The following is a 55,818-nucleotide window of genomic DNA, read 5'->3' on the forward strand; positions in this document are numbered from 1 at the left end:
AGCCCATAGAGATCGGCCATGTGGTGTTCTTTACTGACAGGATTGAAGAGGCCGAGGCGTTTTATGCAAGCCTGGGTTTCAAGACCTCTGACCGCTACCCCGGCCGTGGCGTTTTCATGCGCTGCTCGGCCGTTGGCGGCCATCACGATATCTTTTTGCTGCAGTTGCCGAACAAGCCTGCCGGCCTCAACCATGTGGCCTTCACGGTACGCGACATCCATGAAGTGTTTGGCGGCGGCATGAACATGAGCCGCAAGGGCTGGAAGACGCAACTCGGCCCCGGCAAGCACCCAATCTCGTCTGCCATCTTCTGGTACTTCGAAAATCCCTGCGGCGGCCTGATCGAATACAACGCCGACGAAGACCACCTGACTGAAAACTGGGTGCCGCGCGAGTTTGCACCCAGCCCGACCGCCTTTGCCGAATGGGCGATTGACGGCGGCATTGACGGCAACACGCGGCGCCAGCCCAAGGTTGAGGTCGGTACCGGTTTTCTCACCGAAAAGCGATAAATCATGCAAAGGCGCGCCGCTCTCTTGACCGTGGCAGCACTGGCCGCAGTGGCTGGTCACGTGCGCGCCCAGGGTCCGGGCGGCGAGGGCTTTCGCATCGTCGCGCCGTTCCCGCCGGGAGGCCCGATTGATTCGCTGGCACGCATTCTTGCTGCGGGTTTGACGGAGCGCTACAAACAAAGTGCAGTGGTTGAAAACCTCGCAGGCGCGGCCGGCAATATCGGCATCGAAAAGGTCAGGCGCGCCAGGCCCGATGGCCAGACGCTGCTGGTGGTACCTGCCGGCAACCTGACCATCAACCCGACCCTGATGCCCAACTTCCCGTTCAACATCGAACGCGATTTTGTGCCCATCACGATGCTGGCGAAGGCACCCAATGTGCTGGTGGCCAACCCGTCGCTGGGCGTGAAGAATGCCAAAGAGCTGGTGGCCATGGCCAAAGCCAGACCCGGCAAGCTGGCCTACGCCTCGCCGGGCATCGGCAGCGGGCTGCATCTGGCGGGGGAACTGTTCAAGCAGCAGGCCGATGTCGACCTTTTGCATGTGCCTTACAAGGGCACAGGCCCGGCGCTCAACGACGTACTGGGCGGTCAGGTGCCGTTGATGTTCAGCAACCTGCCGGCCACGCTGGCGCATATCAGGAGCGGCAAGCTGCTGGCGCTTGGTACGACCGAGTCGGCACGCAGCTCCAGCGCACCCGACATTCCGACGCTCGCAGAGCAGGGCATTAACGGTGTGGTGGTGACTTCATGGTACGGCCTGCTCGCGCCAGCGGGCACGCCCGCCGCCGTGGCGGAGCGCCTGGCGAAAGACGCGGCAGATATTCTTGGCCAGCCGGCCGTGCGCGAACAGCTCAAGGCTCAGGGCCTCACTGAGACCCTGATGAAGCCCGCCGAATTCGCAACCTACATGCGCGTCGAAACTGCGCAATGGGCAAAGATCATTAAAGCCCGCAACATCGTTGCGGAATGACTCCGCTTCCATGTCAATCCAGGACGTCGTTACTTCGCCTTGCCGTGCTGCAGCACTGTCTGCGGCTCGCGCCTAGTCCCGGACCGACCTGAAAACGGAGTCGATCGTTAGTACTTTTCCAGGAGAACCCACCATGACGATGAACAGCATTCCCATCAACGCCCTGCAGGAGCGTTATCTGCAGCCGCACCAGGCGCGTCAGCGTCCGCCCACCACGTTCGAAGACCTGCTCGGTGATTCCATCGAGCGCGGTTTTGCCGCGGGCCACTGGGAGCTGGATGCGCTGGTCGAGCACCTGAACAAGGGCGGGCCGCTGGGACCCAATGGCCAACCCTGGACTGCCGAATCGTTCCAGACCCTCATGAAGACACTGGGAGAGTGACATGACCACAGCTACCGCAACCCCAACCACCCCCACGCCAACAGCTGCCGATGTCGACAAGCTGCTTGAGCGCGGCCTTTATGACCTCTGGTACCCCATCTGCCCGTCGCACTTTGTAAAAGAGCGCCCGGTCTCCATGCGCCGCCTGGGCTACAAGATTGCTGTCTGGCGCGATGCCAATGGCAAGGCCCATGCGCTGGAAGACCACTGCCCGCACCGCGGTGCGCCGCTGTCCATGGGTGTGAACCTGGGCGACCGCCTGGCCTGCCCGTACCACGGCATTGAAGTGCGCTGCGACGGTACCGTGACCAAGGTACCCGCCAGCCCCGGCTGCACGCTTGAAGGCTCGCGCGCGACGCGGTCCTTCCACGTCATCGAGGCTGCAGAGTCGATCTGGATCTACAACAGCCGCGACCATGTCGAGACACCGCCGCCACTGAATCTGCCTGAAGAAATCAGCAGCCCCGAGTGGAGCTCTTTCCTTTGCTACGTCGAGTGGCGCGGCGACTACCGTTATGTGGCCGACAACGTGATGGACCCCATGCACGGCAGTTTTGTGCACAAGCAGTCGCATTCCATGAGCGAAGGCGACATCAGCGCCAAGTTCAAGCTGCGCAAGACCGACAGCGGTTTCATGTTTGAAAAAGACGGCCAGCGCGATGTGAACTTCGACTGGACCGAGTGGGGCGACACCGGCACGCAGTGGATGCGCCTGGCGATTCCCTATCCAAAAACCGGCGGCCCCGGCGGCAGCTTTACCGTTATCGGGAGCTACACACCGGTGAGCCCGCAGCTGTCGGTCGTCTTCTTCTGGCGCTGCCGCAAGGTCAGCGGCTGGCAGCGCGATGTGTGGCGTTTTCTGTACCGCAACCGGCTTGAGCAGCGCCACTGGGTGGTGCTGGAGCAGGACCGCGTCATGCTGGAGACCATGGAGCCCGATGCCAACCAGCGCGAGCACCTGTACGAGCACGACATCGGCCTGTCACGCCTGCGCAAGACCATGCAGAACATGGCGCTGAAGCAACTCACGGCAGCGAAGTAAAAGATGGACCTCGACATTGCCGGCCGCAAGGCGCTGGTCTGTGGCGCCAGCGCCGGCCTTGGTTTTGCCTGCGCCGAAGCGCTGGCGAAAGAGGGCGTTGAAGTGGTGATGGCTGCGCGCACCGAAGCTACTTTGAGAGAGGCTGCAGCAAAGCTGGCGGCGATCTTGAAAGCACCGGTGTCGTGGGTGGCCGCTGATGTCACGACCGCAGAAGGGCGGGCGCGCATTTTTGCTGCGCACCCGGACTTTGACATCGTGGTGACCAATGCAGGCGGCCCGCCGCCTGGCGACTTTCGCAACTGGGATCGCGATGCCTGGCTGGCTGCGCTGGACGCCAACATGCTGAGCCCCATAGAGATCATCAAGCGCACGGTCGACGGCATGATGGCGCGCGGTTTTGGCCGCATCATCAACATCACGTCAAGCTCCGTCAAATCACCCATTGATGCGCTGGGCCTGAGCACGGGTGCCCGCAGCGGCCTGACAGGTTTTGTGGCCGGGCTTGCGCGCAGCACGGTGGCCCGCAATGTCACCATCAACAACATCCTGCCCGGCACCTTTGATACCAGCCGTCTGGCGGGCAATTTCGCTGCGCAGGCAAAGCGTGAAAACGCGAGTGTTGAAGAAGTGAAGGCAAAGCGCCTGGCCAAACACCCGGCGCACCGCTTTGGCCGGCCAGAAGAGTTTGGCCAGGCCTGTGCTTTTTTATGCGGTGCTAACTCGGGCTACATCAATGGACAAAATTTGCTGATGGATGGCGGTTCTTTCTCCGGCGCCTGGTGATTTCGCCCTGTCTCTTTTCTTGTCATTGCGGACTCGATCCGCAATCCATGAATCCGAATCCCGAGACCCAGAAACCCTGAAGTCATGGATCCCGGGTCAAGCCCGGGATGACAGCCCGCATGGCTCTTATTTCCCGCCCGTCTGCTTTTTAAACTCCTCGCAGTAGTCCTTCTCGGGCAGCGCAGGCGTCAACCAGAGCGCATCAAACACCTCTGCTTTTTCAGCGTCGGTCACCGGGCCTGCGTGCAGCCGCAAGGTTTTGCTTTTGATATCGGCTTTCAGGTGTTGCGCCACCCCCAGGTTTTTATCGGCGTGGCCGCTGCCTGACAGCAACACCACCACCTTGCCCGGCAACAACGCCTGTCCCAGGGTGTTGGCCATGCTGATGTCCTTGGCAATCTGAATGCGTGTCATCGGCGTGATCTGGCTTTCCGGCAGCAGGTTGCAGTGGCCCAGCCGTATCGCCTGCTGTTGTGCTTTCAGCGCCGGGCCGGGCAACTGGCCGTCGAGCTTGCTGTCAGCCATGCTGGGCTGCATCCGGTCGCGCGGCAGGTTGGCGCCCAGCACCGGCACACCGGCACGCACCGCCGTCATCACCGCAGGGCCGTAGGCTTCCCAGGGCCAGGCCCTGTCGTTCCATCTCAATGCGTTTTTGGCTTCCTGCTCATTGGAGCTGGGGTGCAGGGTCGCGGTGCTGCGGCCGGCATCTGCCATCTCCAGCGCCACAGCGGCCAGTACACCACGCTGGGCGAGCAGGGCAATCACCTGCTGCTCGATTTGCTGGTGCTCTGGGGCGTCGTGCTGTTCGCCAATCAGCAGGACATCGGTGGGCAGCAACGGGTCAATGCGGGCAGCGGTGGCTGTGGCGATGGTTGCGTCCAGTGGGCGTATGAGGGGCGCTTCGGGTTTGCTGGCGCAGGCCCCTACAAGTACGAGGATGGCAAGCGGTGACCAGTGACTGATCGAAAAATAAGGATGCATGGCGGAATACTAAGCCTTGCGGAGGCTGCCCTGTCTGCGCTGGCGCAACATGTGGCGTCGGCCTGAATCGTCAAAAAGTTAATATGGAACTTAACATTTTGGTCTCTGGAGCAGGTTCGAGCGTCCAAACCAGGCTGCAGAACGCAAAAAAGGCCAAAACATGGCCTTTTTTACCCCTCAAATCGGCTGCAGCCCTTTAAATACGTACGTGAGCAGCTACTGAATTAATAGCGTTGACCTGCTCCAGGCGCTCAGTGCAGCGAAATTGGCGTGTTCGCCAGGCCGCTATAGCCTTCCAGCGTGTCTTCGATCTCCTGCTGGGTAGGGGTGTTTTGTTGCCAGGCGCTCAGGCGCTGCTGGAACATCTCTGCCCATGATCCATCAAGGTAAACCTCTTTGCCAGAGCGCTTGTCCACGATCTCGAAGCCGTGGCGTTCAAGTTCGGGCACTTGGGGTGCGGGGGCCGACTCCTCAGGCGCGTTGGCGTGAATCTGCACCACCACAAAGGATTCGGAGTCATAAAGCATTTGCATGGTGGGCTTCCTTTTGTTGAGGTCTTGCTAGTGAGATAGCAACGATGGTGCCAAGTTCAAGGGCGGCCATGTAAATCAAGGTATCTGGAGTCAGGTGATGCACAGTATGCAGCCAAAATGCACACCTTTGGCCTATAGCGGCCTGATGATCTCCGACAGGTTCTGGTCTATGAAGTCGCCATTTTGCTGCGTGATTCGATTGCGCACCGGCAGGTACCCCAGTGAAGGCGCATACCAGATCTCGACTTTCTGGTCGTATTCGCGGCGTGGTTTGCGGGTCAGCTTGACCGTGGCGAACTCCCCTGCCGGCAACTGCAGCTTTTCTTCAGTTTCGACCACAAAAGTCCAGGTGTCCGCATCGCGCGGGCCTACGGTGTAGATCGTGACCTCGCTGCCCTGGGGGAAATCACCGGGTCTGGCGGCCAGCATGCCGGCCAGCTGCATGAACACGCTGACCCTGTCCTGCGCGCCCTCAACCCAGGGCGCGTCCGGCGTGTTGGCGCTGAAGGTGATCTTTCTTTTTCCGGCGTCGAAATGCGCGGCCTGCTCGCTCCTGAAGCGGTCGGCAAACCGCGTGGGTGCCAGACCGGCCTCCGTCACGCTGCCCACGCTCGTCATGGTGCGTGAGCCGAGGAACATGGCGCTGACCTTCATGTAGGTGTCGTATTCACCGACATTTGCCTTCCAGCCCAGTTCGGCGCTGGCGTAGTAATTCATCCCTTTGGAGCCACCGGTCATCTTGTACTGCAGCACAACCGAGGACGGCAGCTTGATGGCCGTGACCAGTGTGGTGGCCGGGCCTGCGGGAGGCGTCGCGGTACTGGCCGCGACTGTTGGTGATGCGGCGGGCATCGCGACTGGCGGGGCGGTGGGGGTCGCCAGGGCGGTTTGCGAACTTTCGGGTTCGCTGACCTGCACGTCAGGGGGGGGCGCGGGCGCCTCGGCAACCACAGCCGGACGCTCAACTGGCGGTGGTCGTGGGCGCGGTGGTGGTTTGGGTTTGACGACAGCAACTGGTGCCGGCAGCGGCGCAACGGGCACTGGCGGGCGTTCTGGCTCAATCATGCGGGTCTCAAATGCAGCCGTGGCGACGCCCGGGTCCAGCTTCATGCCGAAACTGCCGGGTGCAGCCTTCAGCGCCAGCAGGTGCACGGCCAGAACCAGGAGCGCCAGCAGCGCGAGTTGCCGCCAGGAAGGCATGCCCTTGCTGCGCATCATGCGGCGACGAACCCAAGGTCTGCAGAAAGCTGCGTTGCCGCCGCTTTCAAAGGCTTCGCCACCTGGCCGTCCCATGCCGAATCAAAATTCGCCAGCGAGCCCAGCGCTACCATGCCCAGCACCATGTGGCCGTCGGCATCAAACACCGGCGCGCAAAAACCGGCGACGCCAGGCATCAGCGTGTTGATGACGCGGCTGATGCCGCGCTCGCGGATCTCTTCAAGTGTTTTTGTCACTTCGGCCATGCTTGAGGGCACGTCGGTGCGTCCGGATTTCTGGGTGCGAGCGAGTTCATCTTTCAGCAACAGGGTGAGCCGCTCGCCGGCTGTTTTGCGGCCCAGGCCCACAAAGGCCAGAAAACACAAACCTGTGGCCGAAGACAACAGCGGCATGACATCGCCGAGTCGAAGATTCACGGTGATGGCCTGTGGCGATTCTTCCCAGTGCACCATGGTCGGCCCCTGGTTACCCCAGACGGCCAGCGCCAGCGTCTGGCCTATGTCTTCCATCAGGGGGCCTATACGCTGGCGTGCCAGCTTCACGCTGTCAATGCGCGCCAGGGAGGCGAGCCCTAACTTCAGTGCCGCCGGACCAAGGTCGTAACGGGTTGTTCCGACATCCTGAACCACCAGAGACAGGCGCTGGAAGCTCACCAGATAGCGGTGCGCTTTGGCTGCATTCATGCCGGCGGCTGCAGCCAGGTCGCGCAGCATCAAGGGTCCGCCCGATGCGGCCAGAACCTGCAGCAGGCTGAAGCCAACCTCGACCGACTGTATGCCGGCGCGCTGCGGCCCATCGCTCTCAAGGTCTGTATCTTCTGGTTGCGCCCGCTTGTTCATGCTCTTGAATTAGAATTGAGAATTACATTTAGGTAAATTAATTTCACTTATCGTAACTCTGACGAGGGGTTGCGGCATGCATATTGATAGACTGACTCCCAAAATCACGCTGACATCCAGCCAGACAGGACTTTGATGAAACTCGCTACCTATAAAGACGGATCACGTGACGGCCAGCTGATTGTGGTCTCGCGTGACCTCTCGACCGCCCATTATGCGACGGGCATCGCCGGCAAATTGCAGCAGGTTCTGGACGACTGGAACTTTATGTCTCCACAACTGGAAGACCTTTACCAGGCCCTCAACAACGGCAAGGCACGGCACGCATTCCCGTTTGACCCGGCGCAGTGCATGGCGCCGCTGCCGCGTGCGTACCAGTGGGCCGACGGCTCGGCCTTCATCAACCACGTGGAACTGGTGCGCAAGGCGCGCAACTCCGAGGTGCCCGCATCTTTCTACACCGACCCCCTGATGTACCAGGGCGGCAGCGACGACTTTATGGGCCCCTGCGATGACGTCGTGGTGGCCAGTGAGGACTACGGCATCGACTTTGAAGCCGAGGTTGCAGTGATCACCGCCGACGTGCCCATGCGCGCCACGCCCGAACAGGCGCTCGAAGGCATACGCCTGGTCATGCTGGCCAACGATGTCTCCCTGCGCAACCTGATTCCCGACGAGCTTGCAAAAGGCTTCGGTTTTTTCCAGAGCAAGCCCGCAACGGCTTTCAGCCCTGTCGCCGTCACGCTCGACGAATTGGGTGACACCTGGAAAGACGGCCGCCTGCACCTCACCCTGCAAAGCACCTGGAACGGTCGCAAGGTCGGCATGTGCGAAGCCGGCCCCGAGATGACCTTCAGCTTCGGCCAGCTGATTGCCCACATCTGCAAGACACGGAATGTGCGTGCCGGCAGCGTGATTGGCTCGGGCACCGTGAGCAACAAGGACTGGAGCCATGGCTACAGCTGCATCGCCGAAAAGCGCGCGATTGAAACCATTGAGGACGGCAAGCCAAAAACAGAATTCATGAAGTTCGGCGACACCATACGCATCGAAGCCAGGGGCAGGGACGGGCAGTCGGTGTTTGGGGCGATTGACCAGAAGGTGGTGAACCGTTACGGTTGAGCCTGCAGTGCGCTCTTTACGCCAGCGCGGCTGTTAACCAATAATGCCCTATTGCAGGCGAACGGTCGCCCGCCCCGGAGACGCGATGAAAAACGACAGGCCATCGATTCGGTATTTTGCGGCGATGCTGGTTCTGACCACCCTGCTGGCGCCTGCTGCGTGGGCGCAAAACACCCTGGAAAGGGTGAAGAGCCGCAGCATGCTGGTGGTCGGTTACCTGGACAACGCATCTCCGTTCTCGTTTGCGAACGGCGGGAAAGCACTGGGCTACAGCATTGACCTGTGTGCGCCCATCATTGAACGCATCGCCGTCGCTTCAGGTGCGAAAGACCTGCGTGTGGTGTATCAGTCGGTAGAGCTCGGGCGTGCTGTCAACCTGCTGAGAAACGGTGCGATTGACCTGATGTGCGCCAACCTGAGCGATACCCCTGAAAGGCGCAAGCTGGTCGCCTTTTCACCGCCTGTCTATTTCGCGGCGGTTCGCGTGCTGGTGCGCAGCAGCGACAAGCTGGGCTCGGTGCAGCAACTGGCGGGTAAAAACCTGGTGCAACTCGGGGGCAGCACTGCCAGACGTGCGCTGGATGCCTACGCCGCAGCCAACGGCCTGAAATGGCAGGTTGCCAACATGCTGGAACATGACGCCGCCATGAGCCAGTTGCAGCTCGGCCAGGCCGATGGTTATGCCCGCGACGACATAGTGCTCAGCAACGCCCTGCGGGCTCTGAAAGACCCGGCGCAATTTACGCTGTTGCCCGAGCGCCTGTCGTCCGAACCCATTGCCATCGCCTACCGGAAGGCGGACCCGGCAATGCAAAAGCTGGTCGATCTGTCGATTGTGGAGGCCATGCGCGGGGGCCAGTTCGCCGAGGTTTACGAGAAATGGTTCACCCGGCCGATACCACCGGAAAACAGGGCCCTTGATCTGCCCATGTCGCGCGAACTGCGGAGTTTGCTGGCCGCAGCCAGATAACTTTCGGCCGGCATCCCGACGCTGCCATGGGCTTGAACCTTTGGTGATGGTTCAAGCGGCGTAAAGGGTGTCGAGGTTTTTGAAACCCTTGATCTCCAGCGGGTTGCCGAAAGGGTCGCAGAAGAACATGGTCCACTGCTCGCCGGGTTGGCCTTCAAAACGCACCTGCGGCTCAAGGACGAATTCTGTTCTCGCAGCCTTCAGGCGTTCGGCCATGGCCTGCCAGTCGGGCAGGGCCAGCACCAACCCGAAGTGCGGCATGGGCACCAGCTTGTCGCCCACGTGGCCGGTACGCTCGGTCCTGAAGGGTTCCCCCAGGTGCAGCGAGATCTGGTGGCTGAAAAAATCAAAGTCCACCCAGGTTTCGGTGGAGCGGCCTTCGGTACACCCCAACACGCCGCCGTAAAAGCGGCGGGCGATATCGAGGTCACGCACATTGAAGGCAAAGTGGAACAGGCTTTTCATGTTTGCCAGCTTATCAGGGCATCGCTTGCACGTGCAAGCCGGGCCTGGTGGCAGGCAGTGCAAAATCAACCCAATTAAAAAAAGAGACACTGATGGAAGGTTGACAGGGAGTCACGTGAGTTGTTGAAGAACCTGGCAGACCATGCGCATCACCGATATACGAGAGCTTTCCGTGCAGTTGCAGGGCAATGTGGCCAATGCCCTGGTGAATTTTTCAGAGCACACCATTTCGCTGGTGGCTGTTTTTACCGATGCCGTCCGCCACGGCAAACCCGTCATCGGGCTGGCCTTTGATTCGATAGGCCGCTATGCGCAGGGCGGCATCCTGCGTGAGCGCATCATCCCGCGTGTGATGGCTGCCGCCAGGTCTGACCCCGCAGGGTTGCTTGATGCCACTGGCCTCGCATTTGATGTGCCGAAGCTGCTGCAGGTGATGCTGAAAAACGAAAAGCCCGGCGGCCATGGCGACCGGGCGGCCGCCATAGGCGCGCTTGAGCTTGCCTTCTGGGACATCAACGCCAAACTGGCGGATGAGCCGGCATGGCAAACCGTGGCGCGCCATTTCTGCACTGACGCCAAAACTGATGGCGTGCATGTCTATGCAGCCGGCGGTTACTACTACCCCGACGACAGCACGCAGCGCCTGCGCGATGAATTCCGCGCCTACCAGGACATGGGTTTTGATGCCTTCAAGATGAAGATAGGCGGCGCATCGCTTGCAGAAGACATGGCGCGCATTGAAGCTGCGCTGGATGTCGCCGGGCAGGGCAGGCGGCTGGCCGTTGATGCCAATGGCCGCTTCGACCTAAAAACGGCGCTGGCCTATGCAAAAGCCATGGAGCCGCTGGACTTGCGCTGGTATGAAGAGATCGGTGACCCGCTTGATTACGACCTGAATCGCCGTGTGGTTGAAGCCTACAGCGGCACCGTGGCCACAGGCGAGAACCTGTTTTCGGTGCCCGATGTTAACAACCTGCTGCTGTTCGGCGGCATGCGGCCGGGGCGCGATGTGTTCCAGATGGACCCAGGCCTGAGCTACGGGCTGATTGAATACGGACGCATGCTCTCGCTGATGGAGTCACGTGGTTTCAGCCGCACAGACGCGCACCCGCACGGCGGCCACCTGATCAACCTGCACATCGCGGTCGGGCTGGGGCTGGGCGGTTGCGAGGCCTACCCGGGTGTGTTCCAGCCGTTTGGCGGCTACCCGGCGGGCTGTGCGGTGGGTGGCGGGCTGGTCCGGCCCACCGCTGCGCCCGGCTTTGGGCTTGAAGAAAAACCGGAGCTGGCGCCCTTCATACGCCAGCTCACGGCCTGATTAAAAAGATACGAACGGAGACAGTCATGAAAGTGGCAATTGTTGGGTGCGGCGCAATGGGTTCTGTCTACGCCGGCCTGATGGCCGATGCAGGCAATGAGGTGCTGGTGGTCGACGGCTGGCAGGCACATGTCGATGCGATCAATGACAAGGGCCTGCGCATCGAAGGCGCCAGTGGCGACCGCACGGTGAAGCTGCGCGCCTTCAGCCCTGCCCAGGCGCCGGCGCGGGCGGTGGACCTCATCATCGTGGCGGCCAAGGCCGTACAGGTGGCCGATGCCGCCCGGACTGCCGCTGCCCTGATGGGTGCAGACACCCTGGTGCTCACCATACAGAACGGCCTGGGCAGCGCAGACATCGTTGCCGAGGCAGTGGGCAAGGACAGGCTGGCAGTGGGCATTGCTGCCGCGTTTGGCGCGTCCATGCGCGGCCCCGGCCACGCGCATCACAACAACATGAATGCCGTGAAGGTGGGGGCTTATGCGGGTCTGCCTGCGGCGCGTGTCGAGGAGGTTGCTGCGCTCTGGCGTGCGGCAGGCTTCAATGCCGAGGCCACGGACAACGTGGCCGCCATGCAATGGGAAAAGCTGATCTGCAACGTTGCTTTCAGCGCGCCCTGTGCGCTCACCGGCCTCACGGTGGGTGAGGCGATGGACGACCCGGACATAGGCCCACTGGGCATGGCTGCGTCGCTTGAGGCCTGGCACGTCGCGCGCGCCCGCAACATTGCCATCCATGTGAGTGACCCCGAGGCCTTTGTGAGGGCCTTCGGTGAGCGGGTGCGCCATGCCCGCCCCTCCGTATTGCTTGACCACGATGCGCGCAGGCGCAGCGAAATTGATGTCATCAACGGCGCCGTGCCACGTGAGGCCGCCAAATGCGCCATGGCGGCACCGGTGAACGCCTCGCTGACGGCGCTGGTGCGCCAGAAAGAGCGTGATTTCTGATGCGCCGGCAAAAATGGGTTGACGGGTTGCACAGGCGCTGCACAATGAAGGCGCAGTACAAAAAGACAACTTCAACAGCGCACACCACGCCAGGAGACAAGCATGAGCGACTCGGACAATCCATCTTTCGCGGGCTTCGGCAAGTTTGTGCCCGGCTTTGATTTTTTGCAGAACCTGGCCACGCAGGCCGCAGGCAGCGCGGCCCAGAAAATCCCGCAGTTGCCCAACCTGGGCAACTGGGTTGCGCCCACACTCAATGTTGAAGAGCTGGACAAACGCATTGAAGAGCTCAAGGCCGTTCAGTTCTGGCTTGACCAGAATGCCATGGCGCTCAAGGCCACCATACAGGCGCTGGAAGTGCAGAAGATGACGCTGGCCACCCTGAAGGGCATGAACTTCAACATGGGCGATGTGGCCAATGCCTTCAAGCTCAAGGTGGCTGACAGCGTGGCCAGCGGCGTGCAGAGTGTGACCGAGAAGGCCAAAACCTTTGCGGGCCTGGAAATTCCGCCCACCAGTTTTTCATCAGAAAAAGAAGCAGATAAAAAACCGGCACCGTCCAGGGCCAAAGCCACGAAGGCGAAATCAGCTGCTCCCGCCCCCGGCGGTGTGGTCGACCCCATGCAGTGGTGGGGTGCACTGACACAGCAGTTCCAGACCATTGCAGCAGATGCGATGAAAGACGCGGCCAAAAAGACGGCCTTGAACACCGGCAAAAATCTGGCCACGGGTCTTGCCAGGGATGCCATGAAGACCGCCACGGGCATGGCGAGAGGCGTGGCTGAAAGCGCGGGCAAGACGGTGGCTGGCGGTGCGCGCGCGGCCATGAATTCTGCGCTGCGCAGCAGTCAGGCCTGGCCCTCGCCGCTGGCTGCTGCGCCAGCCTCGTCCCGTACGCCCGCATCGCGGGCCAAACCCAAAACAAAAGCTGCGCCGCGCAAGGTCGCAAGAAAGACCTCGCGCTAGTTACCCAGATACAAGTTCATAGGCAAAATCCGGGGCTGTAGTCCTCTTTAACGCAAGTGCGGCAAGTCCGGCAAGATCATGAAACTTTTCCCCTACGGCCACGCCACTCACCCGCAATGGCAGATGGCGGCCGGCCTTGTGCTGGCGCAATTGCGCGCCTACATGGCACTGCCCGGTTATGCCACCGCGCCCACACTGGCCCTGCTCTACATCACCGACCACTATGCGGCGCATGCGCAGGATATCCTGGATCACCTGAGCGCCGAATTGCCCGAGGTGCCAGACTGGAGCGGCACTGTCGGTGTGGGCATTGCGTCCAACAATGTTGAATATTTTGACGAGCCAGCTTTGGCGGTGATGTTGTGTGAGCTGCCGCATGACCAGTACCGCGTGTTCTCAGGTGTCTCGCCGCTGCCGCCGTCCAGCCATCGCTTCAAGGCGCATACCGCGCTTGTGCATGCCGACGCGGGCACGCCTGATGTGGCAGAACTGATTGCCGAGATGGCGGCGCGCACCGAGAGCGGTTATGTGTTTGGGGGGCTGGCATCAAGCCGGTCGGCGACGGTGCAGTTCGCACTCAGCGGTCATGGCAACGTCAAGGGCCAAGGTGCGGCCAGCGGTGTGTTCAGCGGCGGCCTGAGTGGTGTGGCTTTTGCGCGCGACATGTCGGGCGGCATGGCGCTGATGTCACGCGTCACACAGGGCTGCCAGCCTGTATCGGGCAACCATGAAATCACCGCGTGTGAAGGCAATGTCGTGACCGGGCTCGACGGCCAGCCCGCGCTGGATCTCATGCTGGCCGAGCTGGGTGTGTCGCTGGACGAACCGCGCGAAGCGCTGGCCAAAGTGCGCAGCACGCTGGTTGGCCTCAGTCATCCCGATGACCGGCTCAACGACGTGCACATTCATCATGCCGGACAGTTTGGTGCCGAAGTGGTGGTGCGCCACATCATCGGGCTTGACCCCACGCGCAAAGGCATTGCGATTGCCGAAGCGCCATCGGTCGGCATGACCCTGGCGTTCTGCGAGCGCAACCGCGAGGCCGCCCGTGCCGACCTGATACGCGTGTGCGCTGAAATTCGCGAAGAGCTTGAGCCTGAAGAAGTCACGCTTGAAGTCGCCAGTGCCCTCAGCGCGCCTGAAGCTGAATCAGCACCGCATGCAGCCAGACGCATAGCGGGCGCGATTTACGTCAGCTGCTCGGGCCGCGGTGGCCCGCACTTTGGTGCTCCCAGTGCGGAGCTGCAGATTGTCCGCCGCGCGCTGGGCGATGTGCCGCTGGTGGGGTTTTTTGCAGGGGGTGAAATTGCGCGTCACCATCTGTATGGCTATACCGGCGTGCTGACGGTGTTTACCGCGAAGGAAGAGGCCTGAGATGTTGCGGCGCAATGCGGCGCGGGCCGCTGCGTGCCGGACATACGCGGATCCCTTCTGTTCAAAAGACAGCGGCGATGCCGTGTGCACGGGCGGTTGCGTGACAGCGCAGGCATCCATGTTCACGACGCCGACCCGCTAGACTGCTCATCTTCCACCTGTCCTGCGCCTTGCTGCGTGCCTTTTCGCCGCAGTGAAGCGATGGCGGGCACATCCCCTTTCTGAACGGAACAAACAGCCATGAGTGTTGACGATGCAAACGGGACAAGGCAGGCCAGGGACCTGGCGATTGGACTGGACCCGCATACGCACCCCAACCAGTTCGCGCTGCTGGCCCAGCGCAGGTTTGCGCCCTTCTTCTGGACGCAGTTCTCCGGTGCAGCCAACGACAACCTGTTCAAGTTTGCCTTCACCGTGATGGTGACCTACCAGCTCAGTGTGAACTGGTTGCCGCCCGCCATGGCGGGGCTGGTGATTGGGGCGCTGTTTATCCTGCCCTTTCTGCTCTTTTCGGCCACCAGCGGGCAGCTGACCGACAAGTTTGAAAAAACGCGTGTCATCCGTTTTGTCAAGAATCTTGAAATCGCCATCATGCTGCTGGCAGCTTCGGGCTTTGTCAGCGGCAACATCAATTACCAGGTGCCGGTATTGCTGGCCTGCACCTTCCTGATGGGCCTGCATTCCACGCTGTTTGGCCCCGTCAAGTTTGCCTACCTGCCGCAGGCGCTGAACGAACGCGAACTCACTGGTGGCAACGGCATGGTCGAGATGGGCACCTTTGTGGCCATCCTCCTTGGCAATATCGTGGGCGGGCTGATTGTGGCGATACCTGGCGTCGGCCCGCACTATGTGGCACTGGGCTGTGTGCTGCTGGCTCTGGCAGGCCGCGCAGCTGCGCAGTTCATTCCGCTGGCGCCTGCCACCGATCCCCATCTGAAAATCAACTGGAACCCGGTCACTGAAACCTGGCGCAACCTGAAGCTGGCAGCGGACAACGTGGTCGTGTTTCGCTCCATGCTGGGAATCAGCTGGATGTGGTTTTTCGGTGCAGTGTTTTTGAGCCAGTTCCCCAGTTTTGCCAAAGACGTAATGCATGGTGACGAGCATGTGGCGTCGCTCCTTCTTGTGGTGTTTTCCATCGGCATTGCCACGGGCTCACTGCTGTGTGAGGTACTCAGCAAGCGTCATGTCGAGATCGGCCTGGTGCCCATGGGCGCAATTGGCATGAGCGTTTTTGCCATTGACCTTTATTTCGCCTCACGTGGCATGCCTGCTGCCGGGTTGATGGGCGTGGGGGTCTTCCTGTCGCAGCATTACCACTGGCGCGTGATGGCAGACCTCGCCCTGCTCAGCCTGTTTGCGGGCCTGTACAGCGTGCCCATGTATGCGCTGATCCAGTTGCGCAGCCAGCCCACGCACCGCGCGCGCATCATCGCCGCCAACAACATCCTCAACGCGCTGTTCATGATCGTGAGTTCCATACTCGCGGGCGCGTTGCTGGGCGCGGGTTTCACGGTGCCGCAGATATTCCTGTTCGTCGGCCTGGCCAATGCGGTGGTGGCTTTCTACATCTTCATGCTGGTGCCCGAATACCTGCTGCGTTTTGTGGCTTTCCTGATGTCGCGACTGGTCTATAGATTTCGCATCACCGGTGACCACAACATACCGACCTCAGGCGCTGCGGTGCTGACCTGCAACCATGTGAGTTTTGCGGACCCGGTTCTGCTGATGGCCGCCAGCCCGCGCCCCATCTACTTCGTGATGGATCACCGCATCTTCAAAACCCCGGTGCTGGGCTGGTTTTTCAGACTGGCCAGGGCCATACCTATTGCTCCCAAGTCCGAAGACCCGGCGCTTTACGAAGCTGCTTTCGAGGCTGCAGCAAAGGTGCTGCGTGATGGTGACCTTCTGGCCATCTTCCCTGAAGGCGGCATCACCAAAAATGGTGAGTTGCAGGAGTTCAAGGGTGGCATCATGAAAATTATCGAGAACGCCGAACGCGACGGACTCGCTATGCCGGTGATTCCCATGGCCCTGACCAACCTGTGGGGCTCCTTCTTCAGCCGTGCTGAAAAGGGCGTGGCCATGGTCAAACCGTTTCGCCGTGGTGTGTGGAGCCGTGTGGGCCTGAATGTGGGCAAGCCTGTTGCCGCGAAAGATGTGCAGCCGCAGGCCCTTCGTGAGGCCGTGGCCGTGCTGTTCGAAGCCTGAACTTTGCCGGCGGCAATGGTGGGCACGCTCCCATAGGCAATACTCCCCATATCCGGAAATCAGGAGATATTCATGAGCAAGGCACTTCGCTTGTCCGAAAAGTGGTTTCACCGCGGCCTCTGGCTGGTTGCCCTGGTGTTTGCCGGCTTTCTTATCGGTCTGGGCGGCACCGTCGTCGGCGACCTTCCAAAAGTCGAAAAGCAGCTGTCGGTTGAAGACTATATGGATTCGACCATCACAGTCCCGGCGCGCAACAACATCCGCGCAGCTGAAAAGGCAGGACAGGATGCTGACACTGCGCTGGAGCAGGCGCTGCTCAAGCGCAAGGCCGCGCAGGCAGACTCGGCTGCTGCCCGCGAGACCTTCAACAACTGGCTGTCCACGCGGCGTGCCACCCAGCAGGCCGACCAGGACCCAGAACTCATCGCACGCACCAGGGCGCTCGATGCATTGAAAGAGAAGGAGCGCGCCTCCGGCGTCGCGGTCGAGGCGCAGCAGCAGGCGGCACTCGATGCCAGACAGGCGGTGACGCGTGAGCGCCGCAAGCTGGCCGATATGGAAGCCGTCGCGCAGCAAAAGCTCAATGCCGAATACAGGCGCATTGAACTGCGCGTTTTTCTGTACCGCCTGGCGCTCACCCTTCCGCTGCTGGTGGTGGCCGGCGGGCTGTTTGCAAAAAAGCGCAAGACCACGTACTGGCCATTTGTGTGGGGCTTCATCATCTTTGCGCTGTTTGCCTTTTTCGTTGAGCTGGTGCCCTACCTGCCGAGTTACGGCGGTTATGTGCGCTACATCGTCGGCATCATCGTGACGGTGGTGGTGGGGCGGCAGGCCATCGTCTCGCTGAACCGCTACCTTGAAAAACAGAAACTTGCCGAGCAGTTGCCTGATGCGCAGCGCCGCGAAGAACTCAGTTACGACACCGCGCTGACGCGTCTGTCCAAAGGTGTGTGCCCGGGCTGCGAGCGTGCGGTGGACTTCAAGAACACGGGAATCGATTTCTGCCCGCACTGCGGCATAGGCCTCTTCGACCACTGCACCGTGTGCAAGGCACGCAAAAGTGCATTTGCCAAGTTTTGCCATGCGTGCGGCAGCAGTGCAGACCGCAGCAAACTGCTGACGCCTTTGCTGAAGGCAACAGATGCTGCCAATACAAAGACCGGTGCACCTGAATTGCCCGGAGACTCGCAGCCGACCTGAGCCAACTCAAGACAAGTAACGCTCAGGGCTGCATTTTCTCGACCAGGTACTCGCGTGAATACCAGAAGGTGTCAGGCGTCTTGAGCGCCGCCCAGGTGCCTTCTTTCGGGTCCTGCCGTGAACGGATATCCCAGCGCACATCGATGACACGGCAGTTGGCGCAGGCCGGCTGGCCCAGCCTGCGCTGCACCAGCACATAGCGGCTCGTTTCGAAAAGTCTGGCTATGTCGGCGTCGCTGTAATCCACTGGCTGCGGGGCGTCATAGGCCGCGACTTTTGCACCTGTCAGCAGGAACTGGTAACGCTCGAACTGGCCGTTGAAGTTGTTGGGCACACGCACGGTCTGCCCCTGCATCAGCGCCACCGTGCTGCTCTTGAAATGGCCGATGGGGCCGTTGAACGGGGCCGTCACCCAGGCCATTGCGATGAGAAAGGCAAAGCTGCAGGGCAGGGTCAGCGCCTGCGTCCAGGACTTCTTGACGATGCCTGCAAGGCTGGCCAGCACCATCAGTGCGAGCAGCAACCAGAACAGTGGCGAATACACACCTGCATCCTGCGTGGCCTTCACTGCGCCGTAACCAATTGACGCCATGGCCAGCGCGCCCAATATGGCGAAGACCAGTGTCAGGCTGAACCATATGCGGCTGATCCGCTCCCAGTAGAGCGCGATGAGCACAGCCACTGCCGGCATGGCGGGAATCAGGTAACGCGCAGAGCGCTGGCTGGGCAACATGAAGACAAGGGCCAGGGCCAGCAGCCAGAGCCACATGACTTTTTCTGCATCGCTGATTTTTTTGCCTGTCTGGCGCCTGGCGCGGTAGCTGCGCCAGGCCGTCCAGGCGGCGCCAACAGACAGCGGAAACAGCAGGCCCGCATTGACGAAGTAACCGGTCAGGATGACGGGTACGCCGCCCGAGCCGCTGAATGCCAGCGAGAGGTAGGACGGGCCGGACTTGAACTTGCCAGCGTTTTCGCCAACGACAAACTCGCGCCAGACTTCGCCCGGCAGAGGGTCCAGCACAAACCAGAGACTGAACACGGCGAGCGCCAGCGCGCAGACGATAGTGGTCTTGATCACATCACCGAACAGACCGGGCCTGACGATCTGCCGCGGCGTGCGGCGTGCGTGGATGATCTGGTAGCACAGGGCCAGCGCGAGGCCGATGGGCGCAACCATCGCAAACGATTTGTAGAGGCAGCCAATGCCTATCGCCAGGCCCGCAAGTACGGGAAATTTCCAGCGCGAAGCCAGCAACTTTGCCGGCGACCAGGCCATCGCAAAAAACACACTGCCCAGCCAGAAGGTTTCAGGTGCACTGGTGAGGTAGGGCCGGCCGTAACGGTAAGTGCTGAAGAAACACAGGAAGACCAGGGCGGCAATCGCGCCCATCGACATGGCGTGTGTGTGTTTTGTGGTGCCTCCGCCGGGCAATGGCTCGGTGTCTTTGACGATCCTCCATGTGAGCAGGCCCACCACCAGCGCCGTTGCCCAGAGGTAAATCACGCTGGGCAAACGCAGCCGGAGCAGCGTCCAGTGCTCGCCCCAGCCGCCTGCCGCCATGGCCTGCCAGAACAGCATGGGCGGCTTGGTGTTGCGCATGAAGTCGTAAGAGCTCACCAGTGGCAGCCAGTGCCCGCTTTCTGCCGTCAGGCGTGCGATGTGGGCGTAGACCAGCTCATCGCCATTGCGCGGGATGTGGTCACCGCCCAGCTGGAACAGGTAGGCCAGTGCCGCTACCAACGCCAGGCCCAGCCATATCAGGTGCCCCGGTACGCGACTCGTCGATGGCTGAGGGCTGCTCATGGTTTGCCGAGCGGTGAATCCGAGGGGTCTGGCGGCTCGTTTTTGCGGCGCCGGAATGTGAGCTTGTCATTGGCCAGGAAGTTGAAGGCACTGGCCAGGGCGATGGCCATGATGTTGGCAATCGCATAGTGCAGGTAAACGGCCAGCCATTTCGTCACCAGAAACTGGATGATGATGGACAGCGCAGCAGCCATCACGTATTTGGCAAACAGCACCAGCGCGGATTGCTGCACCGCGTTCTGCCGGTCGCGCCAGGTCATGCGGCGGTTCCAGTAAAAGTTGCTGATGGTTGCGATGCTGATGGCCAGCGCAATGGAGTAATTCAGCCGGTCATGCGAGTCGGCAATATGCTGGAACAAAAACTCCTGCGAGAAGGCCAGCACCGCAATGTTGATGACCGTGCCGCTGGCCCCTACCAGCCCGAAACGGATAAAACGCCAGCGCGCCATGGGCTGCAGCTTTGGCGGCAGCAGGGCGATCAGCTTTTCGGCAAAGTCCCTCAAGGCGCTCATGCGGCGATTGCCTTTTCAGCACCGTCATGCTTTAAGTATTCACGCGCCTTTTCCAGCACCGCACCCGGCGCTATCACCTTCAGGCACTGGTTGTCACCATCGCAATACGACGAGCGGTGGTTATAGGCCGTGAGACAGGGCGAGCAGGGGTAGCTGCTGTAAAACGAATGGCAGCGTGGCGTCAGCGGTGCGTACAGGCCGGGTGTCTCGGGGCCGAACAGCATCAGCGTCCAGATGGGCGTGAGCGCCGCAAACTGGCCGGGGCCGCCATCGTTGGTGACCAGGAGCTTCGCCACATGAAAGAGGGCCAGCAACTCGGCAATCGAGCGCGTGTAGCCGGTCAAATCAATGGCGGTGCTGCCCGGTGCGGCGGCCTGTATGTTGGCAACCAGTTGCTGCGCCAGCGCGCGGTCGTCTTTGAGGCCAATGACGGCGACTGCACAGCCGTCTGCCACCAGGCCTTCGCATAGCGCGGTGTACGAGGCCAGCGGCCAGGCGCGTATCGGCAAAATGCCGCCGCCCGGGTACACCAGCACCAGCGGCTTGCCGGCAAGGGCGGGAAAGTCATTGGCCAGCCGGCGTTCAATGTCGGGCTTGAGCGCTGGATCGAGCTGTACGTGTGGCGGCGGTTTGCCCGACAAGGTGATGGCCTGCTTGGACTTGGGCACCGCCGTCGAGTCAATCGCACGGGCCAGCGTCAAAAACTGTGCGCTGATGTGCTGGTAAGGGTTGTAGGGCACAGGGCGGTTGATGTGCGAGCCGCGGTACAGGCCTTCCTGGGTGTGGCGGTGAAAGCCGACCCGTACTGATGCACCGCTGGCAAACGACAGCAGGCTGCTGATGCGCGAAAACAGTTCGCAGTCAATGGCCACGTCCACGTTCGCGTGGCGCAGGTCCTTGATGGCCTTCCACAGGCTGCTGAATAAACCCTTGAGGGACTTGTCATCTACCGTGTGCACGTTTTCCGGCTTGATGAGCTGCATCAGGTCCAGGATTTCGCGGTTCTTGTCGAACAGCAGCGCATGCAGTTCCGCATCGGGGTAGCGTGTCTTCAGGCGCGTGAACATGTCATGCGCCAGCACCAGGCTGCCCATCTCGGACAGCAGGATGATGACGATGGCGCGCGGCGCCTTGTCAGCCAGGCCCGATGGGCGGAAAGGGCGAATCACGGCATCAACCAGCGACACCGCCGCGCACAGTGGTATGCCCACCCAGCGGTCTATCCAGCGCTGAAGGTCTATATTCATACGCCCCGCGCCCGGTCAGCCTTGAATTGCTGCACAAACGTACCGAAGGTTCCGGCGTCGAGCGCATCGCGAACTTCCTGCATCAGGTTCAGGTAATAGTGCAGGTTGTGGATGCTGGACAGCATGGGGCCCAGCATTTCGCCGCAGCGGTCCAGGTGGTGCATGTAGGCGCGGCTGAAATTTTTGCAGGTGTAGCAGGTGCAGGTCGCATCGACAGGCGCGTCTTCGGATTTGTAGCGCGCATTGCGAATCTTCAAATCACCGAAGCGCGTGAACATATGGCCGTTGCGCGCATTGCGGGTAGGCATCACGCAGTCGAACATGTCAACACCGGCGGCCACGCCTTCGACCAGGTCTTCCGGTGTGCCTACGCCCATCAGGTAACGCGGTTTGTGTGCCGGCAGGCGGTGCGGCGTGTGCGCCATGATGCGCTGCATTTCTTCTTTCGGCTCCCCCACGCTGACACCGCCCACGGCATAGCCGGGCAGGTCGAGTTCGACCAGGGCGTCCAGCGATTCCTGGCGCAGGTTCTCGAACATGCCGCCCTGCACAATGCCGAAGAGCGCATTCGGGTTTTCAAGCCGCGTAAATTCCGTCATGCAGCGGCTGGCCCAGCGTTTGCTGAGTTCCATGGAGGTGCGCGCTTCGGCTTCGGTCGTGATGTGGCCTGCCGTGTCGTAGGGCGTGCACTCGTCAAACTGCATGACGATGTCGCTGTTCAATATGGTCTGGATCTGCATCGAGACTTCGGGCGTCAGAAATAGCTTGTCGCCGTTCACCGGCGACGAGAACTTCACGCCTTCCTCGGTGATCTTGCGGCCCTTGCCGTCGGTGCCGCCCAGCGACCAGACCTGGAAGCCGCCGCTGTCGGTCAGTATGGGTTTGTTCCAGCTTTCAAAGCGGTGCAGGCCGCCGAACTGCTTGACCACATCCAGCCCGGGCCGCATCCATAGATGAAAGGTGTTGCCAAGGATGATTTGTGCGCCCATGTCTTCCAGCGACTGCGGCATCACGCCCTTGACCGTGCCATAGGTGCCTACCGGCATGAATATGGGGGTTTGCACCACGCCGTGGTTCAGGGTCAAGGCGCCCCGGCGCGCATGGCCGTCGGTCTTGAGAAGGTCAAATTTCAGCATCAGTTCTTCGGAAAATATTTAACGCCCGGCAAACCTTCGAAGTGCTGGTCCTGCGTCCATAAGGTGGCGCCGCGCATCTGTGCCGTGGCGTAGATCAGGCTGTCAGCCATGGGCAGGCCGGTGGCTGCTGCGCTCAGGGCGATGTTCAGGTTGACATCGATCACGTCGCCTTCACGCATCAGGGCAACCGCCTGGTTGGCGTGGGCCGCGCCAAACTCGCGCAACGCAACCTTGTAGACCTCATAGATGGTCATGATGGGCACAATCAGCGCCCCGGTGTTCTCGATCAGCTCCGCATAGCGTTTTGCGTGCGCAGAGTCGCTGAAATATTCCAGCCAGCAGGACGAGTCGAGTGCAGCCGGCGCTGCGGCTGCGGTTTTGCTGCGGGGCATGCTTTAGAAACGTTCCGGGTCGGAGGGGATGTCGGTGCTGGACAGGCCCGCCAGCAGGCCGCGGTATTCCGGGGCGGACTTTACCGGCACCAGCTGGATGACACCATTGACCTCAAACACGCTCATGCGGCTGCCGGGCTTGATGCCCCCAGCCTCGCGAATCTCGCGCGGGATCACAACCTGGTATTTTGGGGACACGATGACGGTCTGGTTTTGCATATCGATCATTTTATCGTACAACTGACTGGCTGTCGATGCCATTGGTGGTATCAGTCTTGCGCTGCAGCAGCATGGAATCCCCATAACTGAAGAAGCGGTAGCGATGAGCAATGGCGTGGCTGTACAGCGCCATGATGTGTTCGTAGCCTGAAAACGCGCTCACCAGCATCATCAGCGTGCTTTTCGGCAGATGGAAGTTGGTCAGCAGCAGGTCCACCACCTTGAAGTCAAAGCCCGGCGTGATGAAGATATTGGTGTCTTTGCATTCCGGGCCAAACGCCGCATCCGACTCCAGCGCACGTACCGTGGTCGTACCCACCGCCACCACGCGACCGCCGCGCGCCTTGCAATCGGCAATCGCCTGGCGCGTGGCGTCCGGCACTTCAAAACGCTCGAAGTGCATGGTGTGGTCTGCAATGTTCTCGGTCTTGACGGGCTGGAAAGTGCCGGCCCCGACGTGCAGCGTGACGCTGGCACGCTGTATGCCGCGAGCCTCCAGCTGCGCCAGCACGGCCTCGTCGAAGTGCAGCGCAGCCGTCGGTGCGGCCACCGCGCCCGGGCTGCGCGCAAACACGGTCTGGTAGCGCCGCTCGTCGTCTTCCGAATCGGTGTGCGTGATGTAGGGCGGCAGCGGCACATGGCCGTGCGCGGCCATCAGCGCGTAGGGGTCGCTGCTGAGTTTGAAGCGGTAAAGCGGGCCGTCTTCGTTCGGCCAGCGGCCCAGCAGGGTCGCGGTGAAGCCGCCGTCCATCTCCATGACGGCGCCTGGCAGGGGCTTTTTGCTGACCTTCATATGCGCGGCGACCTCGTGACCGGACTCCGCATCCGGCGACAGCACACGTTCGATCAGCAGTTCAAGTTTGCCGCCGCTGGACTTTTGCCCGAACAGCCGTGCCTTGACCACTTTTGTGTCGTTAAAGACCAGCAAATCGCCGGGCAGCAGCAGGCCGGGCAGGTCGGTGAAACGCCGGTCAACGGGAATGTCTTCGCGGCCGTCGAGCAGGCGCGAAGCACTGCGCTGGGCGGCAGGGTGCTGGGCGATGAGTTCGTCGGGCAGGCTGAAATCAAAATCGCCCAGGCTGAAATGCTGCTTCATGAACCTCGAAACTGCATTTGAATGCACCTGAGTGTGCTGTCCGTACGGTGCCAGGCAAGGCGTGACAACGCAGTGGGCCTGCTGCCCACAAGGCGGAGCAACGCCGCATGGTGCTGTGCGGACAGCGCAATCGGGTGCATAGCGTGGTCACACACAAAGCGTGTGCCAAAGAAAAGGAAAAACACGGTACTGAAGCGGTCTTTTAAATGTTTACAAGCGATCAACTGCAGTTTCCAGGTTGACTGCACAATTGTCCCATGCCGCCCAACGCCAAAAAGGCTACACCGCCTGCTGCCAAAACCGCTCCCGCGGCGGCGGAGAAATCGCAGGCGCAACGCGCCCTTGAAAAGCTGGGCCTCAAACGCGACATTGACCTGGCCCTGCACCTGCCGCTGCGCTACGAAGACGAAACCCGCATCGTGATGCTGAAAGATGCGCGCGACGGCGACCTGGTGCAGATCGAGGCGACCGTGACCGACAGCCAGGTCAGTTTCAGGCCGCGCCGCCAGCTGCGCGTGACGGTCGACGACGGCAGCGACACCTGCACGTTGCGTTTCATCAACTTTTACCCCTCGCACCAGAAAACCCTGAGCGTGGGCGCGCGTGTGCGGGTGCGCGGCGAGCTGCGTGGCGGTTTTGTCAGTCGTGAGATGGTGCACCCCAGCTTCAAGCTGGCGGGCGGCGAACTGCCGGGCGCGCTGACCCCTGTTTATTCAACCGTGGCGGGCCTGCCGCAGGCTTACCTGCGCAAGGCCGTCCTCAGCGGCACCAGCCGCGCCGATTTGAGTGAAACAATTCCCGGCGCTTTCCTGCAGAAAACACCGTCGCAGGCCATGCTCGGCCTGCGTGAGGCGCTGCAGTTTTTGCACAACCCCACGCCCGATGTGTCGCTGGCCACGCTGGAAGACCATACCCATCCGGCCTGGCAGCGCCTGAAGGCTGAAGAACTGCTGGCGCAGCAGCTGTCTCAGTTGCAGGCCAAACGTATTCGCGCCGCCATGCGGGCACCGGCGCTGAATGGCCCCGCCATGCGCGGCCCGCAGTGCACGCTCTACGAGCAGCTGCTGGAGCGCCTGCCCTTTCGCCTGACAGCCGCGCAGCAGCGTGTGAGCGATGAGATCGAGCAGGACCTGAAAAAGAACGTGCCCATGCACCGGCTGTTGCAGGGCGATGTCGGCTCTGGCAAGACGGTGGTCGCCGCGCTGGCTGCCATGCGCTGCATCGATGCCGGCTGGCAGTGCGCGCTGATGGCGCCGACCGAAATCCTGGCCGAGCAGCATTTCCGCAAGCTGGTGGCCTGGCTGGAGCCGCTGGGCATCAAAACCGCCTGGCTGACCGGCAGCCAGAAGGCCAAAGAGCGCCGCGAATCACTGGCTGCGATTGCCAGCGGCGAAGCCATGCTGGTGGTGGGCACCCACGCCGTGATCCAGGACAAGGTGGTGTTCAAGAACCTGGCGCTGGCCATCATCGATGAGCAGCACCGCTTTGGCGTGGCGCAGCGGCTGGCTTTGCGCAGCAAGATGACTGTCGGAGGTGAAGAACCCCACCTTTTGATGATGACGGCGACGCCGATTCCAAGAACGCTGGCCATGAGTTATTACGCCGACCTGGACGTTTCGACGATTGACGAACTCCCGCCCGGCCGCACCCCCATCGTCACCAAGGTGGTCAGCGATGCGCGGCGCGACGAAGTCATTGAGCGCATTCGCCATCAGCTTGCAGAGGGCCGGCAGGTGTACTGGGTCTGCCCGCTGATTGAAGAAAGCGAATCCATAGACCTCGTCAACGCGACTGAAACGCATGACTCACTAAGCAAGGCCCTGCCCGGCGTGCTGGTCGGCCTGCTGCATTCGCGCATGAGCGTGGCCGAGAAAAAAGCCGTGATGGGGCTGTTCACCGACGGTCTGATGGGCGTGCTGGTCAGCACCACGGTCATCGAGGTCGGCGTGGATGTGCCCAACGCCTCGCTCATGGTGGTCGAGCACGCCGAGCGTTTCGGCCTGAGCCAGCTGCATCAGCTGCGTGGCCGGGTCGGGCGCGGCGCGGCGGCCTCAGCCTGCGTGCTGCTTTACTCAACCGGCGACGCGCCCCGGCTGGGCGAGATGGCCCGCTCACGCCTCAAGGCCATGGCCGAAACCAACGATGGTTTCGAGATCGCCCGACGCGATCTTGAGATACGCGGCCCGGGCGAGTTTCTGGGCGCCCGGCAGTCGGGTGCGCCGCTGCTGCGTTTTGCCGATTTGGCGGTGGACGGCGACTGGCTCGCCTGGGCCCGGGAACTGGCCCCCCGCATGCTGGACCAGCACACGGAGCTGGCGCATAGGCATATTGCCCGGTGGCTGGGGGGGAAGGCTGACTTTCTGAAAGCCTGACTTCAGGCTGGATTTGCTATTTAAATCGTAGCTGGTCACGCTCGTATTTAAAAGGCTGCAGCCGATTTGATGCCTAATAACGGCCTGTTTTTGGGGTGTTTTCGGGCTGAAAATGCCGGATGAGAGGCTTCAAGCAGGCAAAAGTTAATACCCATATTAACTTTTTGTTAATTTTTAACGTGTACGTTAAATTTTTGCCGTAGGTATTAAAAACTATCCCTGCCCTGCTTGATTTTGGCGAAGCAAAAGAAAGTGCCTCGCCTGCCGGGGCGAGACCCGGCTTGGTAGTGAAGGGCACCCACCCCAAACCAATAACTACTTCATCGCATCCCTAAGCCGAGCAAAAACCTTCCAGAATGCCGCCTCCTGGGTCGTCGCAAAATTAATCCGCATGAGCGTGCCGGGCGTCCGCTGCGCATGAAACAGCGAGCCCGGCGCAATCAGGTAACCCTCATCGAGCATGCGCTGCGCCAGCGCGTCGGTGTCCACCCCCGTATCCACCCAGCCAAAGAGGCCCGCCGGTTCGGATTCGAAGCTGCAGCCGTGTGCCAGCGCGAGCTTGACGCTGCGTGCGCGCGCCTGCGCCAGCCTTGTGCGTATGCGCTCTGAATGCCGGCGCAGCTGGCCCTGCTCCATACACCAGGCGAGGGCTTTCTCCAGCAGGGCGGGTGTTGTCAGGGTGGCGAGCAGTTTGGTGTCGAGCAGGCGCTCGACCAGGTCTGCCGGTGCAGCCATGAAACCCACGCGCCAGCCCGGCGCAAGAATCTTGGCGAAGCCGCTGACGTAAATCGTGCGCTGCAGGCCGTCGAGCGAACACAGCCGCGTGGCGTGTTCGGGCGCGAGGTGGCTGTAGGTGTCATCTTCAACGATGTGGAAGTTGTGCGCGTTGGCCAGTTGCAGCAGGCGGTGTGCACTGCCGGGCGAGAGGCAGCGGCCGGTGGGGTTGTGGAACACGCTGACGCTGACAAACAGCTTGGGCTGGTGCGCTTCGCAGTATTTCGCCATCACCTCCAGGTCAGGGCCGTCGTCGCGGCGTGGCACCGGCAGTATGCGCATGCCCATCGCGTCAAGCCGGGCAAACTCCACCGCCCATCCGGGTTCTTCAACCATCACGCAGTCGCCGGCGCGCAGCAGGGTGCGGCTGACGATGTCGAGCGCGTGTGTGGCGCCGACGGTGGTGATGATCTGTTCGGGCACGGCGTGCACATTCAGGCCCGCCAGCTTTTGCGACAGCGCGCGGCGCAGGCTGATATCGCCCTTGGGCTCGCCGTATTGCAGCGATGAGGAGCGCAGGGCCTGCGTGCTGGTGAATTTGCGTACGGCGGCAGGCATGAAGGCGTTGTCCAGCCACTCGGACGGGAACACGCCCATGCCGGGCTGCGGCTTTTTGCTGACGGTGTGGAACATGCCGCGTATCAATGCGGTCGCATCCACAGGCGCATGCCGCGACGCCATCCACACGGCGGTGTTCCATGAGCCTGACGCATCCCCGGCTTGCGCATTCACGCCCACCAGCGGGCTGGCAATGTTTTTGGTGGCTGAATTGGCAATGTCTATATCGGCCGTGCTGCCCGGCACATGGATGGCCGTGTCGCGCACAAAAAAGCCGCTGTTTTTACGCGCCACCACCAGCCCCTGCGCCTGCAGCTGGTCATAGGCCGCCACCACGGTCGACACACTTACGCCCTGCTGCTGCGCGCACAGCCGCACCGAGGGCAGGCGCGCGCCCGGCGCCATCAGGCGGTTGCGTATGCGCTCTGCAAAGCGGCCGTAGAGCTGCTCGGTCAACGACTGTGAGGTGGTTTTCATCAACATGGCAGGATCACTTTCTGCACGGCTTGCCGGGTGTGCTGGTTTTACGACCAGTACAGTTTGCCAATTTGTAGCCAAAACTGTATTGATCGTGTACTGCTTTCAACTATAAAGTGAGATGCATGAACTGGCAAGAATTCACCGCCCTGCTGGTGCTGGCCACGGCGATGAGCTTCACGCCCGGGCCCAACACCACGCTCTCGACCGCGATTGCGGCCAACCACGGTCTCAGGCGGGCCCTGCCTTTTGCATTTTCAGTCGCCGCTGGCTGGGGCGTGCTGCTGACGCTGTGCGCGTGGGGACTGGGCGCGCTGGTGCTGGCGGTGCCGCTTCTGAGCATGGCCATCAAGGCCGTCGGTGTTGCTTACCTTTTATGGCTGGCTTTGAAGATCGCACGATCCAGCACGCTGAGCGAAGCCGATGCAAAACGCATGACCATAGGTTTCTGGCAGGGCGCTGCGCTGCAGTTCGTCAACATCAAGGCCTGGATGCTGGCGCTCGCCATTGTCAGCGGCTGGATAGCCGGACACGCCGACTGGGGCCAGCGCCTGCTCATCGTGTTGCCCATCATGATGTTCTACGCCCTCAGCAGCAATGTGACGTACGCGCTGGCAGGCTCGCTGCTGCGCCACTGGCTGGCGGGCCCTGCAGGCACGGGCCGCAGGTTGCGTGTCTTCAACCGCATCATGGCGGCAGTGCTGGTTGCAACCGCGCTGTGGATGCTGGCACTATGAAGATCACACGCGACCGGCGCCAGAGCAAGCGCAAGCTGCCTGTCGGCCTGATGGACATGGCGGCCACGCCGCGGCGCCTGGTCACTGCAAAAAGCTGCGCCCTGGCAAAGATGCGAAACTCTTTTATTGCCCGCTGACAACACATCAAAAAAACCATGGAAAAGACAAACATGAAATGGACACAGGCCGCACGCGCGGAAAAGATGAACCCCTCCTTCATCCGCGAAATCCTGAAGGTCACCGAGAAGCCCGGCATCATCAGTTTTGCCGGTGGCCTGCCTTCGCCCAAAACATTCCCGGTTGATGCGTTTGCAAAGGCCTGCGCCACCGTGCTGTCCACCGACGGCCAGGGCGCGCTGCAATATGCCGCCAGCGAAGGGTATGCGCCGCTGCGCGAATGGGTCGCCGCCTCGCTGCCCTGGGACATCGACCCGGCACAGGTGCTGATCACCACCGGCAGCCAGCAGGCGCTGGATTTGATCGCCAAGATCCTGATCGACAAGGGCTCGCGTGTGCTGGTCGAGACACCGACCTACCTGGGCGCGCTGCAGGCCTTCACGCCCATGGAACCCGAGTTCGTGAGCGTGGCCGGCCATGCCGACGGCATTGACGTGGACGACCTGGCCGCCAAGGCGCCCGGCGCACGCTTCATGTATGTGCTGCCCAACTTCCAGAACCCGACCGGCAACTCCATCAACGAAGCCGGCCGTGTGGCGCTCAGTGCCGCCGCCGCCAAAGCCGGCCTGCCGCTGATTGAAGACAACCCTTATGGCGACCTGTGGTTCGACGCCCCGCCGCCGCTGCCACTGACAGCGCGCAACCCTGAGGGCTGCATCTACATGGGCAGCTTCAGCAAGACGCTGGCGCCCGGCCTGCGCCTGGGTTTTATGGTCGCGCCCAAAGAGCTGTACCCCAAGCTGCTGCAGGCCAAGCAGGCAGCCGATCTGCACACACCGAGCTTTAACCAGCGCATGGTGGTTGAGGTGCTCAAGGGCGGCTTTCTGGACCGCCACGTGCCGACGATTCGTGCGCTCTACAAATCGCAGCGCGACGCCATGCTGGCCGCGCTCGATAAAAACCTGGCCGGCACCGGCGTGACCTGGAACAAGCCCGCGGGCGGCATGTTCCTGTGGCTCAAGCTGCCCAAGGGCATGGATGCGGTCAAGCTGCTGCCGCTGGCGGTGGAGCGCAATGTGGCCTATGTACCCGGCGCGCCGTTCTACAGCGGCGAGGCCGAGCACGGCAACCTGCGCCTGTCGTTTGTGACGGCATCAGTCGAGCAGATCAACACCGGCATTGCCGCGCTGGCCGAGGTCTTCAAGACCAACCTGCCCAAATCATCATGAGCACATTGCACATCTGGGGCCGCATGAGCTCCATCAACGTGCGCAAGGTGGTGTGGGCCGCGCAGGAGCTGGGGCTGGAATTCCAGCGCACCGAAGCGGGCGGCAGGTTTGGCGTGGTCAAGACGCCTGAATATATGGGCCTGAACCCGAACTCGCTGGTGCCGGTGATTGAAGACGGCAGCTATGTGCTGTGGGAGTCGAACGTGGTGGTGCGCTATCTGTGCGCCAAACATTCACTGGGCACGCTTTACCCCGAAGAGTTGCAACTGCGCTTTGATGCAGAGCGCTGGATGGACTGGCAGCAGACCACCTTCAGCCCCGCCGGGCGGGATGCTTTCTGGCAACTGATTCGCACGGCACCCGAAGCGCGCGACCATGCGCTGATCGAAAAATCAATCGCAGCCGTCGAGCCGCTTTTGCAAATGCTTGAAGCCCATCTGGCGGGACGCAGCTACATGACGGGCGGGCAGTTCACCATGGCCGACATTCCGGTGGCCTGCGAGATACACCGCTGGTTTGGCCTGCCGCAGCCGCGCAAGGCCTGGCCCAACATCGAGCGCTGGTACGACAGCATCTGGAACCGGCAGACCACCAAGGGCGTACTGGACCAGCCCCTTTCATAACAAAGCAAACCATGCAAACCCGCCCCTTCAAGCAGATCGACGTCTTCACAGCCACCCCCTACTTCGGCAACCCGCTGGCGGTGGTGCTGGACGCGGCCGGGCTGGATGACGCGGCGATGCGGCGTTTTGCGAACTGGACCAACCTGTCGGAAACAACTTTCCTGTTGCCGCCCAGGGATGCGTCGGCTGACTACGCGGTACGCATCTTCACGCCGGGCGGCGAGCTGCCTTTTGCCGGCCACCCGACGCTGGGCAGCTGCCATGCATGGCTGCAGGCAGGCGGCAAGGCCAAACGAAAAGACGTGATCGTGCAGGAGTGCCAGGTCGGGCTGGTGCAGATACGGCAAGAAAAAGCGGGCCAGCGCCTGGCCTTTGCTGCGCCCCCGCTCAAGCGCTCAGCGCCCAGCCCGGTGCTGCTCGCACAGGTTGCGGCGGCACTTGGCCTGAAGGCCGCGCAGATCACAGCTGCGCAAACGCTGGACAACGGCCCGGTCTGGATGGGCCTGCTGCTGGACAGCCCGGAGACCGTGCTGCAACTGGCGCCCAACAACCTTGAACTCGGCAAGCTCAATGTGAAGATAGGTGTGGCGGGCCTTTATGAAAAGGCAGAAACCACACCGCTGATAGGTCGTGCCAACCGGGAAGCAAGAGCGTTTGCCCCCACGCTCCGCACTGGCGTGTCGTCGCTGCCCCCCGCGGGGGCTGAACTTGCTCGGGGCGGCCCGTCGCGGCGTTCGGCCGCTTCGATGGTCGCCAGCACTGAGGCCGGTAACCCTGACATAGAGGTACGCGCCTTCGCGCCCGGCATAGGCATCAACGAAGACCCGGTGACCGGCAGCTTCAATGCCGGATTGGCGCAATGGCTGATGGCCGATGGTTATGCGCCTGAAAACTACGTCGCATCGCAGGGCGTGTGCCTGAACCGTGCCGGGCTGGTTTACCTTGATCGTGATGCGAATGGCCAGGTGTGGGTGGGTGGTGAATCTGTGACCTGCATCGATGGAAACGTGACGCTCTGACGCATCAAGGTCCCGGACGCTTTAGGATGGCGTGATGAAACCCCCGGCCCCGCCCATCACCCCGAGCTCGCGTGTCGACCACCTGGTGGTGGCTGCAGCCAGCCTGGCGCAGGGCGTGCAGTGGTGTGAAGCCACGCTGGGCATCACGCCCGGCCCCGGTGGCGAGCACCCGCTGATGGGCACACACAACCGGCTGTTCAGCATCGCGTCGGCGGATTATCCAAACGCCTATTTTGAAATCATCGCCATACAGCCGGGCGCAAGCACAACAAGACCGCCGGGCGCAAAACGCTGGTTTGATCTTGACGACGGCCTGCTGCATGCGCGTCTTTTGTCGCACGGCCCGCAGCTCATCCACTTTGTCGCCAGCACGCCGCAGGCACAGGCCGGCATCAGGTCACTGGCCCGCCTGGGCCTTGATCGCGGCGAAGTGTTGCAGGCTTCGCGCCCCACGCCTCAAGGCCTGCTGAGCTGGAAGATCAGCGTGCGCCGTGACGGCCAGCGGCTGTTTTATGGCGGCCTGCCGACGCTGATTGAATGGGGGTCGGTACACCCGTCTGCCTCCATGCCGCCATCCGGCGTCACGCTGCAATCGCTGCATGCCAGCCATGCGCGGCCTGATGCCTTGAGGGCAGCACATGAAGCCATAGGCCTTGCGAATGTCGATGTACTTCAGGGCAGGCCCAACCTTGTTGCCGTGCTGCAGACGCCGCGTGGCCTTGTCACGCTTGAATCGGGAGGGCACTGAGTGATATTTGGTTTGCACGAGTCCTTCTTTTCAACTTCCTGAGCTTTTCCCGGTCCTGCTTGCGCCTGTCGCGAAGGTGCTAACTGGCGTATGGAAGGTCACGCCGGTGACTTTGACAAGCTGAACACCGGCCCACAATCAGACCCATGGGAACCCTCTACCTTGTGCGCCACGGCCAGGCCTCGTTTGGCGCCGACGACTACGACGTGCTCAGCGACATGGGCTATCGCCAGGCCGTGCGCCTGGGCGAATGGTTCAAATACAAGGGCATCACTTTTGATGCCGCCTTTACCGGAACGCTGCAAAGGCAGATCAAGACTTTTGCCGGCATCAATGAAGGCATGGGTGCCACCACGGATGCGGTCCGGTGGCCAGGCCTGAATGAATACGACAGCGAAGCCGTCATCAGCGCGATCCACCCGCACAAGCTTGAAAAAGCCACCACGCCCGAGATGTACCGCAACCATTTCAGGCTTTTGAAAGACGGCCTCAAACAATGGATGGATGGTGTCGTCAGCCCCAAGGGCATGCCTGACTACACCGGTTTTGTCTCAGGCGTCACCAGCCTGCTGGACCATGTGCGCACCAACTTTGAAGGCAACGTGCTGGTGGTCTCCAGCGGTGGGCCGATATCCACCGCCGTAGGTCATGTGCTGGGCACCAGCCCCGAAGCCACGATTGAACTCAACCTGCGCATACGCAACGCCTCGGTCACCGAGTTTGCCTTCACGCCCAAGCGCCATATGCTGGTGACCTACAACACGCTGCCGCACTTCGACGCACATGAACATGCGGAGTTGATCACTTACGCCTGAGTCCTTAACCCAACTCCGCAGTACAGGCCCCAGACAGGTTACCGCCGGTCTGGGGGTTTGTTTTTCAGCTTGGGTTGCGCAAGGTGTCGGCCGGCAGACTGTCGATCTCAAGCAGCAACTGCGCAAAGCTCTTGCCTGCGGCGTCAAGCACCGCACGACCCTTGTCGGCTGTGGCTGCGGCTGCGTTGCCTGCTGCGCCGTGGGGGTTGTAGTCCTGCATCTGCCAGGCCAGCTTGGCGCTTTTGCCATCGCCGAGGATGCTGAATTTCTGCGCGCGGTCTTTGGAGGTGGACTGGAAATCCTGCGCTTTGGCCATGTCGACCTGATGCGGCTTGAGCGCCAGCATCATGGAGGTTTCAATGTCGCCCGCATGGATGCCGAAGCGGTGTTCTTCGGCGCTGAAGCGTTCGTTCACCAGCTCGTCGTTGTCGCCGACCAGCGGCAGGTTAAACCAGTTGACGCTGTAGACCAGCATGCCCAGCCGTGCACGCAGATCGCGCGCAACGATGTCGAGCATGCCGACCTGGCCGCCGTGTGAGTTGAGCAGCACCAGCTTTTTCACGCCGGTGGCGGCGACGGATTCTGCGATGTCCGTCCATAAACGAATCACGGTTTCGGACTTCAGCGTCAAGGTGCCTGCGAAAGCCGTGTGCTCGGGACTGAAGCCTATCGCCTGCGTGGGCAGAAACAGCACGGGCAAATCGGTTTGAAGATGCGGCAGCGCGGCCTGCACCACGCCGTCGGCCAGGGATGCATCGACGTTCAGCGGCAGGTGCGGGCCATGCTGCTCGACCGCAGCCACCGGCAGCACCGCGATGCAGCGCGCGAGGTCCAGGCCTGCGAAGTCGGGGCTTTTGAGGTCTGCCCAGAAGCGTGGGCGCTGCAATGGATGGCTGGCGGTCATTTGCGTATTTTGACGGCAGCCAGCGCCACCTCGTGGTTTTGCCCGCCCTGACGCGCGACGGTGTAGGCGGCGTACAACTTCTGGCAGGTGTCGGCGTCGACCGCTGCATCGGCCAGCAACGCCGGCGTGGCTTCAAGCAACTCGGTCATCACCACGGTTTTGCCTTCGCCTACCAGCACCTTGCGCACTTTGGCGATCATCTCGGCGACCTGCAGTTCGCTGGCCCTGCAGGCCTGCGCCGTAGCGGCCAGCGCCTTGCGTGCGCGAGCAGAAGCCGGGTCGTCTTCGCCCCTGGCGGCACCGGCATCAACAGAGGCAATACGCGCAGACAGCGAGGTGGCCACGGGCTCAGGTTTCTGCTCGCAGGCAGCGAGCAGGGCCGCGATGGTCAAAACGGCGGGCAGCAAAAAAGCGGTTTTTGTTCTCATGGGTTTCCGGTGTTGACGCGTTGGCGGGTTCAGGCCGCGGCGGCGGCCTTTTGTATCTCGACGCGGTGCTGGTTCTGGCTGACATGGCGCTCCTGGCGCGCTGCGCGCAGTTTGCCGCCACCTGCGTCATTCGCCGGCCTCACTGCGGCCAGCAGGTCGGCCAGGCACTGCGGGCGCCCGCGCGCGCCGCTGGCCCTGTAGTCGGCCAACAAGGCAGAACGTACGGCATCAGGCAGCAGGCCGCGCTCTTCTGTCAGGTGCTGGAACAGCAGGTCATGCAGCTTTTCAAGCGCAAATTCGTGTGTCTTGCCGGTCGTGGCCCAGAGCCAGTCGCTGAAGGCGAGGAAGTTGCCAAAGGCCGAACCGGGCGACAGCAACAGCTCCAGCGCTCCAGAAAAGCGTCCTGAATTGGCGACCATCTCCCAGTAGCGCGCAAAACGCTTGATGCGCTGCATGCTGCTGAAATCAACCGTCGAGTTCTGCAGGATGGTGTAGGGCCTCTGCGGGTCATAGGTCATCGCAAAGTCCACCGTGTGGCGGGTGATGGGCGTGCCGCGCAGGCGTTTGAGGATGCCGAACTGGATCTCATGCGGCGCAAGCCCATGCAGGCGGTCAAAACCTTGGGCAAAACTCTGCAGCGTTTCGCCGGGCAGGCCGAAGATCAGGTCGGCATGCACATGCGCCTGGCTTTCATTGACCAGCCAGCGCAGGTTGTCTGCGGTCTTGAGGTTGTCCTGTTTGCGGGAGATGCGCTGCTGCACCTCGGGGTTAAAGCTCTGTATGCCCACCTCGAACTGCAGCGAGCCCGCCGGGAACTGTTTGATCAGATCTTTCAACCGGTCGGGCAGGCTGTCGGGCACGACCTCAAAATGCACAAAGAGATCGGGCGCCATGCGGTCCAGAAAGAACTGCAGGATACGCACCGAAAAATCAACCTTTAGATTGAAGGTGCGGTCTACAAACTTGAAGTTGCGTGCGCCGCGCTGATAAAGCGTGTCCATTTCGGCCATGAAGCGGTCGAGATCGAAGGCCCAGGCAGTCTTGTCGAGGGCGCTCAGGCAAAACTCGCATTTGAAGGGGCAGCCGCGCGAGGCCTCGACATACAGCAGGCGTTTCGAAAGGTCTTCGTCCGTATATTCGCTGTAGGGGAGCTCCAACGCTTCAAGCGCAGGCTGCTCGCCAGCAATCACCTTCATGAGGGGCTGCGGCCCATCCAGCAAGGCGCGGCAGAGTTTTGGAAAGCTCACATCGCCCCAGCCGGTGACGATGTGATCGGCAAGGCGGCAAATCACCTGCTCGCCGGTTTCAAAGCTCACCTCGGGCCCGCCGAGCACGATCCTGATGTCCGGCCGCAGCGTTTTCAGCAGCTGCACGACCTGGGTGGTCTCGAACACATTCCATATATAAATGCCAAAGCCGATGACCCGGGGCGACAGCGCCAGCAGCTCTTCAACAATCTGCAGCGGCTTTTGCTGGATGACGAACTCGCGCAACTGCGTCTGCGCCCGCAAGCCGGCGCCGCCATGCGCGTCCATGTTGGCCAGCAGGTAACGCAGGCCCAGCGAGGCATGGATGTACTTCGCATTCAGCGTCGCCAGGACGATGGTGGGTAGCTGCGGCGACGTTTGCGGGGAAGGCATGCGGTCATTATCAAACCAGCGAGGCGCCGGGCAGGGGCATAAAGCCCCAGGATGCACCCAATTGCTATATTTTTCATAGCTGCTCACGTGCGTATTTATTGGGCTGGAGGCCGATTTGATGCCTGTAAATAGCATTTTCTGGCTCAAAAAACGTCTTTTCAGGGCCCCAAACCAGCGAAAAGCCCCAAAAGTTAACTCCCATATTAACTTTTGATCAAAATGTTAATATGCAGCTTAACTTTTAACCAACCCTTGCACAGGAACCCCCATGAGCAACAAAACCCTGGCCGCCCTGCAGGAACGTCTGGCAATAGCCGAAAGCGGCTCGCATGAACACGCAGCCGTCACTTTTCTGATCGACATCCACACCCGCATGCTGGCGCTTGGCCTGACGCATGTCGAACTGGCGCAACGCATGGGCACCTCGCGCAGCTACATCACGCAGCTGTTTGGCGGCAAGGGCAACCTGTCCATGCTAACCATGGGCCGGCTGGCTGATGCTGTGGGTTGCACGCTGCGGGTGCAGCTTGAGGATGCACAGGGCTCGGCACTGTAGTTGGCGCTGACCCACGGCTGCGGGCCAAAGCAGTTGTAATGAAAGCGGGCGCACGCTGACCAATACACAACAGCCTGTATGAATGGGCAGGCCAGCCGGCCCACAACCCCGCATCAGGAACTAATGCCCTCCCGCTCCCCTCACACCCTCAGCATGAACGTTCTCCCCACTTTTTCGCGGCTTTCCTGGCCTATTGCAGCCCTGGCCATCCTTGCCGCACTGCCCCTGGGAGCGCATGCACAAAGCGCTTCGACCAGCGTGACGGCCCTGGGCAGCCGCAGCGCCGCCAAAGCTGTGGTCACCACCGACCAGGTGCGCGCCGAGCTGCTGGCCTGGGCGCCTGACGGCGTCGCGCCGGGCAAGCAGGTCTGGCTGGGTTTGCAGCTGGACCACCAGCCCGAATGGCACACCTACTGGAAGAACTCGGGCGACTCGGGCTTGCCGACTGTGCTTGAATGGAAATTGCCGGCCGGGCTGGATGCCGGCGAGATTGCCTGGCCGACGCCGAAAAAGATACCGATTGGCACGCTGGCCAACTACGGCTATGAAAAGACCGTGCTGCTGCCGGTACCGGTCACGGTGGCACAGACGTTTAACAGCTCGCAACTCGACGTCAAACTCAAGGCCAGCTGGCTGGTCTGCCGCAAGGAATGCATTCCGCAGGAAGGCGAGTTCTCGCTCAGCATTCCGGCCAGAAGCTCGCTGGGCACCAGTGGCAGGATATTCCAGGACACCTTTGCCGCCACGCCCAAAGCGCTGCCGACTGGCAACAGCCAGGTCACTGTCGAAGGCCAGGCCATCAAGGTATCGCTGGCCGGGCTGCCCGCTGCGCTGCAGGGCAAGACGCTGGAGTTCTTCCCTGAAACCGGCGGCGTGATCGAGCCTGCCGGCAAATGGCAACAGGCCTGGCAGGGCGCGGTGTGGACGGCGAATGTGCCGCTGTCAGCCCAGCGCAGCGAAAGCCCCGGCGCCATGCCGCTGGTCGTGGCTTTTAACGATGCGGCTTACCGCATCGAAGCGCCCGTCAAAAACGAATGGCCCAAGGTGGCCGCTGCGGCGACCCTGCCACCTGCGCTTGAAGCGGCGCTCAAGGCCAATGCCTCGTCGGGCGCGGCGCCGATACAAAACAACACGTCACCCATAGGCCTTGTTGCGGCATTGATGGGCGCGTTGCTGGGCGGGCTGATCCTCAACCTCATGCCCTGCGTCTTCCCGGTGCTGGCCATCAAGGTGGTGGGGTTTGTGCACGTCAAGGACCGGGCTTCGCGCATGCGTAGCGGGCTGGCCTATACGGCGGGCGTGGTGCTGTCTTTCCTGGCACTGGGTACGCTGCTGCTGGTTCTGCGGGCGGCAGGCGAGCAGCTTGGCTGGGGCTTCCAGCTGCAAAGCCCCGCCGTGGTCGCCGCACTGGCCGCACTCTTCACACTCATGGGTCTGAACATGGCTGGGCTGTTTGAGTTCGGCAGTTTTGTGCCCGGCCGGCTGGCCGGTGCGCAGGCGAAGAACCCGACCGTCAATGCATTTCTGTCAGGCGTGCTGGCGACCGCGATTGCATCGCCCTGCACTGCGCCTTTCATGGGTGCCTCGCTGGGATATGCCATCGGCCTGCCGGCAGTTGAGGCGCTGGCCGTGTTTGCGGCCATCGGCATCGGCATGGCCTTGCCCTACCTCGCAGCCAGCGTGATACCCGCCGTGGCCCATGTGCTGCCGCGCCCCGGCGCGTGGATGGTGACCTTCAGGCAGCTGATGGCCTTCCCGATGTTTGCGACGGTTGCATGGCTGGTCTGGGTCATCGGCCAGCAAAGCGGCATAGACGGCGCGGGTGCGCTGCTGGGCCTGCTGGTGCTGATGGCCCTGGCTATCTGGGCCTTCACACAAAGCGGCCGTGCGCGTGTAGCGCTGTCGACCGTCAGCGTTGTGCTGCTGGCGGCGGCGCTGTGGTCCTTCGGGCCCAATGTCGTGAAGTTGATGGATGCGCCTTCTTCAAGCCAGGCCGCAAATGGCGTGGGCGTAGGCTGGCAAAACTGGGAGCCGGGCCGAGTGGACCAGCTCACCGCCCAGGGCCAGAGCGTGTTTGTGGATTTCACCGCCGCCTGGTGCGTGACCTGCCAGTACAACAAGAAGACCACACTGGCCAATGCCGATGTGCTGGCCGACATCGCTGCAAAAAAGGTCGCGCTGCTGCGCGCCGACTGGACGCGGCGCGACCCGGCCGTCACCGCTGCGCTGACACAATTGGGCCGCAATGGCGTGCCGGTGTATGTGATCTACAAACCGGGCCGCGCGCCCGTGGTGCTGTCTGAAATCCTTTCTGTCAGTGAGGTCAGGGCCGAGCTGGCTAAACTTTGATTCGCCTTTGTTTTCTAAAGGAGTGTTGCCATGTTGAACCGCCGTGTTTTTTCTGCCTCGCTGGCAGCCGCACCTCTGAGCACAACCTTCATGGGCACCGCCCATGCCGCAGCGACCGTCGGCCAGGCCGCGCCTGATTTTTCAGCGGTCGACACCTCCGGCAAGACGCACAGGCTCAGCGACTTCAAGGGCAAGCTGGTGGTGCTGGAGTGGACCAACCCGGGCTGTCCCTACGTGCGCAAACACTATGGCGGCAACATGCAGTCGCTGCAAAAAGAGTTCACCGGCAAGGGCGTGGTGTGGCTGGCCATCAACTCAACCGAAACCGAAAGCTATGACTACCTTGCGCCCGCCAAACTTGCGGGCTGGGTGACCGAGAAACAGGCCAAACCCACCGCCCTGCTGATGGACGAGTCGGGAAAGATAGGCCAGCTCTACGGCGCCAAAACCACACCGCACATGTACATCGTCAACCCGCAGGGACAACTGGTCTACGCGGGTGCCATCGACAGCATTGCGTCTTCACGCGCCGAAGACATCAAGACGGCCACCAACTTTGTGCGCCAGGGGCTGACCGAGTCGCTGGCCGGCAAACCCGTGAGTGTGGCGGTCAGCCGGGCTTATGGCTGCTCGGTCAAATACAAAACCTGATTCCATTTCTACTTCATCACGATACGTTGTTGCCCCGCCTTGCCGTGCTACAGCACTGTCTGCGGCGGTGTGCCTGGTCTCGCAATGAATTGGAAATGGAATAACAAGAAGACGAAAGCGAGATATGAAATCCATAGCGCCTGCGGACCGCATCCCCCACATCCTCAAGAACTACCGCACGATTGCCGTGGTGGGCCTGTCGCACAAACCGCACCGCGCCAGCTTTGATGTCTCGCGCTATATGCAGGGCCACGGCTATCGCATCATCCCGATCAACCCGAACGAGATCGAGGTGCTGGGTGAAAAAGCCTATGCCACGCTGACTGCAGCCGCGCAGCACGAAAAGATAGACCTGGTGAACTGCTTTCGCAACAGCGAAGACATTCCGCCCATCGTCGACGAGGCCATCGCCATAGGGGCAAAGGCTGTGTGGATGCAGCTCGGCATCAGCAACCCGGAGGCCGCAGCCAGGGCCGAAGAAGCAGGCTTGCTGACCGTGCAGGACCACTGCCTGAAGATAGACCACCGCGTGCTGCTCTCCAGCGGCGTTCTTTGAAGCGGCTTTAAATACCCCTGCATCGCAGTTAAAGTACGGGCATGCCTCATGCCCGCCCGGCCTGCCGCCTTTCCGAGTTGCTGAATCAGTCGCTGCGTCAATGATGGACGCAGAACTCTTTCTGTTCCTGCAGCGCCTGCACCTTGAGCACCCCTTGCCGCGCGACCCCAACGACCTGGCGGCGTTTGCGCGGCGTTATGAAGCAGTAGCCAGGGCGCTGCCTGAACCTGCCGAGCCACTCAGGGTGCTGTCAGGGCCGTTTCACCTTAACGTACTGGCCTCCGGTGAAAAGACGCGGCTTGAAGCACGGCTCTACATGCCCGAAGGCGTGGACAAACCCGTGCTGATGGCGTTTTTTCACGGTGGCGGCTGGCTTGCCGGCAGCCTGGACAGTCATGACATGCTGTGCCGCCAGATCTGCATCGACCTGAATGTGGCCGTGGCCAGCGTGCATATCGCACAGGAGCCCGGCCGCGGTTTCCTGCCACCCGCAGAGCAGGCCATGCAGGCCCTGATGACCCTGGCCAGGGCGCGCGAGAAACTCTCGGTCAACACCGAACGACTGATGGTAGGCGGCGACGGCAGCGGCGCGCACCTGGGCCTGCAGGCCGCCTGGCGCATGGCGCGGCAGATGCCGGGCAGTGTTGATGCGGTGCTGGCGCTCACGCCGCTGGTCAAGCCCGACTTCAACACCGCCAGCTATATACGCTGCGCGAATTCATTGACCTTTTCACGCGACGATGCGGTGCGCAGCTGGCACAGCCTGCTGGGCGGCCGCTGGCAGATCTGGGACGAGCGTGCCGTGCTGCTGCATGGCAACCAGCCGGTGCAGCGCCCGCCCGTGGTCGTCATCGTGGCGGCCGAGCAGGACTGCGTGCATGACGATGCCGCTGCGCTCCATGACTGGCTGCGTGAGGCCGGCGCACGCTGCGAGTTTTACGGTGCGCCCGGCATGCCGCATGACTTTGCGCGCCTGCAGCATGCCAGCAGGGCGGCCCGCCACCTGTTCAAACAATCGCTCAATGCCTTTGCCCAGCAGACTGGTTTGCAGGCAGATGCATCCCGGGCGCCACCTGCCGGTGCGACCACCTGAACGCACACATGACAGCCCTGCGTCCGGCCACACTGCTTTCTGTTATTTTTCTGGCCGCATGCGCCAGCCCGCCACCAGCCCCCACACCGCGCGGTGAAGCGCAGGGTGCGGCCATGACCTCCTCAGAACTGGCGCAGTCCGACATCAACCGCATGGCCACGCTGGGCATGCGTGACAACATCGACAGTTTGCTGCGCCTGGCCGACAAGCTCTACCGCCGCAACCCTGCTGAATGGCGCAAGGCGGGTGCCAGCCGCGAGGCGGTGCTTGAGAAACTGCGCGCCACGATTGCCTCGCAGGCGCCCTGGCCAGAACTTCAGGGGCGGCGGGACATTGCAGCACTGTCACTCGCACTCGGACCCGACTTCAGGGGTGACCGCGTGGCCGCATTTATCTATGCCAGTGCCGACATGCTGATCACGGCGCATGGCGGCAGGACCACCTTCTACCTCACCGACCCCCTCGATGCACAGTACGTCTACAACGCGGCGCGCAACATCGAGATCGCGGTCTGGATGCTGTCGAACCGGCGCAACGCCGCAGGCCAGCCATTGCTGCTGGCCGACGAGATCACTGAACGTGAACGCAACCTGAGTTTTGAGCGCGAGTTCGGCAAGATCATCGGCCGCCTCGACCTGCTGGCCGTGGTGCTGACCGAGAAGACCCGGCGGGCTGTCATCACCTATGTGCAGAACTTGTTGGGCGGCACTTTCCTGCAGTTTTTACCCGTCAGATAGCCAGCGGGCAATAACGAAGCTGTACCTGTGCAAGCAGAGCCGCGGAACCGGCTTCGCCGGGCCGCAGGCGAACGGCCCCCGAGGGGGGGCAGGGAGTTACACGCAGTGAACGACCGTGGGGGCCATATCCTTACCGTGGGGGCCACACCTACAATCAGGGCATGTTTGCACCTCTCGAAAACGATACTTTTTTGCGCGCATGCATGCGCCAGGCCACAGAGCACACCCCCGTCTGGCTGATGCGCCAGGCCGGCCGTTACCTGCCCGAATACCGCGCCACGCGCGCGCAGGCCGGCAGCTTCATGGGCCTGGCCACCAACACCGGTTACGCGACGGAAGTCACCCTGCAACCGCTGGAGCGCTACAAGCTGGACGCGGCCATCCTGTTCAGCGACATCCTGACGATTCCCGATGCCATGGGCCTGGGCCTGTCATTTGCGCTTGGCGAAGGCCCGAAGTTTGCGCATGCGGTGCGCGACGAAGCTGCAGTCGCCAAACTGCAGGTGCCCGACATGAACAAGCTGCGTTATGTGTTTGACGCAGTGACCTCCATTCGCAAGGCGCTCAAGGGCCGTGTGCCGCTGATCGGCTTTTCCGGCAGCCCCTGGACGCTGGCCTGCTACATGGTCGAAGGCGCGGGCTCTGATGACTACCGCCTGGTCAAGACCATGCTGTACCAGCGCCCTGACCTGATGCACAAAATGCTGGCCATCAATGCCGACTCCGTGGCCGCCTACCTGAATGCGCAGATTGAAGCCGGCGCGCAGGCCGTGATGATTTTTGACAGCTGGGGCGGTGTGCTGGCCGATGCGGCTTTCCATGAGTTCAGCCTGGCCTATACAAAGCGCGTTCTGGCCCAGCTCAAGCGCGAACATGAGGGTGTGGTCATTCCGCGCCTGGTTTTCACCAAGGGCGGCGGTCTCTGGCTTGAAGCCATGGGCGAGCTTGACTGCGAGGTGCTGGGCCTGGACTGGACGGTCAACCTGGCCAATGCCCGCGCGCTGGTGGGTGAGACCGGAGCAAAGGCCAAAGCACTGCAGGGCAATCTCGACCCCAATGTGTTGTTTGCCAACCCGGCACAGGTCGAAGCTGAAGTGGCGAAGGTGCTGGACAGCTTCGGCAAGCCGCACATGGACACTTCAAAACCCGGACCAACGCATATTTTCAACCTCGGCCACGGCATCAGCCAGCACACGCCGCCTGAAAATGTGGAGGTGCTGGTGAACGCAGTGCACACTCACTCTCGCAAAATGCGCAGCCCTGCAGGCTGAAGCGCTTTTTTCACCCTTGTTTATGCGGGTTTTCAGGCCGTTTTTGGTCACCGCTAGCACAAAACCTGCTTTGCGCCGCGAGACTTATGCACAAAATTTGTGTTGCGGTGCGGCAAGACCTGGCATGTGCGCGGGCGAACGCTATCAAAGCCATAGCGCCGCTAAGTCATTGATTCATATAGCTTCTTTAAATTGCTTTTTTTCCGGGCAATCTGGCAAAACCCTTGATTTACAAGGCTTTGGCCGCTTCGAAGGCGATCTATCAACAAAGTTATCCACAGAAAAGTCGAAGATCTCTAAAGCACCATCAAATCAAGCACTTAGAGCGCTTTTTGCAAGTGTTTATGTAGCTATGGCAACAAGTGCTTACCCGTCATGAGCCACTGGCTGGATGTTGTTGTCGCCGCCCCCGCGCACAGTGCGATCGCCGGACCCCTGACCTACCAGAGTCAATCACCACTGGCCGACGGTACTCTGGTGCGCGTGCCGCTGGGCCGCCGCGAGGTGCTGGGCGTTGTCTGGGAAAACCGCGAAGGCAGCGGCGATCTGCTGGAGATGCAGACCAAAAGCATCGCTGGCGCGCTCGTAGGGCTGGACCCGTTGCCCGCCACCTGGCGCAAGCTGGTCGGGTTCACCGCGGCCTACTACCAGCGCTCGCTGGGCGAGGTGGCGCTGGCCGCCCTGCCGCCGCAACTGCGCGATATGACGGCGGTGCAGCTGGCGCGGCGCCTCAAGCGTCCGCAAACTGACTCCAGCCACGAACAGCGACCCAGCGGCGTTGAACTGAGCACGCAGCAGCTTGAAGCGCTGGCCGGTTTTGAGGCCGATGCCCGCCCGGCATTGCTGTTTGGCGCCACCGGCAGCGGAAAGACCGAGGTCTACCTGCATGCGGCGGAAAAGGTGCTGGCAGAGGACCCGGCCGCCCAGGTGCTGGTGATGGTGCCCGAGATCAACCTCACGCCGCAGCTGCAGGCGCGCTTCCAGGAACGTTTTGCGCACCTCGGGAAAGAGCGTGTGGTGTCGCTGCACAGCGGCCTGACGCCGGCGCAGCGCCTGAAAAGCTGGCTGTCGGCCCACGCCGGCCATGCGCGCCTGATTCTCGGCACACGCATGGCCATCCTGGCTTCCATGCCCAGGCTGCGGCTCATCGTGGTCGATGAAGAACACGACCCCAGCTACAAGCAGCAGGAAGGCGCGCGCTATTCGGCGCGCGACCTGGCGGTGTACCGGGCGAAACTGGAAACCGAAGAAGCTGGTGAAGGCGAAGTGTGCAAGGTCATGCTCGGCTCGGCCACGCCTTCGCTCGAAAGCTGGCAGGCGACCATCGCGGGCCGCTACCAGCGCTTAAGCATGAGTGAGCGCGTTGGCTCTTCGACAATATCCAGCGAAGATGCCGGCCGCAGCGCCGGGCCGCCCCAAGCGAGGCCTGCCCCCTCGGGGGGCAGAGAGCTACACGCAGTGAGCAAACGTGGGGGCCTGCCGTTGGTCAGGGGCGTGGACATGAACCACCAGCCCAAACATGCGGTGATCGCGCCGCCCCTGCTCGATGCGATTGCCCAGCGCGTGGCGCGCGGCGAACAATCCCTTATTTTTTTGAACCGCCGCGGTTACGCGCCCGTGCTGGCCTGCCATGACTGCGGCTGGAAAAGTGAATGCCCGCACTGCAGCGCCTACCGCGTCTTCCACAAGATAGACCGCACGCTGCGCTGCCACCACTGCGGCTTTACCGAGCGTGTACCGCGCGCCTGCCCGAGCTGCGGCAACATCGACATCGCGCCTGTGGGCCGCGGCACCGAGCGTCTGGAAGAACATCTGGCCGAACTGCTCGCAGGGGTGAAGCGGCCCGACGGCGGCGCGGTGCGCATTGCGCGCATAGACGCCGACACCACTCGGCTGAAAGGCGCGCTCGAATCACAGCTGGCAAGCGTGCATTCCGGCGAGGTCGATGTACTGGTCGGCACGCAGATGATCGCCAAGGGCCATGACTTCAGACACATCACGCTGGTCGCCGCCATCAACCCCGACGGCGCCCTGTTCTCCAGCGACTTCCGTGCACCCGAACGCCTCTTCAGCCTGTTGATGCAGGCCGCAGGCCGTGCGGGGCGCGATGCGAAACACAGCGAAGCCAGCGAGATGTGGGTGCAGACCTTTCACCCGACGCATCCGCTGTTCGCGGCCCTCAAGGCGCATGACTACCCCAAGTTTGCCGACCAGCAACTCGCTGAGCGCCAGGCGGCAGGCATGTCGCCCTTCGGCTATTCCGCACTGGTGCGCGCCGAGGCCAAAGAGCAATCTGTCGCACAGGGGTTTTTGAATGCTGCGGCGGCCGCCGTGGCGCTGGAAGAAGAGCACCCGCAGGTGATGGCCTACCCGGCCGTGCCCATGATGATCCAGCGGGTGGCGAACATTGAACGTGCGCAGATGCTGGTGGAAAGTTCTTCTCGTGTGGCATTGCAGAGGTTTTTGTCGGCCTGGCAGCCTGTGCTGTTTGAGACTCGCCGGCAGGACGGGTTCAAGAGTCTTGTGAGGTGGGCTGTGGATGTGGACCCTATTGCGATTTAGCTCGCTGCAGCTTCCCTCCTGAACGACATGTTTGCCCTTCACTGCCAGCCCGGGTTTTCGCCCCGGCGGGCGAGCCCGGCTTCTGCGTGAAGGGCAAAATACCCAACTCCAGAAAGCCCTTCCCCAGAACAGCCTCCGCTGCAGGCGAAAAGCAGCACAATAAGCCCATGACGCTGACCGAACTCAAATACATCGTCGCAGTCGCCCGGGAGAAACACTTTGGCAAGGGCGCAGACGCCTGCCATGTCTCCCAGCCCACCCTCAGCGTGGCCATCAAGAAGCTGGAGGAAGAGCTCCAGGTCAAGCTCTTCGAGCGCAACGCCAATGAGATCACCGTCACCCCGCTGGGCGAAGAAATCGTCCGCCAGGCGCAGAGCGTTCTGGAGCAGGCGGACAACATCCGCGAAATTGCCCGCCGCGGCAAGGACCCGCTGGCGGGCGCGCTTCGTCTGGGCGTGATTTACACAATCGGCCCCTATTTGCTGCCCGACCTGGTGCGGCAGATGATTTCACTCAACCCGCAGATGCCGCTCATGCTGCAGGAGAACTTCACCGTCAAACTGCTGGAGGAACTGCGCAACGGCGAGATCGACTGCGCCATCCTGGCCGAACCTTTCCCCGACACCAACCTGGCAATTGCGCCGCTGTATGACGAGCCCTTCATGGCGGCCGTGCCCAGCTCGCATCACCTGGCCTCACGCAAAAGCATCACGGCCGAAGAGATCAAGAAGGAAACCATGCTGCTGCTCGGCAACGGCCACTGCTTTCGTGACCACGTGCTCGAGGCGTGCCCCGAGTTCGCACGCTTTTCAAGCAGTGCCGATGGCATCAGCAAGAGTTTTGAAGGCTCGTCGCTGGAGACCATCAAGCACATGGTGGCGGCCGGCATGGGCATCACGCTGGTGCCGCGCCTGGGTGTGCCGAAAGAGGCGCTGATTGAGCCCCCCAAAGGCAAAAAAGGAAAGGCCACCACCGCAGCAACCGTCGCTGCCGAGCAGCCGTCCTTCATCAAATACCTGCCCTTCGAGGGCCACATCCCCGGCCGGCGCGTGGTGCTGGCCTGGCGGCGCAGCTTCACGCGGTATGAAGCGATTGCTGCCCTGCGCAATGCGATCTACGCCTGCGAGCTGCCGGGCGTGACGCGGCTGTCCTGATTTTGTAAAGTACCTTCCCGGACAATTATTCAGAGGAAAAACCATGGCAAAAATCGCAAAACCCGCACCCGGCATCAACATAGGCATCAGCGAGAAAGACCGCGCCGCGATAGCCAAAGGCCTTTCCCGCCTGCTGGCAGACACCTACACGCTCTACCTCACGACGCACAATTTCCACTGGAACGTCACCGGCCCGATGTTCAACACCCTGCACCTGATGTTCATGACGCAGTACACCGAACTCTGGACTGCGGTGGACCCGATTGCCGAACGCATACGCTCGCTCGGCCATCCCGCGCCCGGCTCGTATGCCCAGTTCAGCAAGCTGGCCTCTGTGCCTGATGTGCCGGTCACGCCACCCAAGGCGCTGGAGATGGTGCGTATTCTTGTACAGGGGCATGAAGCCGTGGCACGCACCGCGAGAGAGCTGTTTCCCGTGGCCGACAAGGCGAGCGACGAGCCGACCGCTGATCTGTTGACACAGCGCTTGACCGTGCACGAGCAGACCGCGTGGATGCTGCGCTCCTTGCTTGAGGAATAGGCCGTGAACGAAGCGGACGTGCGCCGCGCCGGGCCGCCCCAAGCAAGCACAGCCCCCTCGGGGGGCAGCGCATTACACAAAGTGAAAAGCGTGGGGGCTCTTTATTTGCAACTGATCCGCTGGGACCGCCCGGCGGGTTGGTTGTTGTTGCTCTGGCCGGGTCTTTCCGCGTTGTGGATTGCCTCGCACGGTTTTCCGGGTTGGCACCTGCTGGCAGTATTCACGCTGGGCACCTTCCTGATGCGCAGCGCGGGGTGTTGCCTGAACGATGTGGCCGACCGCGACTTCGACAAACACGTCAAACGCACGGCCCAGCGGCCGGTGACCAGCGGCAAGCTTTCCAGCAAAGAGGCGCTGGCCTTAGGCGCTGTGCTGGCCCTGCTGGCTTTCGGCCTGGTACTGACGACCAACATCACCACCATTTACTGGTCGTTCGCCGCGCTGGCCGTGACGCTGGTCTACCCGTTCGCCAAGCGTTACGTTTCGATGCCGCAGGCGGTGCTGGGCGTGGCTTTCAGCTTCGGCATTCCGATGGCATTTGCAGCGGTGCAGTCGCGTGTGCCCATGCTGGCCTGGGTGCTGCTGCTGGGAAACCTGTTCTGGGTAATTGCCTACGACACCGAATACGCCATGGTGGACAGGGACGATGACCTGCTGATCGGCATGAAAACATCGGCCATCACGCTGGGGCGTTTTGATGTGGCGGCGGTGATGTTCTGTTATGCGGCTTTTCTCTGCATCTGGGTGGCGGCACTGTGGCCGCGCCAGCAGCCCCTGCTGTTTTTGCTGGGCATTGCGGCTGCGGCCTTGCAGGCGGCATGGCATTTCACCTTGATTCGCGGGCGTGGGCGTGAGGGCTGCTTCAGGGCTTTCCGTCTGAACCACTGGGTCGGGTTTGCCGTGTTTGCGGGTGTGGTGCTGTCGTCCTTGCCCTGAGGGTTTGACGAGACGGATCAAGGCAATAAAAAAGGCCCGCAATGCGGGCCTTTTAATTTCACTATCAGTCTGGCAAGGCGCCAGACAGCGACAGGACATTAACGGTAGATCTTGCGGTTGCTGCCGTCCAGGATCACGTAGTGACGTGCTTCCTCGCGCACTGCAGCGCGGGTCAGGTTGCTGGCTTCAGCAGGTGCAGCAGCAAAAGCGGCTTCCTGGCTGACGGCCACGGCGCCGGACTGGCGTGCTGCCAGGTAGTTGGCCTGCACTTCTGCGCGGGTCACGTTGCTGGCCGAGACCTCAGGGCGGATAGCCAGGGCGGCTTCACCGGACAGGCCAGATTGTGCAAAAGCGCTGGCGCCAGAGAGGGCTGCAACTGCGAAGAGGGCGGAGGCGACAAATTTCGTGTTCATGATGAGTTTCCTTTGAATGAATGTTTTTGCTTGTTTTGATAAATCAGCTGGTTCAGATCGTGCTGTTGCCGATCTGGGCAGCGCGGGCCGACACAACAGCGTCGTTGCGCACTTCAGCGCGGGTCACCACGCTGGCAGCTGCAGGGGCGGCTGCAAAAGCGCCTTCCTGGCTGGCGGCGACCTTGCCGGCCTGGCGGGCTTGCAGGTAGTCGTTTTGCACCTGTGCGCGGGTCACGTTGCTGCTGGAAGCGACGGGGCGGATGGCCAGGGCAGCTTCGCCGGAGAGGTTTTGTGCAAAAGCGCTGGCGCCGGTCAATGCGGAGAGAGCGATAACGGTAGAAGCGATCAGTTTCGAGTTCATGATGAATTTCCTTTGGAATAAAACAGTTTTTAGTACCTATCCAGTTATCGTCGCTTTGAGGTGTGATCCCCTGGCTGTCCAACTGGCCTCGGTGAGTCGCCTGTTTGGTTTCGGCTCATCGATGACTGAACTTTAGGGTTTACCCGGCAAATGAAAAACCCCCGCGGGGACAATACATCGTTGCAGAAACCGTAATAATTGCGTAAAGCTATCGCGGCGATTGTTAAAAAAGGTGTGTATGGACAGGCTGCTCTCGATGCGGGTGTTTCAGAAAGTCATAGACGAGGGTGGTTTTGCCGCCGCCGCCCGCGTGCTCGACATGTCGCCCGCCGGCGTGACCCGGCTGGTGACCGACCTTGAGCAGCACCTGGGCACACGACTGATACAGCGCACCACACGCAAGCTGTCGCTCACCGATGCCGGCCAGGCCTATCTGATACGGGTGCGCAGCATCCTCAACGAGGTGGACGATGCCGATGCAGAGGCGGGCCAAAGCTCCAGCGAACTGCAGGGCGTGGTGCACGTGGTGGCGCCCTCGCTGTTTGCCAACTACTTTCTGGCCACCCGCGTCACCGAATGGCTGGCGCGCTACCCCAAGGTGGCCCTGCATCTGCATGTAGACCCGTTTCCGCAGAACCGGGTCGAGGAATTTGACGTCACCTTCATGCTGGTGGACGAAGGGTTTGACGCCAATGTGGTCGCCCGGCCCATGGCGACCACCGAATACGTGGTTTGCGCCAGCCCCGATTACCTCAAGCGCAAGGGCACGCCGCTCAAGCCCCAGGATTTGCAGGGCCACCAGTACCTGCGCTTTCCGTGGCAGGCCTCGTCTGGCCACGCGGCGCGCGGCATGCGCCTGTCGCGCCTGGACGGCACGCAGGAGGACACCGAGGTGCCCATGCAGGTGGTGCTTCAGGCGGAGACCTACGAAACCCTGTTTTCAGCCGCCATCAGGGGTGCCGGCATCGCCGCGCTGCCGAGGTTCCCGGCGCGCAACTTTTTTGCCACCGGGGAGCTTGTGCATCTGCTGCCCGACTGGATTTTTGGCCGCTACACGGTTTACGTCGCCTTCCCGACCCGCAAGCTGATCCCGGCGCGGACCCGGGCCTTTGTGGACTGGGCCTTTGAGGATTTTGCGCAGGAGCTGGCGAAGCGGCGGGACGCGCTGGGCGGTATCCATTAGATCGTTGCAGCTGTGATTTGCTATGAAATAAGTAGCTGCTCACGCACGTATTTATTGGTCTGCAGCCGATTTAATGCCTTAAAACAGGCCTTTTTTGGCCGTTTTTGGAGCCTGGGGGTGCCTGAAAGCTGCCAATCACCTAAAATTTAACGTATACGGCAAAAAATTAACGTGTACGTTAAAAATGGCTTTTCGGTGAGATTGGGTCCCGGGTCAGAGCATCTCGTCCGGCGCAAATGGTGCAATCAGGTGGGCCAGCAATTTCAGCCCGGCGCTGGCGTCCGGTTCTGAATTGGCATCGTTGAAGCTTGCGCCCGGTGGCGCTCTCCAGAACAGCCGGCCGTCCACCAGCTCTACCCTGTAGGCGCCAGTCTGCATGGTGGGCTCAATCAGCCGGGTGGCTTCGCCCGAGATGCCCTGGTTGCGGATGACGATGGCGACCTCGCTGTTTTGCAGTTGCGAGCGCAAATCGAGGTTCATGGAGCCGACGACCAGCAGCCTGTCATCCACCACCACTACCTTTGAATGCAGGCTGGCGCGAGAGCTGCCTGTCGAGCCGGTGCCGGATTTGTCCGGGGCGCCGGACCGCGAACCCGAGCCGGAGCCGAAACTGGAGAACGTGCCCTCCTGTTCGGCGCGCATCTCGTAGATCTCCACGCCCATGGCCAGCAGGTCCCTGCGGTAGCGCGAATAGCCTACATGCGCGGCCAGCGCGTCGTTGGAGGCCAGTGAATTCGTCAGCACACGCACCCGTACCTTGCGCTCGCGCAGGTCGGCAAACTGTTTCAGCATGCGTTTGCCGGGCACAAAGTAGGGCGAGACGATCAGCACACGGGTTTTGGCTTGTGAGATCAGTTGCAGCAGGCCGTCCACCGTGGTCTCGCCGGCTTCTTCGGTGGCGTCGGCATCGGCGGCGATCTTGGAGGGTTTGTCCACCATCATCACCGAGGGCGCCCATGTCCAGGTCAACAGTTGCAGGTTGGTCGAGTCGGCCAGCTCTGGCAGGGTGGCGGTGGCTGCCACAGTGCTGGTGCCGAGGTCAGGTGCGGACACTTCCGGGCTGACCGCCGGTTTGGGTGAGCCCGGGGCATTGGGCTCGGCCGCCGGCTTGATCGCGGCGATTTCCTTTTTTGTCATCAGCGCCTGCACCGGGTAAGCCAGCGGGTTGTTCCAGTACTGGTCAAAGCTGCGCGACAGGTCGCGGGCAATCCGGCCTGCGGCCAGGATGTCGATATCTACAAAGTTGGTGCCCCTGCTCTGGCCGAAGTAGGTTTCGCCCAGATTGCGGCCCCCCGTGATGGCCACGGCGTTGTCGGCCACAAAAATCTTGTTGTGCATGCGCCGCTGCATGCTTTCAACGTCCTTCAGGTTGGTGATGATGCGAAAGAACAGCGACTGCCTGCCGCCCGGCAGCGGGTTGAAGAGGCGCACTTCAAAGTTTTTTTCGAAAGCCAGCTTGAGCACCTGCGCGTTCTTGCCCGAGGTGTTGAAGTCGTCCAGCAGGATGCGGATGCGCACGCCGCGGCCGGCGGCCTCCCGCATGGCGTCGAACATGCGTTCTGTGGTGTCGTCCTGGAAGATCGCGTAATACTGGATGTCCAGCGTCTTCTGAGCGGCCTTGATGAGGGTCATGCGGCTGGTGAAGGCCAGGTCTGCGCTGCCGACCAGCGCAAAAGCCGAGTCATTGCGCGTGCCGGCCGTGGCGGCGCGTTGCGCGACCATGCTGCCCAGGCGGGTTTCTGCCGGGTTGGCCAGGGCGGTCGAAACAGGGCGGTCAACCTTGTCGGGCAGCGAGGCGCAGCCGGGCAAAAACAGAGCGGAAACCAGTGATCCTGCGAGCAGCAGCATTGACAGCCAGGCCCGGCTGTTTCCGGTTTTTCCGGGGGCTGGTGCGGCGATAGGGGCGGGGTGCGCAGGGGTGGTTTGCATCGTGCGATGACTTTAGCGCAGGGCCCTGTTTTTCGGCCCTGCTGCGCGGTGACGAATGTCGACTTTTAATGTAGTCTTCCGGCTTGACTGCGGCCCCGGCCTGCCACTTGGCATCCATTGCCGCTGCTCCCCATAAAAAATATTCCAGAGGGACAAGATGCGTTTTATTTGCTGGCTGCTTCTGGGGCCTGTACTGCTGCTGGCGGTGAGTGCTCACGCCCAGAATGATGACGATGCTGGCGCCGGGTTCAAGCGCATCACGCCGGAGGAGGCCGGGCAGCTGCGCAGCGTGCTGGCGCAGCCGGTGCCTGCAAGCGTCACTCCGGCTACGCTCAGGGCGCACTTCCAGGAAAAAGACCTGGCCGCGCGACGCCTGAACAATACCGCCGAGTACGAAGCCTTTTTGCGCCAGTGGACAGCCGTCCTTCCTGATGACCCTGTGCCTAAGGCCAATTTCGCCGCACTTTTGCGTGACCAGAGCCGGTTCGATGAGGCTATAGAGCAGAGGAAGCTGGCTATTGGACTGACAAGCTCTCCCAGCCTGGGCGCGTTCTACCGTGTGATGCTGGTGTTTGATTATTTCCGGGCGGGGCGCCACGCGGAGGCGCAAAAAAATCTGGACGAGGCCGTGGCAAACCTTGATTCGCTGGCGGCCTCGCGCACATGGACGCTTTCGCAGCGGGCTTACCTGAGTCGCGCGCGTTCCGAAGCGCACCGGGCACAGTCGCTTCTTCATGACCGCGTCGGTCGCTGGAATGAAGCGGTCAAGGCTGCTGCAGACAGCGAAACCACGGCCAGGCAATCCATGAAACTGGTGCTGGAGTTGCCCTCAACGCCTGCCAACCAGCGTGATCGCTATTTTGTGGCGGCTGATATCGGGGAGGCACTCGCGCGAAAAACCTATGCCCTGCGATCAGCGGGCCGCCTGGGCGAAGCAGAAGCTGCCCTTCAGGCTTACCTGCGGCTGTCGCGCGAAGTGACGCTTCCGCCGGCTTTCCTGTCCGGCATTTACGTCACCGCGGCAGACCTGCGCTTTTCCCAGCGCGAGTTTGTTCAGGCCGAAATGTATGCGCGCCGGTCGGACAAGGCGCTGGAAGCGCTGGGCCATGATGCTCTGGCCGTCAATCGCGTCGGGCGCGCGCGCAGCCTCATCATTGCATTGCAGGGGCAAAAGCGCTGGGCTGAATCCCTGACGGAATTCGAGCGCCTTGATGCGCTTGCCGGGCCCGATGAGAACCTGCGCAGGCGGGTGACCTTCCAGCCTGAGCGGGCATTGACCTATGTCTGGACTGGCAAGGCCGCGCAGGCAGCCCAGATTTATGAAAGTCTTGTTTCCACCATCCAGAAAATATTCGGCGACAGGCACTTCTTCGTCACGCAGGCTACCGGCATGCAGGGGGTGGCCTTGTGGCGCGCGGGCACACCTGAAGCACGGGCCCGGGCCCTGCCTCTTCTCAAGCTGGCGGTCAATGGCTACACGGATCCCCGGAACGCCGACTTTCTTGAAAACATCGGTTACCGCAAGGAGGTGCGCGAACTGGTGTTTGCCACCTATCTTGACGCCTTGAGCACAAGCCCGGGCGAGGACATGGCCCAGGCACTGGGCCCGGCCGACTGGGTGCGTGGAGGCATCGTTCAGCAGGCGCTGGCCGATGCAGCGGTCCGCTCGGCTGCCAGCGAGCCTGCACTGGCCGACCTGGTCCGGCGCGAGCAGGATGCCAAAAACGAGGTGACCGGCTTGCGCAACTACCTCGCCAGGGAGACCGGCGCCGCCGCCAGCCCGTTGCCTGAGATTGCCGCCGGCATACGCGCGCGTATCACGGAGCTTGAGGCATTGCGGGAAGCCCTGCATGCGCAGTTGAAAAGCCGCTTCGTCAACTATGAAGGCCTGGTGAGGCCGCTCCCGCCGTCCACTGCAGCTATCGGCAAAGCTCTCGCCCCTGACGAAGCGCTGCTGATGCTGTTGCCGACCGAACAGGCCGTGTATGTCTGGGCCGTGACGGCCGGCCAGCCGAGTGCTTTTGCGCGTGTGGCCTTGCCGCAGCCCACGCTGGAGCAAATGGTGCACAGCATCCGCAGCACACTGGACTTCGGGCAGATGCGCAGCGGTGTACGCGCCTTCGACGGGGCTTCTTCAAGTGAGCTCTACGAGCGCCTGCTGAAACCAGTGCAGTCCGCCATCAGCGGAAAAAAGCGCCTGGTGGTGGCGGCCGGTGGCGCCCTTGGCCAGTTGCCGTTTGGTGTTTTGCTGACCCGGCCCGCAACACTGTCAAGCCCGGCAGACCTTGCCGCCGCTCCCTGGCTGATAAAACAGGCCGCCATCACGCAGGTGCCCAGTGTCAGTGCGTGGCTCGCGGGCAAGCGGCTGGCAGGCGCCGCGCCTGCACCTGAGCTGCTGATGGGTTGGGGCGACCCCCAATTTGCAGTGAACCCCGCCCTGGCGCAGGCGGGCGCGCAGGGCGCTATACGCAACATCCTGCTGACTCGCGCGCCTGTGCTGGCTGACCCCGACAGCGACAAACCCGTTTTGCCGGCCGCCTTGCGCTATCGCGACATTCCACCCCTGCCTGAAACACGGGGCGAACTGGTGGCCATCGCGGCCAGCCTGAAGGCCGATGCCGGTCGCGACCTGCGCCTGGGTGGGCAGGCCACGCGCGCCAGCGTGCTGCAGAGCAGCCAGAGTGGCGAATTGCAGAAAAAGAAAGTGCTGGTGTTCGCCACCCACGGCCTGATGGCCGGTGACCTGCCCAACCTCAACCAGCCCGCGCTGGCACTGGCCGCCACCGGTGGCGACGGGCAGGATCCACTGGCGCCACTCCTGACCCTGGCCGATGTGCTGGGCCT

At 61.9% G+C, this 55,818-nt stretch carries 54 protein-coding genes (2 of these 54 only partly in view); 35 read left to right on the plus strand and 19 right to left on the minus strand.

All coding sequences use genetic code 11. From position 1 onward, the window contains the following. The 5 genes from HYX42_RS17290 to HYX42_RS17310 all read left to right on the plus strand — a co-directional run. Nucleotides 1–512, plus strand: partial view of a VOC family protein gene (locus tag HYX42_RS17290; RefSeq protein ID WP_293405297.1) — the 3' portion only. Its footprint begins 448 nt before the window's first position; 512 of the gene's 960 nt are visible here — the last part of the coding sequence; the start codon falls outside the window, past its left edge; its stop codon occupies nt 510–512. Nucleotides 513–515: 3 nt separating this feature from the next. Beyond that, on the plus strand, nt 516–1,484 hold the full coding sequence (locus HYX42_RS17295; RefSeq protein ID WP_293405300.1) for a tripartite tricarboxylate transporter substrate binding protein: 969 nt from the start codon (nt 516–518) through the stop codon (nt 1,482–1,484). Between the two features lie 133 nt (nt 1,485–1,617). Further along, complete coding sequence (locus HYX42_RS17300; protein WP_293405302.1) at nt 1,618–1,866, plus strand: recombinase-like helix-turn-helix domain-containing protein; 249 nt, start codon at nt 1,618–1,620, stop codon at nt 1,864–1,866. Nucleotide 1,867: 1 nt separating this feature from the next. After that, complete coding sequence (locus HYX42_RS17305) at nt 1,868–2,908, plus strand: aromatic ring-hydroxylating dioxygenase subunit alpha (protein WP_293405304.1); 1,041 nt, start codon at nt 1,868–1,870, stop codon at nt 2,906–2,908. Between the two features lie 3 nt (nt 2,909–2,911). Further along, nucleotides 2,912–3,691 (plus strand): SDR family oxidoreductase, encoded by a 780-nt coding sequence (locus tag HYX42_RS17310; RefSeq protein WP_293405306.1) that lies wholly within the window; start codon nt 2,912–2,914, stop codon nt 3,689–3,691. 126 nt (nt 3,692–3,817) lie between these two features. Here HYX42_RS17310 and HYX42_RS17315 read toward each other — a convergent pair whose 3' ends face one another. From HYX42_RS17315 to HYX42_RS17330, 4 genes are all read right to left on the minus strand, one after another. After that, a complete protein-coding gene (locus HYX42_RS17315; RefSeq protein WP_293405308.1) occupies nt 3,818–4,672 on the minus strand; it encodes a ChaN family lipoprotein in 855 nt (284 codons plus the stop codon). 251 nt (nt 4,673–4,923) lie between these two features. Continuing rightward, nucleotides 4,924–5,205, minus strand: coding sequence for a DUF3567 domain-containing protein (locus HYX42_RS17320; RefSeq protein WP_293405311.1), 282 nt, complete (start codon nt 5,203–5,205; stop codon nt 4,924–4,926). 132 nt (nt 5,206–5,337) lie between these two features. After that, entirely contained in the window at nt 5,338–6,423 is a 1,086-nt protein-coding gene (locus HYX42_RS17325) for a DUF3108 domain-containing protein (protein ID WP_293405313.1), read from the minus strand. After that, a complete protein-coding gene (locus HYX42_RS17330; protein ID WP_293405315.1) occupies nt 6,420–7,262 on the minus strand; it encodes an IclR family transcriptional regulator in 843 nt (280 codons plus the stop codon). The genes HYX42_RS17325 and HYX42_RS17330 overlap by 4 nt, the downstream gene beginning before the upstream one ends. A 135-nt stretch (nt 7,263–7,397) precedes the next feature. Between HYX42_RS17330 and HYX42_RS17335 the strand changes: the two genes are divergently transcribed. Both HYX42_RS17335 and HYX42_RS17340 read left to right on the plus strand, forming a co-directional pair. Then, nucleotides 7,398–8,384: a fumarylacetoacetate hydrolase family protein gene (locus HYX42_RS17335; RefSeq protein WP_293405318.1), complete on the plus strand. Its 987-nt coding sequence runs from the start codon at nt 7,398–7,400 to the stop codon at nt 8,382–8,384. An 85-nt stretch (nt 8,385–8,469) separates the two neighbouring features. Next, complete coding sequence (locus HYX42_RS17340; RefSeq protein ID WP_293405320.1) at nt 8,470–9,354, plus strand: transporter substrate-binding domain-containing protein; 885 nt, start codon at nt 8,470–8,472, stop codon at nt 9,352–9,354. Nucleotides 9,355–9,405: 51 nt separating this feature from the next. On the opposite strand, the gene HYX42_RS17345 is transcribed toward HYX42_RS17340, so the two are convergent. Next, nucleotides 9,406–9,819, minus strand: coding sequence for a VOC family protein (locus tag HYX42_RS17345; RefSeq protein WP_293405323.1), 414 nt, complete (start codon nt 9,817–9,819; stop codon nt 9,406–9,408). Nucleotides 9,820–9,961: 142 nt separating this feature from the next. Here HYX42_RS17345 and HYX42_RS17350 point away from each other — a divergent pair, with 142 nt between their 5' ends. The 6 genes from HYX42_RS17350 (at nt 9,962) to HYX42_RS17375 (ending at nt 17,835) form a co-directional block, all read left to right on the plus strand. Then, nucleotides 9,962–11,137: a mandelate racemase/muconate lactonizing enzyme family protein gene (locus tag HYX42_RS17350; RefSeq protein WP_293405325.1), complete on the plus strand. Its 1,176-nt coding sequence runs from the start codon at nt 9,962–9,964 to the stop codon at nt 11,135–11,137. A 26-nt stretch (nt 11,138–11,163) separates the two neighbouring features. Next, on the plus strand, nt 11,164–12,084 hold the full coding sequence (locus tag HYX42_RS17355; RefSeq protein ID WP_293405327.1) for a 2-dehydropantoate 2-reductase: 921 nt from the start codon (nt 11,164–11,166) through the stop codon (nt 12,082–12,084). 102 nt (nt 12,085–12,186) lie between these two features. Beyond that, nucleotides 12,187–13,050 (plus strand): PhaM family polyhydroxyalkanoate granule multifunctional regulatory protein, encoded by an 864-nt coding sequence (locus tag HYX42_RS17360; protein ID WP_293405329.1) that lies wholly within the window; start codon nt 12,187–12,189, stop codon nt 13,048–13,050. 78 nt (nt 13,051–13,128) lie between these two features. After that, nucleotides 13,129–14,424, plus strand: a complete 1,296-nt coding sequence (locus HYX42_RS17365; RefSeq protein ID WP_293405331.1) for an FIST N-terminal domain-containing protein — start codon at nt 13,129–13,131, stop codon at nt 14,422–14,424. A gap of 240 nt (nt 14,425–14,664) precedes the next feature. Then, complete coding sequence (locus tag HYX42_RS17370) at nt 14,665–16,635, plus strand: MFS transporter (RefSeq protein WP_293405333.1); 1,971 nt, start codon at nt 14,665–14,667, stop codon at nt 16,633–16,635. 72 nt (nt 16,636–16,707) lie between these two features. After that, on the plus strand, nt 16,708–17,835 hold the full coding sequence (locus HYX42_RS17375; RefSeq protein ID WP_293405335.1) for a zinc ribbon domain-containing protein: 1,128 nt from the start codon (nt 16,708–16,710) through the stop codon (nt 17,833–17,835). Nucleotides 17,836–17,857: 22 nt separating this feature from the next. Here HYX42_RS17375 and HYX42_RS17380 read toward each other — a convergent pair whose 3' ends face one another. Genes HYX42_RS17380 through queA form a run of 7 tightly spaced genes read right to left on the minus strand, consistent with a single transcriptional unit; the run spans nt 17,858 to nt 24,241 of the window. Continuing rightward, nucleotides 17,858–19,639 carry a glycosyl transferase gene (locus HYX42_RS17380; protein ID WP_293405337.1) on the minus strand — a complete coding sequence of 594 codons (1,782 nt, stop codon included), beginning with the start codon at nt 19,637–19,639 and terminating at the stop codon, nt 17,858–17,860. Next, complete coding sequence (locus tag HYX42_RS17385) at nt 19,636–20,151, minus strand: GtrA family protein (RefSeq protein ID WP_293405338.1); 516 nt, start codon at nt 20,149–20,151, stop codon at nt 19,636–19,638. The genes HYX42_RS17380 and HYX42_RS17385 overlap by 4 nt, the downstream gene beginning before the upstream one ends. Continuing rightward, the gene (locus HYX42_RS17390; protein ID WP_293405340.1) at nt 20,148–21,398 is read right to left on the minus strand and encodes a glycosyltransferase family 9 protein; all 1,251 of its coding nucleotides are present in this window, start codon (nt 21,396–21,398) and stop codon (nt 20,148–20,150) included. The genes HYX42_RS17385 and HYX42_RS17390 overlap by 4 nt, the downstream gene beginning before the upstream one ends. Further along, nucleotides 21,395–22,534: a tRNA guanosine(34) transglycosylase Tgt gene (tgt, locus tag HYX42_RS17395; protein ID WP_293405342.1), complete on the minus strand. Its 1,140-nt coding sequence runs from the start codon at nt 22,532–22,534 to the stop codon at nt 21,395–21,397. Before tgt ends, HYX42_RS17390 begins: the two co-directional genes overlap by 4 nt. Next, on the minus strand, nt 22,534–22,926 hold the full coding sequence (locus HYX42_RS17400) for a type II toxin-antitoxin system VapC family toxin (RefSeq protein WP_293405345.1): 393 nt from the start codon (nt 22,924–22,926) through the stop codon (nt 22,534–22,536). The genes tgt and HYX42_RS17400 overlap by 1 nt, the downstream gene beginning before the upstream one ends. Before the next feature lie 3 nt (nt 22,927–22,929). Then, nucleotides 22,930–23,145 (minus strand): AbrB/MazE/SpoVT family DNA-binding domain-containing protein, encoded by a 216-nt coding sequence (locus tag HYX42_RS17405; RefSeq protein WP_293405348.1) that lies wholly within the window; start codon nt 23,143–23,145, stop codon nt 22,930–22,932. A gap of 10 nt (nt 23,146–23,155) precedes the next feature. Continuing rightward, nucleotides 23,156–24,241: a tRNA preQ1(34) S-adenosylmethionine ribosyltransferase-isomerase QueA gene (queA, locus tag HYX42_RS17410; protein WP_293405350.1), complete on the minus strand. Its 1,086-nt coding sequence runs from the start codon at nt 24,239–24,241 to the stop codon at nt 23,156–23,158. Nucleotides 24,242–24,498: 257 nt separating this feature from the next. On the opposite strand from queA, the gene recG reads away from it, so the two are divergent. Further along, nucleotides 24,499–26,613, plus strand: coding sequence for an ATP-dependent DNA helicase RecG (gene recG, locus HYX42_RS17415; RefSeq protein WP_293405352.1), 2,115 nt, complete (start codon nt 24,499–24,501; stop codon nt 26,611–26,613). Between the two features lie 315 nt (nt 26,614–26,928). Here the strand turns inward: recG and HYX42_RS17420 are convergent, their stop codons facing one another. Next, entirely contained in the window at nt 26,929–28,428 is a 1,500-nt protein-coding gene (locus HYX42_RS17420) for a PLP-dependent aminotransferase family protein (protein WP_293405354.1), read from the minus strand. A 119-nt stretch (nt 28,429–28,547) separates the two neighbouring features. Between HYX42_RS17420 and HYX42_RS17425 the strand changes: the two genes are divergently transcribed. The 7 genes from HYX42_RS17425 to HYX42_RS17455 all read left to right on the plus strand — a co-directional run bounded on the left by HYX42_RS17425 (nt 28,548) and on the right by HYX42_RS17455 (nt 33,710). Then, nucleotides 28,548–29,159, plus strand: coding sequence for a LysE family translocator (locus HYX42_RS17425; RefSeq protein ID WP_293405356.1), 612 nt, complete (start codon nt 28,548–28,550; stop codon nt 29,157–29,159). Next, a complete protein-coding gene (locus HYX42_RS17430; protein WP_293405358.1) occupies nt 29,156–29,296 on the plus strand; it encodes a hypothetical protein in 141 nt (46 codons plus the stop codon). The genes HYX42_RS17425 and HYX42_RS17430 overlap by 4 nt, the downstream gene beginning before the upstream one ends. 33 nt (nt 29,297–29,329) lie before the next feature. Then, the gene (locus HYX42_RS17435; protein WP_293405360.1) at nt 29,330–30,505 is read left to right on the plus strand and encodes a PLP-dependent aminotransferase family protein; all 1,176 of its coding nucleotides are present in this window, start codon (nt 29,330–29,332) and stop codon (nt 30,503–30,505) included. Continuing rightward, on the plus strand, nt 30,502–31,128 hold the full coding sequence (locus HYX42_RS17440) for a glutathione S-transferase (RefSeq protein ID WP_293405362.1): 627 nt from the start codon (nt 30,502–30,504) through the stop codon (nt 31,126–31,128). The genes HYX42_RS17435 and HYX42_RS17440 overlap by 4 nt, the downstream gene beginning before the upstream one ends. A gap of 11 nt (nt 31,129–31,139) precedes the next feature. After that, nucleotides 31,140–32,147 (plus strand): PhzF family phenazine biosynthesis protein, encoded by a 1,008-nt coding sequence (locus HYX42_RS17445; RefSeq protein WP_293405364.1) that lies wholly within the window; start codon nt 31,140–31,142, stop codon nt 32,145–32,147. Between the two features lie 34 nt (nt 32,148–32,181). Beyond that, nucleotides 32,182–32,895 carry a VOC family protein gene (locus HYX42_RS17450; protein ID WP_293405366.1) on the plus strand — a complete coding sequence of 238 codons (714 nt, stop codon included), beginning with the start codon at nt 32,182–32,184 and terminating at the stop codon, nt 32,893–32,895. Between the two features lie 146 nt (nt 32,896–33,041). Next, complete coding sequence (locus tag HYX42_RS17455; RefSeq protein WP_293405368.1) at nt 33,042–33,710, plus strand: histidine phosphatase family protein; 669 nt, start codon at nt 33,042–33,044, stop codon at nt 33,708–33,710. 64 nt (nt 33,711–33,774) lie between these two features. Here HYX42_RS17455 and HYX42_RS17460 read toward each other — a convergent pair whose 3' ends face one another. From HYX42_RS17460 to HYX42_RS17470, 3 genes are read right to left on the minus strand one after another with little or no spacing between them, the layout of a single operon-like run. After that, nucleotides 33,775–34,614 carry a creatininase family protein gene (locus HYX42_RS17460; protein WP_293405370.1) on the minus strand — a complete coding sequence of 280 codons (840 nt, stop codon included), beginning with the start codon at nt 34,612–34,614 and terminating at the stop codon, nt 33,775–33,777. Continuing rightward, entirely contained in the window at nt 34,611–35,042 is a 432-nt protein-coding gene (locus HYX42_RS17465; protein WP_293405372.1) for a hypothetical protein, read from the minus strand. The genes HYX42_RS17460 and HYX42_RS17465 overlap by 4 nt, the downstream gene beginning before the upstream one ends. 29 nt (nt 35,043–35,071) lie before the next feature. Beyond that, entirely contained in the window at nt 35,072–36,682 is a 1,611-nt protein-coding gene (locus tag HYX42_RS17470; protein WP_293405374.1) for a B12-binding domain-containing radical SAM protein, read from the minus strand. Between the two features lie 268 nt (nt 36,683–36,950). Here HYX42_RS17470 and HYX42_RS17475 point away from each other — a divergent pair, with 268 nt between their 5' ends. The 12 genes from HYX42_RS17475 to ubiA all read left to right on the plus strand — a co-directional run bounded on the left by HYX42_RS17475 (nt 36,951) and on the right by ubiA (nt 49,088). Continuing rightward, a complete protein-coding gene (locus tag HYX42_RS17475; RefSeq protein WP_293405376.1) occupies nt 36,951–37,238 on the plus strand; it encodes a helix-turn-helix transcriptional regulator in 288 nt (95 codons plus the stop codon). Between the two features lie 153 nt (nt 37,239–37,391). Next, entirely contained in the window at nt 37,392–39,587 is a 2,196-nt protein-coding gene (locus HYX42_RS17480) for a thioredoxin family protein (protein WP_293405378.1), read from the plus strand. A gap of 30 nt (nt 39,588–39,617) precedes the next feature. Continuing rightward, nucleotides 39,618–40,238 (plus strand): thioredoxin family protein, encoded by a 621-nt coding sequence (locus HYX42_RS17485; RefSeq protein ID WP_293405380.1) that lies wholly within the window; start codon nt 39,618–39,620, stop codon nt 40,236–40,238. Nucleotides 40,239–40,362: 124 nt separating this feature from the next. Further along, nucleotides 40,363–40,794: a CoA-binding protein gene (locus HYX42_RS17490; protein ID WP_293405382.1), complete on the plus strand. Its 432-nt coding sequence runs from the start codon at nt 40,363–40,365 to the stop codon at nt 40,792–40,794. 103 nt (nt 40,795–40,897) lie between these two features. Continuing rightward, nucleotides 40,898–41,887 (plus strand): alpha/beta hydrolase, encoded by a 990-nt coding sequence (locus tag HYX42_RS17495; protein WP_293405384.1) that lies wholly within the window; start codon nt 40,898–40,900, stop codon nt 41,885–41,887. Nucleotides 41,888–41,895: 8 nt separating this feature from the next. Then, a complete protein-coding gene (locus HYX42_RS17500; protein ID WP_293405387.1) occupies nt 41,896–42,624 on the plus strand; it encodes a hypothetical protein in 729 nt (242 codons plus the stop codon). 161 nt (nt 42,625–42,785) lie between these two features. Next, a complete protein-coding gene (hemE, locus tag HYX42_RS17505; protein WP_293405389.1) occupies nt 42,786–43,895 on the plus strand; it encodes a uroporphyrinogen decarboxylase in 1,110 nt (369 codons plus the stop codon). A gap of 43 nt (nt 43,896–43,938) precedes the next feature. Beyond that, on the plus strand, nt 43,939–44,274 hold the full coding sequence (locus HYX42_RS17510) for a hypothetical protein (protein ID WP_293405391.1): 336 nt from the start codon (nt 43,939–43,941) through the stop codon (nt 44,272–44,274). Then, nucleotides 44,271–46,457, plus strand: coding sequence for a primosomal protein N' (gene priA / locus HYX42_RS17515; protein WP_293405393.1), 2,187 nt, complete (start codon nt 44,271–44,273; stop codon nt 46,455–46,457). Before HYX42_RS17510 ends, priA begins: the two co-directional genes overlap by 4 nt. A gap of 167 nt (nt 46,458–46,624) precedes the next feature. Then, nucleotides 46,625–47,611, plus strand: a complete 987-nt coding sequence (locus tag HYX42_RS17520; protein ID WP_293405395.1) for a LysR substrate-binding domain-containing protein — start codon at nt 46,625–46,627, stop codon at nt 47,609–47,611. A 43-nt stretch (nt 47,612–47,654) separates the two neighbouring features. After that, the gene (locus tag HYX42_RS17525) at nt 47,655–48,152 is read left to right on the plus strand and encodes a Dps family protein (RefSeq protein WP_293405397.1); all 498 of its coding nucleotides are present in this window, start codon (nt 47,655–47,657) and stop codon (nt 48,150–48,152) included. An 81-nt stretch (nt 48,153–48,233) separates the two neighbouring features. Further along, complete coding sequence (gene ubiA / locus HYX42_RS17530) at nt 48,234–49,088, plus strand: 4-hydroxybenzoate octaprenyltransferase (protein ID WP_293405463.1); 855 nt, start codon at nt 48,234–48,236, stop codon at nt 49,086–49,088. Between the two features lie 98 nt (nt 49,089–49,186). Here the strand turns inward: ubiA and HYX42_RS17535 are convergent, their stop codons facing one another. Both HYX42_RS17535 and HYX42_RS17540 read right to left on the minus strand, forming a co-directional pair. Next, nucleotides 49,187–49,501, minus strand: a complete 315-nt coding sequence (locus tag HYX42_RS17535; RefSeq protein WP_293405399.1) for a hypothetical protein — start codon at nt 49,499–49,501, stop codon at nt 49,187–49,189. A gap of 52 nt (nt 49,502–49,553) precedes the next feature. Next, nucleotides 49,554–49,862, minus strand: coding sequence for a DUF4148 domain-containing protein (locus HYX42_RS17540; RefSeq protein WP_293405401.1), 309 nt, complete (start codon nt 49,860–49,862; stop codon nt 49,554–49,556). Nucleotides 49,863–50,100: 238 nt separating this feature from the next. On the opposite strand from HYX42_RS17540, the gene HYX42_RS17545 reads away from it, so the two are divergent. Further along, nucleotides 50,101–51,045, plus strand: coding sequence for a LysR family transcriptional regulator (locus tag HYX42_RS17545; protein WP_293405403.1), 945 nt, complete (start codon nt 50,101–50,103; stop codon nt 51,043–51,045). Nucleotides 51,046–51,258: 213 nt separating this feature from the next. Here HYX42_RS17545 and HYX42_RS17550 read toward each other — a convergent pair whose 3' ends face one another. Beyond that, nucleotides 51,259–52,974, minus strand: coding sequence for a phospholipase D family protein (locus tag HYX42_RS17550; RefSeq protein WP_293405405.1), 1,716 nt, complete (start codon nt 52,972–52,974; stop codon nt 51,259–51,261). A gap of 157 nt (nt 52,975–53,131) precedes the next feature. Between HYX42_RS17550 and HYX42_RS17555 the strand changes: the two genes are divergently transcribed. Next, nucleotides 53,132–55,818, plus strand: the 5' portion of a protein-coding gene (locus HYX42_RS17555) for a CHAT domain-containing protein (protein ID WP_293405407.1). The gene runs 319 nt beyond the window's last position; the window shows 2,687 of its 3,006 coding nt (coding positions 1–2,687); the start codon lies at nt 53,132–53,134; its stop codon lies off the right edge, out of view.

The sequence above is a fragment of the Polaromonas sp. genome (genome assembly GCF_016185115.1).
Taxonomy (GTDB): Bacteria; Pseudomonadota; Gammaproteobacteria; order Burkholderiales; family Burkholderiaceae_C; genus Polaromonas.

Coding starts and splice junctions, on each gene's coding strand:
- HYX42_RS17375 (WP_293405335.1), top strand. CDS start 16,708: ATGAGCAAGGCACTTCGCTTGTCCGAAAAGTGGTTTCACCGCGGCCTC.
- priA (WP_293405393.1), top strand. CDS start 44,271: ATGAGCCACTGGCTGGATGTTGTTGTCGCCGCCCCCGCGCACAGTGCG.
- HYX42_RS17465 (WP_293405372.1), bottom strand. CDS start 35,042: ATGAGAACAAAAACCGCTTTTTTGCTGCCCGCCGTTTTGACCATCGCG.
- HYX42_RS17535 (WP_293405399.1), bottom strand. CDS start 49,501: ATGAACACGAAATTTGTCGCCTCCGCCCTCTTCGCAGTTGCAGCCCTC.
- HYX42_RS17490 (WP_293405382.1), top strand. CDS start 40,363: ATGAAATCCATAGCGCCTGCGGACCGCATCCCCCACATCCTCAAGAAC.
- HYX42_RS17450 (WP_293405366.1), top strand. CDS start 32,182: ATGAAACCCCCGGCCCCGCCCATCACCCCGAGCTCGCGTGTCGACCAC.
- recG (WP_293405352.1), top strand. CDS start 24,499: ATGCCGCCCAACGCCAAAAAGGCTACACCGCCTGCTGCCAAAACCGCT.
- HYX42_RS17445 (WP_293405364.1), top strand. CDS start 31,140: ATGCAAACCCGCCCCTTCAAGCAGATCGACGTCTTCACAGCCACCCCC.
- HYX42_RS17550 (WP_293405405.1), bottom strand. CDS start 52,974: ATGCAAACCACCCCTGCGCACCCCGCCCCTATCGCCGCACCAGCCCCC.
- HYX42_RS17380 (WP_293405337.1), bottom strand. CDS start 19,639: ATGAGCAGCCCTCAGCCATCGACGAGTCGCGTACCGGGGCACCTGATA.
- HYX42_RS17545 (WP_293405403.1), top strand. CDS start 50,101: ATGGACAGGCTGCTCTCGATGCGGGTGTTTCAGAAAGTCATAGACGAG.
- HYX42_RS17365 (WP_293405331.1), top strand. CDS start 13,129: ATGAAACTTTTCCCCTACGGCCACGCCACTCACCCGCAATGGCAGATG.
- HYX42_RS17420 (WP_293405354.1), bottom strand. CDS start 28,428: ATGTTGATGAAAACCACCTCACAGTCGTTGACCGAGCAGCTCTACGGC.
- HYX42_RS17495 (WP_293405384.1), top strand. CDS start 40,898: ATGGACGCAGAACTCTTTCTGTTCCTGCAGCGCCTGCACCTTGAGCAC.
- HYX42_RS17390 (WP_293405340.1), bottom strand. CDS start 21,398: ATGAATATAGACCTTCAGCGCTGGATAGACCGCTGGGTGGGCATACCA.
- HYX42_RS17330 (WP_293405315.1), bottom strand. CDS start 7,262: ATGAACAAGCGGGCGCAACCAGAAGATACAGACCTTGAGAGCGATGGG.
- tgt (WP_293405342.1), bottom strand. CDS start 22,534: ATGCTGAAATTTGACCTTCTCAAGACCGACGGCCATGCGCGCCGGGGC.
- HYX42_RS17370 (WP_293405333.1), top strand. CDS start 14,665: ATGAGTGTTGACGATGCAAACGGGACAAGGCAGGCCAGGGACCTGGCG.
- HYX42_RS17485 (WP_293405380.1), top strand. CDS start 39,618: ATGTTGAACCGCCGTGTTTTTTCTGCCTCGCTGGCAGCCGCACCTCTG.
- HYX42_RS17405 (WP_293405348.1), bottom strand. CDS start 23,145: ATGCAAAACCAGACCGTCATCGTGTCCCCAAAATACCAGGTTGTGATC.
- HYX42_RS17325 (WP_293405313.1), bottom strand. CDS start 6,423: ATGATGCGCAGCAAGGGCATGCCTTCCTGGCGGCAACTCGCGCTGCTG.
- HYX42_RS17320 (WP_293405311.1), bottom strand. CDS start 5,205: ATGCAAATGCTTTATGACTCCGAATCCTTTGTGGTGGTGCAGATTCAC.
- HYX42_RS17360 (WP_293405329.1), top strand. CDS start 12,187: ATGAGCGACTCGGACAATCCATCTTTCGCGGGCTTCGGCAAGTTTGTG.
- HYX42_RS17315 (WP_293405308.1), bottom strand. CDS start 4,672: ATGCATCCTTATTTTTCGATCAGTCACTGGTCACCGCTTGCCATCCTC.
- HYX42_RS17475 (WP_293405376.1), top strand. CDS start 36,951: ATGAGCAACAAAACCCTGGCCGCCCTGCAGGAACGTCTGGCAATAGCC.
- HYX42_RS17455 (WP_293405368.1), top strand. CDS start 33,042: ATGGGAACCCTCTACCTTGTGCGCCACGGCCAGGCCTCGTTTGGCGCC.
- HYX42_RS17480 (WP_293405378.1), top strand. CDS start 37,392: ATGAACGTTCTCCCCACTTTTTCGCGGCTTTCCTGGCCTATTGCAGCC.
- queA (WP_293405350.1), bottom strand. CDS start 24,241: ATGAAGCAGCATTTCAGCCTGGGCGATTTTGATTTCAGCCTGCCCGAC.
- HYX42_RS17520 (WP_293405395.1), top strand. CDS start 46,625: ATGACGCTGACCGAACTCAAATACATCGTCGCAGTCGCCCGGGAGAAA.
- HYX42_RS17355 (WP_293405327.1), top strand. CDS start 11,164: ATGAAAGTGGCAATTGTTGGGTGCGGCGCAATGGGTTCTGTCTACGCC.
- HYX42_RS17300 (WP_293405302.1), top strand. CDS start 1,618: ATGACGATGAACAGCATTCCCATCAACGCCCTGCAGGAGCGTTATCTG.
- HYX42_RS17435 (WP_293405360.1), top strand. CDS start 29,330: ATGAAATGGACACAGGCCGCACGCGCGGAAAAGATGAACCCCTCCTTC.
- HYX42_RS17500 (WP_293405387.1), top strand. CDS start 41,896: ATGACAGCCCTGCGTCCGGCCACACTGCTTTCTGTTATTTTTCTGGCC.
- HYX42_RS17460 (WP_293405370.1), bottom strand. CDS start 34,614: ATGACCGCCAGCCATCCATTGCAGCGCCCACGCTTCTGGGCAGACCTC.
- HYX42_RS17335 (WP_293405318.1), top strand. CDS start 7,398: ATGAAACTCGCTACCTATAAAGACGGATCACGTGACGGCCAGCTGATT.
- HYX42_RS17305 (WP_293405304.1), top strand. CDS start 1,868: ATGACCACAGCTACCGCAACCCCAACCACCCCCACGCCAACAGCTGCC.
- HYX42_RS17345 (WP_293405323.1), bottom strand. CDS start 9,819: ATGAAAAGCCTGTTCCACTTTGCCTTCAATGTGCGTGACCTCGATATC.
- HYX42_RS17295 (WP_293405300.1), top strand. CDS start 516: ATGCAAAGGCGCGCCGCTCTCTTGACCGTGGCAGCACTGGCCGCAGTG.
- HYX42_RS17525 (WP_293405397.1), top strand. CDS start 47,655: ATGGCAAAAATCGCAAAACCCGCACCCGGCATCAACATAGGCATCAGC.
- HYX42_RS17340 (WP_293405320.1), top strand. CDS start 8,470: ATGAAAAACGACAGGCCATCGATTCGGTATTTTGCGGCGATGCTGGTT.
- HYX42_RS17350 (WP_293405325.1), top strand. CDS start 9,962: ATGCGCATCACCGATATACGAGAGCTTTCCGTGCAGTTGCAGGGCAAT.
- HYX42_RS17470 (WP_293405374.1), bottom strand. CDS start 36,682: ATGCCTTCCCCGCAAACGTCGCCGCAGCTACCCACCATCGTCCTGGCG.
- HYX42_RS17440 (WP_293405362.1), top strand. CDS start 30,502: ATGAGCACATTGCACATCTGGGGCCGCATGAGCTCCATCAACGTGCGC.
- hemE (WP_293405389.1), top strand. CDS start 42,786: ATGTTTGCACCTCTCGAAAACGATACTTTTTTGCGCGCATGCATGCGC.
- HYX42_RS17310 (WP_293405306.1), top strand. CDS start 2,912: ATGGACCTCGACATTGCCGGCCGCAAGGCGCTGGTCTGTGGCGCCAGC.
- HYX42_RS17425 (WP_293405356.1), top strand. CDS start 28,548: ATGAACTGGCAAGAATTCACCGCCCTGCTGGTGCTGGCCACGGCGATG.
- HYX42_RS17430 (WP_293405358.1), top strand. CDS start 29,156: ATGAAGATCACACGCGACCGGCGCCAGAGCAAGCGCAAGCTGCCTGTC.
- HYX42_RS17400 (WP_293405345.1), bottom strand. CDS start 22,926: ATGCCCCGCAGCAAAACCGCAGCCGCAGCGCCGGCTGCACTCGACTCG.
- HYX42_RS17385 (WP_293405338.1), bottom strand. CDS start 20,151: ATGAGCGCCTTGAGGGACTTTGCCGAAAAGCTGATCGCCCTGCTGCCG.
- HYX42_RS17540 (WP_293405401.1), bottom strand. CDS start 49,862: ATGAACTCGAAACTGATCGCTTCTACCGTTATCGCTCTCTCCGCATTG.